The sequence below is a fragment of the Sporomusa acidovorans genome, assembly GCF_900101845.1.
Taxonomy (GTDB): domain Bacteria; phylum Bacillota; class Negativicutes; order Sporomusales; family Sporomusaceae; genus Sporomusa; species Sporomusa acidovorans.
Map to the genome: position 1 here is coordinate 1 of NZ_FNAM01000046.1, position 41,193 is coordinate 41,193.

The window sequence follows — 41,193 nt, forward strand, 5'->3', positions numbered from 1 at the left end:
CAATTGGTATTTCCGGGCTTATTCCACTGCCATGTGTTCACATATGGATGCCTGGATAAAACACCTTGCCATCAATATGCGTCCCCTCATTTTGGAGTGGTCGGCGGAAGTCTTTCCTGCAATTTCTTAGTTCTTAAGCGTTTAACTCTACACTTCTACACCTTGGGCCTAGTTTTTTTAGGATTTGGCTAGGTCTGCTTGCTATGCTCTCTTTTTACGTATCCTTTCCTCATCCCTTGTTTTTGCTAATTTACTTCTGATTTTGCTACTCAATACCCTCAAAATCCTACTATATGGTACTAAGTTTCCGAGAGCCTACTTATCATCTAAACTCTCATATTTATCGTTATTACCAAAGTCCCATAACTTTCCACCAGACCGGGCCAATAGTTCCCCAGATAAGCAGGTTAACTAGCAATACCATAAAGCCAAGTCGCCACCAAGTTCCCTGGTCGATATAGCCGCCGCCAAAGAATATCGCCGACGGCCCGGATGCATAATGCGTAAGACCTTGGTATAGACCGGAACCAAAGGCGAGAAGCAGTGCCGCCAAATAAGGCGGCGCCCCGGTTGTTATCGCTACCGCCAAGAAAGCAGGATACATTGATGTGATATGCGCAACTCCACTGGCAAATCCGTAGGTAGAATAAATGTAGATCAAAAATACCGTGATTAAAGCGGCTACCCAAGACACCCCGGTCAACGCGGAACTTACCGACTGAGCAAATACGCTGAAAAGCCCGAGTTTAGCCAAATTATCTGCTAATCCAAAGATACCGCCCATCCAAATCATGGCATCCCATGCACCTTTTTCAGTGATAACATCATCCCAACTAATAATTCCAGACAACATCATAATACACACGGCAGCCATGGCAACTATTGTTGCGTCAAAACCGGTAAACTGTGATGTACCCCAGCCAATAATGGCGCCAATAAATACCGCGGTCAAAATTTTCTCCTGCAGGGTCATTGCGCCCATTTTATCCAGTTCTTTTGCAGCTACCTCCTTGGCTTCCGGAGTTTTCTTTAATTCAGGCGGATAATATTTGTATAAAAAATACGGTATAACCGCTATAGATATTAATCCCGGAATAATAGCCGCGGCCGCCCACATCCCCCACGTAAGCGTAATATTTACTGTTTTAGCAGCAAAGGTGACCATTAATAAGTTTCCTGCCATAGCCGTCATGGTGATTGCGCATGCCACATTATCGGCCTGATAAACTGTCTGTACTAAATACGCCCCTATCTTTCTTGCCGTAGAACCTGGCTCTGAACCAAATACCCCGGCCAAACTACGCACAATAGGAAACATGATGCCGCCTGCCCGGGCAGTGTTTGAAGGAATAGCTGGACTAATAATTAAATTACTAATTGCCAGCGTATAGCCCAACTTCAGAGAACTGTCACCGAATCTTTTCATTAGTACATAAGCAATCCTGCGTCCAAGTCCTGATTTTATAAATCCTCGTGAAAACAGGAAGGCAGAAACAATTAGCCAAACAACACCACTGCTAAAGCCATTTAATGCTTCCCCTGGTTTAAGAACGCCTGTCAATGCTGAAACAGTAAGGGCAATAAACGTAACAATACCTATAGAAAACGGTTGAAGGATAAAGGCTAGTATAGTTGCTACAAAAATTGCCATGAGGTGCCAAGCCGGTACTTTAATACCGGCGGGAATTGGCAAAAACCATATTACCGCTCCCACTAAGATACATAGTAAGAATTTAATCCATTTTTTGCTCATACGATCTCCTCACCCCATTGTAAAATTACTTGTTAATGCCTAGTTGATGTCTGACATGTTCCCCTATTTCAAGCCCCAGCAACCCCAACCCCAAATAAGTAGCAGGAATTGTGGAACTAAGTAAAAGGTATCAGCGCCTAAGGCTATAACTGCCGGCACACTAAAAGCGTCAACTACAACGTAGATATGTGGGCCAAACGAGGCCGGAAACAAAAATACTCAATATTGACTTTAGTCCGTCACCCACAAACGCAAACAAGTATTCATATGTGGCTAAAGCCAGGTATAAATCCCCGCCCCAGACCTTAGCCACTTAATGCTAATATTGCTTTATTTTTTCAACAATCGCTTCTGTAAAACCGGTAGTAGATGCACTGCCACCTAAGTCAGGCGTGCAAATTCCATTGGCCAGTGTCTTCATAATCGCGTTTTCCGCTGTACGAGCCATCTTTTCGAGGGCCGGATCATTGTGTCTTTCTGCCATCCAATCTAAAAGCATTACCCCTGATAACAGCATACCTACAGGATTGGAAATGTTCTTACCTGCTATATCGGGTGCTGATCCATGCGCCGCCTGTGCCATGGCCTGATGATCGTTAGTATTTATTGACGGCGCCAACCCCAAGCTGCCTGTTAGTTCCCCTACCAAGTCAGAGAGAATATCACCAAACATATTTGTCGTAACAATTACGTCAAAATCTTTGGCTCTTCTTACAAGATGTGCCGTCATTGCATCAATATGGTAATCATCGACTTGCACTTCCGGATATAATTTACCAACTTCCCGGCATGTATCTCTAAACAAGCCATAGCCTAATTTAATAACATTAGCCTTATGGACTATGGTCACTTTTTTACGGCGTTTCATCGCTAAACGAAAGGCGGAATGGGCAATCCTCTCAGCGGCCTTTTTCGTGAACAATCCGGCAACAATTGCTACGTCAGGACTAGCCATAAATTCGCCGATGCCCTTATACATATTTCGGTCTGGATAAAACCCTTCTGTGTTCTCGCGGAAAATAACCATGTCTACATCATTTCCCACCAGGCTTTTAGCTCCCGGTATCGCCTTATTAGGCCGAACATTTGAATATAAATCAAAGTAATGTCTCATTTCGCCGCTGGGATTGAGTTTTGCTAAATGTTCCGGCGGATATGCGGCCGAATCATGAGGCCCGAATAACCATCCGTCACAGGTCTTTAATTCCTTTTTAGTAATCTCTGGCACCGGATCATTATATTTTTTTATACCTTGCCATCCCATTGGCAATTCAACATAATCAAAATTAACATTGCCTACATGATTTTCCGCAGCCACAAACACGTCTACCGTAGATTTCACAATTTCTGGACCAATTCCATCTCCATAGAGTACGCCAAGTTTATACGTTTTCATAATTAACTTTCCTTTCTGTGTTTACTGAATTGCTTGATAATTACACTATAATCCCTTATGAGCAATAAGTATAATAGTAGTTTTTCATGCCCTGCCATAACAAAATTTCATATTTAAATTATTCATAAAATTCAATAGAAATAAAAAAAATAGCCTAACAACCCTCAGGCTGCTAGACTACTTATAATGCTAGTAAGCTAAAAAAATAAATGATAAATCAAAGTTGTTTTACTCTCTCAACAATCGATTCTGTAAAACCGGTAGTAGATGCACTGCCACCTAAGTCAGGCGTGCAAATTCCATTGGCCAGTGTCTTCATAATCGCGTTTTCCGCTATACGAGCCATCTTTTCGAGGGCCGGATCATTGTGTCTTTCTGCCATCCAATCTAAAAGCATTACCCCTGATAACAGCATACCTACAGGATTGGAAATGTTCTTACCTGCTATATCGGGTGCTGATCCATGCGCCGCCTGCGCCATGGCCTGATGATCGTTAGTATTTATTGACGGCGCCAAACCCAAGCTGCCTGTTAGTTCCCCTACCAAGTCAGAGAGAATATCACCAAACATATTTGTCGTAACAATTACGTCAAAATCTTTGGCTCTCCTCACAAGATGTGCCGTCATGGCATCAATATGGTAATCATCCACTTGCACTTCCGGATATAATTTACCAACTTCCCGGCAAGTATCTCTAAACAAGCCATAGCCTAATTTAATAACATTAGCCTTATGGACTATGGTCACTTTTTTACGGCGCTTCATCGCTAAACGAAAGGCGGAATGGGCAATCCTCTCAGCAGCCTTTTTCGTGAACAATCCGGCAACAATTGCCACGTCAGGACTAGCCATAAATTCGCCGATGCCCTTATACATATTTCGGTCTGGATAAAACCCTTCTGTGTTCTCGCGGAAAATAACCATGTCTACATCATTTCCCACCAGGCTTTTAGCTCCCGGTATCGCCTTATTAGGCCGAACATTTGAATATAAATCAAAGTAATGTCTCATTTCGCCGCTGGGATTGAGTTTGGCTAAATGTTCCGGCGGATATGCGGCCGAATCATGAGGCCCGAATAACCATCCGTCGCAGGCCTTTAATTCCTTTTTAGTAATCTCTGGCACCGGATCATTATATTTTTTTATACCTTCCCATCCCATCGGCAATTCAACATAATCAAATTTAACATTGCCTACGTGATTTTCCGCAGCCACAAACACGTCCACCGTAGATTTCACAATTTCTGGACCAATTCCGTCTCCGTAGAGTACGCCAAGCTTATACGTTTTCATAATTCACTTTCCTTTCTGTATGTTGCTAAATTTTACTAGATAACTCTCAATAAATTAAATATAAACCGGATTAGAAAATAAGTATAATAGATGATTTTCATGCTATCCCATACAAATTTTTCATGATAGCAATATCGATTTTGTAATCTTCTCCAACAATCCCTGCTAGAAAACGTGCCTGCCCTTCTGGCTAATAGTATCGACTTCTATACGACAAAAGACGAGTGACTTCCTGATAATTAGGAAGTTACTCGTCCAAATCTTCTTAACCCGGTGTACCCGTTATTTTTATGCTTTAAATGGATAGACATGCTACCTTTTCTTGCTACTCAAGCTTAAAGCTCTTTAGCGAGGATAAGCTTTCCTCCGAAATGGCCAATGATACTCAGTTTAATCTGTTTACCGCTTCTCCGTAATTATGGGGTATAGATACTCGAACGAAGCCTGAGCAGCTTTAAAACTATCCGGAAACTGATTAATTTCCAGTGATAGATAATACCGATACTGAATAGCTCTTAACCTCCGCACTAAATCGTGAAAATCAATCTGGCCTGTACCAGGTATTCCGCGATTGTCATCAGCCAAATGCATATGAATGTTATGGCCTTTTGCCGCTAGTATACCGGCAGCCATTGACGTTTCTTCAATATTCATGTGATAAGAATCAAGCATGACATATAGATTGGGCAGCTTTAACTCATTAATCCACTCCACGGCTTGTTCGGCTGTGTTTAAATTATTAACCGCAAGACGGCTCTGCGGTTCAATGGTGATTTTTACATTCCTGGTATGTGCATAAGCCCCTACCTCAAGAAAAGCCTCTTTCATCCATTTTTTTGATATTTCCACGTTGCCTGCCTGCAAATCGCCTCTAAGTTTTCCAATAATAACTTGCGTTCCAAACAGCGCGGCAAAATCAATTACTACTTTGGTTCTATCGATTGCGGCCCTTCTTCGGCTCTCATCCAGCGCAGTAAACGTGAGCTTATCCTCTCCGACTAGCGGCCCTGTACCAATCGCAGCCACTTCAAGATTCTGTTTCTCTATAGCCCGTGAAACTCGACTTACATCCATTTCCTGCGGGCTACGCACAAATAGCTCCACACCTGAATATCCGATACTTTTTAAGGTGCTACATATATCTGCAAATTCTCCCTGATACGCCAGCATCTTCCCCCTCGCTTCAGGTGTCCCTACCGGATATGCCAATTTCATATAAATCACTCCTTTGGCCTTCGCTGTTAGACCTCTTTTTTGGGGGCACAATTAAATTCTGCACTGGGTTAAGTGCTACAGGCTCATATCAATCAAAATTATTGAGTAAAATTATGCCTGATTATCCACTGGTACAAACAGTTGGACTGTAAATAGGCTGCTAAGTTCATGCACAATATACCAGTATGGCTATAGGAATAGCATCATTATATAAAGGCAACGGTTACCCTAATAAATTCTTACGGAATGAGCAGCATCTTTCCAGTAGCGCCCTCTTTCAATGCGGAAAACGCTTGATCATAATCTTTTAGAGCGTATTTCCCGCCAATTACGGGGCTAAGATCGATTTTGCCCGACTTAAGAAGTTCATTACATTGCCACCAGGTTTTATACATAAGTCTGCCAGTTACCCCCTGCACGGTAGCTTCTTTATAAATAATATCATCTGTCAAATTTAAGGCTACAGGCTCATTAGGCAATCCAACCAGTGTAACCCGGCCGCCTTTGCGAAGAATTGCAAATCCCTCTTTAATGGCATTACCGTTTCCTGTGAAATCCACAGTAATATCCACGCCTTGCCCTTCTGTAGCCTGTAATATTTTATCAATTACATTGTCATTCCTGGAATTTAATGTTACATCGGCCCCCATTTGCTTGGCAACTTCCAGTTTCTGATCAAATACGTCAATGGCAAATATTTTGGATGCACCGCAAGCGGCAGCTACACCGACTCCCATTAGGCCAATCGGCCCGCAGCCATAAATGGCTATCGATTTGCCACCAATATCACCTGCTAAAACCCCATGCACGGCAACCCCCATTGGCTCAAGCATTGCCCCTATTTCAAAACTTAAACTATCATCCAACCGCCAGGCGCAATCCACAGGAATTGCAATATAATCCGCAAAACAGCCTTCCGTGTGAACACCAATAATTTTCATATCATTACAATTATGCTGATTACCCGTCTGGCACTGATAACACTTGTTGCAAGGTATATGGGTTTCACCTGCTACCCGGTCTCCCACTTTAAAACTTCTTACCGTAGACCCCACGGCTACAACTTCGCCGGCAAATTCATGACCAAAAACCATAGGTAATCTTAATCGTTGCTGTGCCCAAGCGGTCCATGGATAAATATGCATATCGGTACCACAGATGGCTGCAGCCTTTACCTTTATCAACAATTCGTTATCTTTAATTGCCGGTATTGGTAAATCCTCGCGCCAAGTTGCACCCGGTTCTGGTTTGTCTTTTACAATTCCCTTCATATATTCAGTCATATCTCCCATCCTTCGTTTGTTATCATAGCCTCAGGACAATATTACTTATTGCTAAAGCGGCGCACCGTAGCCCTCGACAGCCGGTTGTTTCTCACTGGTGCCGCTCACCTACTAAAAAGCATAACAATAATTGGCTCTTAGGTATAATAGCAATTTTTCATGATACCCAATAGCTTTTTTTCATGACAGCGTATAATCGCACCGCTGAAAATTACATCATAACGGCTCAAAGGAAGTCCGCGAATTTTACCATAGCAACGTGTAAGGCGTTACTTACTCATAGTTTTACCATGACTTCTCCTGTAATTTAAAAAGGCAATTCCGATTCCAAGCCGAGTTCACCGGCAACTTTCTGCAAATCAGCAATCGTATCCGCAGGAAAGAATAAACCGGCCTGGCGATTTTTCACATCATTACGCGCTTCCAATTCACCGGGGTAGAATACTTCTTCGTTGCCTTTGGCAAGCGGCACCGATTTAATCGTGGCAATCATTTCTTCAATATCAGCATTAAATGCTGCCAACGGGCGGAACGCTTCTATATTCATTGCGATCATAAAATGCCCGGCGCCACTTTTTTTATCGTAATGGTAAGGCCCATTTACCTTCGGCCCCCATTTACTTCCAGACATTGCACCAGCCAGAACATCCATCATGACACCAATTGCATAACCTTTATGTCCGGCCATCGGCGCTATTATGCCATCAATAGCTGCTTGCGGGTCTGTTGTCGGTTCACCGTCAGCTGTTAACGCCCAACCAAGGGGAATTTTTTCATGTTTATTCCGAGCTAAATAAATTTTCCCCCTAGCCACAGCCGTATTCGCAATATCAAGTACCATGGGCGCATGCTTTCCTGCCGGTGCCGCAATTGACCACGGATTAGTGCCTATGATTTTTTTCATCCCGCCCCAGGGAGCAATGGCCGGTCCGCCGTTAGTCGTTAAAAATCCGATACACCCTTGCCGTGCGGCCATCAGGGTAAAATACATACAAGTACCAAAATGATTAGAATTGCGTACGGCAACCGCTCCAATTCCATGAATTTTGGCCCGTTTAACCGCTTCGTCCGCCGCTTTAGCCGCCAACACCTGGCCAATCCCGTCCTGACCGTCAATAACCGCTATCGCACCGGCGTCCACTTCGAATTTAGGCTGTGTAACCTTATGCATTACAGCACGGCGCAAGCGCTCTACATACCAGGATAAGCGCAATACGCCATGTGACTGATGTCCCCATAAATCAGCCTGCACTAAACTGTCCGCAACCAGTTTGGCGTCTTCTTCCGGAACTTCCAGTGTTTTATATACAGTGGTAACAAATTTTCTTAGATCATCTGCATAAATTTTAGGACTATCTTGCATAATATTATCTCCTTTTCCTTTATTAAACTATGTTGCATCTAGATGATTCTTTTCACATTGCTGCTGTTATATTTCATTAATTTTGCGAATTAATAATACCAATTACTTTAAAAATAAGCCAATACCGTTCAGTGATAGCCACCATAGAAATTTGTTATTACAAGAGGAGCGACCGCTTTTGCGTTTACTCAATATTAATCGGCTTACGGGTCATAGTAGCTGATATAAGCGCACCAATAATAATAAGCACCCCGGCCAATAAAAACGCACTGTCAAAACTCCCTGTTGTCTTTACAATATATCCGGTAACAACAGGTGCCATTGATCCAAAAAGATTACCCCCGAGGAGTAAAATGCCGAAGGCGCTGCCGGCAACAGCGGGATTCGCAACGAGGTCGTTAGTAAGTGTCATATTTAAGCCAATCGTAGATGCGAGGAATGTTTTCACCAAAGTTATGATGATAAAAATTACAATTGGACTGTCCACCATGGTTGTAAATATGAATATACTGGACAATGCCATAAACGTGATAACCATAATGCGCCGACGCCCCTGCAATACTTTTTCCGGCGTTAAAAGCGTATCACTTAATTTACATACCGCGATACCTAGAACCCAGGCGGTAACAAAAGCAAAAGCACTAAATAAGCTTGCTTTCATTAACTCCATGTGTCGTACCTGCATTAGATAGGACGGCAGCCATGTAAGTATTAAATATTGAGTATACATAATGCAACCATGAGAGAGGGCTAATCCCCACGTAGTTTTTTGTTTAAGCAGTTGCAATATAACGGTAATACTAACGCCTTTTTCTTCACCGATTTTTTCGCTATCCGTATTTTCAGCGATATATTTGCGTTCGTCAGCAGACACCCAGGCACATTCTTGCGGATTATTACGGAAGTATTTCAACCAAAAGAATAACCATACAAACCCAATTGCACCTGTAATGACAAAAGCTACCCTCCAGCCCGCTTCGGTAAGTAACCAAGCAATCAATGGCATACCTATAGCCGGACCTGCTTCAGCCCCTGAGCGAGCCAACGCAGTCGCTAAACCACGCTCTTGAATTGTAAACCATTGCCGAACCACCTTACTGCCCGCAGGCATTGTTGCCGATTCACCCGCTCCCAATGCCAGCCTTGATGACACCATCGTCACAAAATTGTTTGCCATACCGGTCAACATGGCTGCAACCGACCAAAATGCCACGGCCAGAGCGTTTATTTTTCTCGGACGCAACTTATCGGTAAGCCATCCCACAGGGACCAAACAAAATGCATAGCTCCACAGAAAAGCCGACAGTACAATGCCCATAGTACCTGCATCCCAGCCAAATTCTTTAGAAATTACCGGCGCGGCAACAGACATGCTGACCCGATCAATATAATTAATAAGCGAAGCAAAAAATAATAAAGCCATAATAAAGAACCTTTTGCCACGCCACAATGATGTTACTGTTTTATTCCCAGGTTCAACTCCCGTAGTTTTCACCGTATTCTCAACAGGTGTACTCATCTTCATCCTCCTAATTCATTATTATGTAGCTACTTTATTTCAATTAGATCCATCCACAAAAGCCATTTACTGCCAGCATTCACGTCATATTGACGCACAAAAGCGAGCTTTCCGTCATCGCCAATCCGGAACACTGACAAATTTGCCGGAACAGTTTTTAAGGTATCGCCAGTCTTTACCTGCATTGTTTTTTGATTTGCGGCAACAAGCAATTTTCCGCTTGGATCAATGGCGAAAGTTCGTGCCTCGATTCCTCCACAGTCAATATGTTGAATCAGGGTAGGCTCACCGCTTGTTTCATCCAGTTTAAATACTGCGATATTATTTTCACCGCCTGCCCAAATCACCGCCTGTCCATTTTCTTTGATCGTGCCGTCAGCCCGGTTCGTAACATACAAATACTTTCCGTTCGGATGGATCTTAACTACGCCACCCTTTTGCCGCTCTTTATGTACGTATTCAAGATTATTCAACGTTTCTTTCTGATAAAGTGGTTCTTTGCTCAATATTCCGTCTTTAAGCGTGTGCATCTGCAGTTTACTGCCGCGTTCCATAGCAACATAAACCCAAGGCTTTGTCGGATGAAAAGCTAAATGACGCGGACCCAGTTCCTGTTCATAGTAAGTTTTATCCACCTGGGTTAGCACTCCATCGCTAAAACTAAAGGTCGTTCGACTACCAATATCTGCAGGTCTGGATTGTACAGCCTCGTTCCCCCTGCCAAGCGCAATCACAGTATTATTCGTTGACGTCACCATTACCTGATGGGTAAATATACCGCCGTCAGGTTTTTGGGGTTGAGGCACCTCTTCTCCGATGGCACCGTCTCTCAATATCCGGTATACACGCACCGTCCCACTTTGGTTAAAGGCCACTAAGGCATAGTTACCGGATTTATCTACAGTGATATGAATCGGGCGCTCGGGCAGGATAACCGGTTCACCATACGCTTGAAGACCGCCATTGGTTTTATCTATTTTGAACACACTCAGTAAGTGTGTATTGCCTGCTGCCCCCAGGGTGCCATTGCCAGCGTTACTGGAAACGACATACAGGTAATGTCCGTTAGGATGGAATGCGGCGAACTGTACGTTAGCCGCTAATCGTATCGATCCTTTTTTCGTTAAGGTCGCGTTAGGCACATCCAATTCATAACGGGAAAGTTCTTCTCCCAAACTGGTATACACGGCTATCTCACTTTGCATTTGTGCGGCTGCTGACACAAATGCAGGTTTTACAAACCACGATATACTCAAAATTAGCACGAAAACTGCAAATAATTTCATTATCGGGTTACCTCCTTAACCACAAATGGTATATAAAATTTCAGCTAACCGTTTTAGAATCACTATAAAAAGATTTCAGATAGTTCTCTCTTTTTAGACACCTCCCCTTCAGCTTAATATTTAGACCCATCTTCTATATTGATTCTAAAATCCGGGATTGTTGGGCTTAATCACCTCCACATTTTTTTAACGGGATACGCACATGCTGAACAGCGGAAATTATGTCTTACACCTCCTTCCTAATTTTCACTTTTTTGATTATACAGTCTATTTCTAATATTCATTTCCTGCCATGCTGTATCTGCCGCAATAATTTGCAATTAAATACTAGCAAATGTTCCGTCAATTGTCTCATATCAATACGTGATAGACCTCATCAGAAAATTAAATAACATATAATTCGCACTATTTTGCACCCTTACAAAGCAGGAAATATTCTATTTTACCAGAATAATTTATTCGAGCCAATCGAAGTCGATTTATGTTAATGAGGGAGGTTTCTGCAACGGAAGAACGTGATCTGCTTATCATAATTGCATTATATAAACATAAAAATATTACTAAAACAGCTCAATCTCTATTCTTGTCGCAACCGGCACTTACTGCCCGCATACACCATATTGAGGAATATTTAAAGACTAAGCTCATATACCGTGGCAGTAAGGGTATACATTTTACTCCCGCAGGTGACTACTTGGCCAAAAATGCCGAAAGATTACTGGCAGATCTCCGCAACGTCCAAGAAAATGTCTTAAATTTAGGCAATGGGGTAAAAGGTACATTGCGCATTGGCGCATCCATTTACGTTTCACGGTATATCCTGCCCCGCCTGCTTAGCCTTTTTCAGAATCAGTATCCTAAAGTAGACTTTAACGTCACTACAGTCCCCAGCCGGAATATCATTAATTTAATGCATAATCAGGATTTTCATGTTGGATTTACCCGCGGAGACTATGTCTGGAAATACGAGAAATATGAGCTATGCGAAGAACGGATTTGTATTGTCTCAAAAAATGAGGTTAATCTAAGAAATCTTCCGCAACTGCCAAGAATCGATTATCGAACTGATTATTTAAATAGAATTACCCTTGAAAATTGGTGGAAAGAGAATTTTTCACAACCACCTACCATCAGCATGTCTGTTGATCAAATTGATATTTGCAAGGAAATGGTGATTAACGGTCTGGGTTATGCAATTTTGCCAAACATTTCTTTGTGTAACGTTAATGACATATATAAAATGTATCTATATGATCAAGATAAAAAACCACTGTTTCGAAAGACATGGATGCTTTATCAGCAAGAAATGCTTGAAATAAAATTGGTCAGCGCCTTTGTAACTTTTGTTAAAAATACCAATTTTGATGATGCATTTTTTAATTCACAAATGTAGAATGTATAATAAAAAAGGTATCTGAGATAAAATCTCAGATACCTTCAGAATGTAGACAAATCCCGCCTTAGGCTGAATAGCCAAAAAGCGGGATTTGTCTACATTCTGAGCAAAGATACAAACCTCCTTACCCTTTTCGTATTATTTTAAGTGTTTATCAAAGAAATCAACTACTATTTGCATTACTTCAGGCTGATTCCAATAAACACCGCCATGCTGCGCACCTTTGACAATATAACGGGTGGTTTCAATGCCGTGAGCTATCAGCGCCTGATGCAAAAGTTCCGTTTGGCTGGGAGATACGACAGTATCCTTTGTCGCCGTGCATCAAAAGAAACGGCGCAGTTTTGTCTGAGATATAATTTATGGGATTTGCCGCTTTGGCTTTTTCGGGATCAACTAAAATACCACCGTCTTGGCCGCCGAAAACCGGGCTGCCGTTTACCCACAACGCTTCTGTCGCGCCGGGAGATCTATGCGCTTGCTGTACTTTTTCGGAATAATCTGCACCAACTCTTGTCAAATCAGATAAACCATAAAAGTCAACCGCCGCCTGTACATCACTGCTTTGGTTTAAATATTCGCCTTTATCAAATTGTTTGGTGCCGTTGGTAGTACCTGCCATAGCAGATAAATACCCGCCTGCAGAAGTACCCATAACACCGATTTTTTCCGGATTGATATTAAATTTGTCAGCATGTGCCCTAAGGTAGCGAATAGCTGCCTTTACATCTTCAAGCGGTTGAGGAAAAGTTGCGGTCGGCGCAACACGGTAGGTAATACTTGCTACTACATAGCCGGCATTGGCTATATCCATGCGCTGCTGTATGTAATTGTCTTTATTGGCATTGATAAAACCGCCGCCTGTTACAAAAATGATTGCCGGCATTTTTTCATTTCTCTCCGGCTTTAACACATCCATCCCCATTGCCACATTATCATAACCCCGGCTGGGTACCTGCTCATAAATGACATTAGATATAAGCCTGACTGTTGGTTTTGTAATAGGAAAATCCAGAGTTTTACTGTCTGCATTGCGATCTGCGGCTGAAGCGCTGCCGACTAAGCCGGTCATCAATAACCCTGTCATAGTTAGAATACCTATTGACTTTTTGAGAATCATTTTTGTTCCCCTTCTTTTTTAGTAATACTGCCAGTTAGTTTTTTCTTGTTGTATAACCTTCAGGAAGCTGGCTTGGAGCACAGCTGATTACTTCATCATTATTGTCAGCGCCGCATTCTTCAGTAAACGTAATGAAAGTCACTTGCAATTTCCATTTAAACTTATCAGTATGACCCTTAGAAGCCCAAACAATAGTTTTTATACTTGTGATTTAACCACATAGCCAACCAACAGAGCTGCGTCAACCCATAAACATTCATCATCTACATTAAATTTAGGATGATGTTGACTCTCAGTTATTCCTTTTTCTTCATTGCGCACTCCAAAATCAAAATATACCCCTGGAACTTTCTCCAAATAATAACTAAAATCCTCCGAAGGCATCTTTTGGGGTGATTCTTTAAAATTCTTTTCACCTACTAATTCACTAGCCACATTTTTCATTATATCAGCTTGCACCGCATCATTTACTAATACAGGCGCGATTACTGTATAAGTCATCTCAAATGTACAACGCATAGCTTCCGTTATTCCTTTAACAATACGGTAAATCCTTTCTTTCATAGAACGATTTACTTCCGGACTTAGGGTACGAACGGTAATATCCATTACTGCAGTATTGGGAATAACATTAGCCCTTTTACCGGCCTCAAAATGTCCAACTGTTACTACTGCTGGTTCAAACGGTGTAATTTCGCGGCTAACAATTGTTTGTAGCGTACTAATAATGGTTGCTCCGGCCACAATAGGGTCAATGGAAGCTTGCGGCATTGCACCATGCCCACCCACACCAGTAATTTTTATCGATACGGTAGATGAAGATGCTAACGCCGCACCTGCCCGGCACCTGACTATTCCTGTATGGATGGTAGAATCAGTATGCGCGCCGGCAATCATATCCACGCCATCAAGTACCCCTTCAGCGATCATTGCTTTTGCACCGCCGCCTTCTTCAGCAGGTTGAAAAATTAACCTTATGCTTCCGGAAAGTTGATTTTTTAGCTGCATTAAAATTTGGGCGGCACCAAGCAATCCGGCAGTATGTGCATCATGTCCACATGCATGCGATATGCCTTCAACAGTCGATTTATATGAAATTTCATTTTCTTCCTGTATTGGCAGTGCGTCCATATCAGCACGTAATGCTACTACTTTCCCAGGCTTTCCAGTATCTAAGTCTGCTACAACACCTGACTGGGTACCGCCAAAACCAACTTTAATCTTCTCATATCCCATTTCATGTAATAGTTTGGCAATTTTAGCAGTTGTTTGTACTTCCTCCCATTTTAATTCAGGATGAGCATGAAAATCATGCCTCCATTCTGTCATTTGAGCTGACAAAGCTTTTGCCATCTCACCTATAGCAGGCATAGAAATTACTGGTTTCGACATTGGAATTCTCCTCGTAATATTTTTCATTTTTATTACTGATTGTATCGGTAATAATGGTTGTGATCGCCGTCAATAGCACCACTGAACAAACCATGAAAAACCAGTTATCTACTGGACTGACAACTAAGTTTTTATCAACGATTTGCGCTGCAGAAGTGCTAAGACCCGCCAGGATAACATCCATACCAACAATAATCAGATTAGCCGAATATCCCCCACCTACACCAGCCATAGCCGCCGCTAGACCGGCCAAAGGATGTCTCCCTACAGAATAAAAGACCAGAGCACCGAGAGGTGAATATCCTGGAAAATCTCATTGCTATTTTAAACACCCACATTATAATGGAAAGGTGATTTTTTTGTATAACTTTCGTTTCCGCACCGCGTAGCGGGTGGTTTTTTGTGGAGCACAAAAGGCTCGTGCTCCACTGGCTAAAGCCTATAATGGAAAAAACGCCCAGGTGGGCGTTTTAGAAAGTTAATCACACCAATCATGCTTGCACTTTTTGTGACATTTTGGACATTCGCATTCATCTTCAAACCAATGGTCACATTTAGGGCATTTTTCACACTTTAATTTACATTCCCAGTGACACTTAGGACACTCATGATGATGTTCATGACCACATATTGAACATTTTACATAATTCATTTTATCCCCCCTCTCTTTCTAGACTAATATATAATATGTTAACTAAATAAAAATGTCCCGCTGCAAAAAAAAAAAACTCCGTAAGGATTTTCCTCAGCAGAGTGGTATCGAATATAGACGCAGATATGGAATGCAAAGGTGAGTTTCTCCGACTCACCACATTCTTTAAAATTTAATTATCCATTACTATATTTATTTTTAAAGATGCACAAAACTTCTGCCAAATTCCTAAAAATTTGGCAGAAGTTCTATTTTTCGTCATACTAATGCTGCGGTTCTGAAAAATGCAGACCAGCAAGGGAAAATTAGAAACAGCACATTGTTTCAAAAGTATTAAATCTGCCATGAAACAAAGAACAGCCATGACAATGATTGACACAGCAGAACTGATGAAAGCTTATGCCAAGCCCAGAAGCCAATCAGGACCATTCAACGATTTTCGGAATATCTAGTCACTGCTGTTTGTAGATATAATTCTTAATAATTTCAAAATGCAGAATGAAAATAATTAGGGAGTTATCTAAGATAAAGTCAGGACCACCCGTAGAACGGGTGGCTTGATTACACCCTATAAGGGCTGAGTACTAGCTGAGTCTCAAGACTCATTGAAAAAGTCCGCCAACCGCATAACCTTCTCAGTCTGCCCCTAAAGGGGCTTTTTTCATGACTTTTTCACGGGCTCACCCGTAAACGGGTCTGTTAATTCCTTCAAACTTAATTAATCGGCAATTATATCTTCTTGTAACTGCTCTCGGACTCAATTCTTCATGAAAGTTCTCCACGAAGACGGGCTAACTCAGCATGACTCTCCATGTAGTACCACCGTACAGTCTTTCCACACTGTACTGCATGAAGCTTACCTTCTGTAGCCATCTGTCTCACAACGATGCTGTTCGGTGTATGGGATTCAGTGGTAAGCAGGACTCATCAATGGCGAGAACAGTTCCGCGATCCAATATTGATTTAGTCGTTGCTCCTGATTCAACAACGGGGAGGTAAGATTTTTACCTCCTTTTTCGGCGTTGCTATTGATTTTCCTGATTTTGCATCTGGTTCTCCGCTGTCTGGCTAAGACGGCTATTTATTTGCGAGATATGACGATCCATGTCTTGTGACATTTGCTTAAACATTTGTTGGGCCGCTTTGTCATCAGTTGCCGACGCAAAGGAAGCATAAGTACCTTTTGCAGATTCGGCAGCAGCCATGGCTTTTTCAAGGTCTTTTTTAACCGTCATATTGAAAGTCCTCTTTAATAGCATATACTTTGAGTCAACAATATTATTATCTGCCAATTAATATTTTTTATAAATGGAATTAAAAGGGAAGCTAACCCAGCCCGCCTTCCTAATTTGTCGTATATACTCATACCCCATCAAAAAAACAGGACAGTGGGCTCCATTACGCCTTCTATTTAATGGATCAAACGAAAGAATGGACTAGCTCTCTTAGCTGCATCTACGGCCTGTAGAAATTCGGCGCGTGTGATACAGCGATTTAGTTTAGGATTCTGTTGGGCTTTAAATTCAGGAAAGTACTGATCCATAATATTTATATAGGAAGTGGGGGAAACCTCCTTAGCAATGAACTCCATCACCTGCTCAGTTCCAGCCAGATTACCCGGTAAAACCAAGTGGCGAATCAGTAGTCCTCGATGAGCAATCCCCTGTTCGTCAATGACAAGATCCCCAACCTGCCGATGCATCTCTTTCACCGCTGCTTTCGTTACTTTCCAGTAAGACGAAACACATGATAATTGTTTGCCTATTTCAGAACTTGCGTATTTAAAATCAGGCATATAAATATCTACGATGCCATCGATACGCTCTAGTGTAGTCTTATTATCATAGCCGCTGGTATTATAGACAAGCGGTATGTGTAACCCTTTTTCCGCCGCGTGAAGAACGGCTGCTATGATCTGGGGAACGTAATGCGAAGGACTAACCAAGTTAATATTGTGGCAGCCCGCCTGTTGCAGTTCTAACATTATACTTGCCAAATCTTCAGGTGATAGCTTATCGCCTTTTTCATGACTAATGTCCCAATTTTGGCAAAATAGGCAACCCAAATTACAATGACTAAAAAAAATGGTGCCTGAACCATAAGTACCAACAAGGGGTGGTTCTTCACCAAAGTGAGGCTCATAGCCTCCAATTTCAACATTCCAGCCGCTCTGGCAATACCCTAGCTCTCCCGCCTTTCGATTAACATGACAATGGTGGGGGCAAACTACACAGTCCTCAAGTTCTGCCATGAGCGCTTTGGCAGCTTGCTGTAAGGTACCATCCGCGAGGCCTCTAAGATAGCCTGGATAATCGTCCATTTTAACGCAGTCCCTTCATAAATATAGTTCTTGTCACGGTGCCGTGTGTTATTCTCTCTTGATATAAAATTTCAACCCTTAATCTTAAAACATGTTTCAACGGACGTTAGACCACTTACCGCACTTGTCACCCCACCTAGCAATGACTTCTTTGTTCATCTACGATTTCACATAAGTTAGCACAGCCAGTACATTCAAAGCTTCTTGGCTGATATTCAAAATCCGCTACCTCAAAACCGCGAAATGCTGTTTGCTTAACATCCCGCATTTTTTCTTGGACCAAAAGGGCTGCGCCCACAGCACCCATAACGTTGAAATGTGGTGGAGCATGCGGTATTGAGCGCCTCTTCAAAGGCCCGTCGCATTCCTTTATTTGCAGCTACGCCTCCTTGAAATAATATAGAACTATGAAATTCCCGTTCAGGACTGTTAGGCCACTCTCACTGACTTGACAGTGAAGCGTGGCTTTGTAGTAATATTATGCATCTATTCATTTAAATATAGACCATGCCTATCCTTTGCAATCTTCTATTGTCAACAAAAAGCCCGCCAATTTCGCGAGTTGACAACGTATTACCATATTGTATTTTGGGGAGATTCTCTGTCCGTCATTGATCATTTTGGTAGCATTTTTTACTCCGACAACTGCTGGTAAGGCATATTCACGTGCGATAACTGCTCCATGGGTCATCAGTCCACTAACTGGTGACTAGGCCGGTATGTACTCTTATAGATTTCATGGATTTGGACTGGCGTGATTCGCCTCCACCATGCAATTTTGCAAAGTCTGGATATTGAACAACGTAATTAGATATTGCTGGGTTCCCTGCAGGGGGGCCGATGTATTATAAAAAAAACAATTGTCCGCCTCTGTTAACAGCGAAAAAAAGAAGGCTTTGGATTGCGAAATATGTCAAATGAATTATGAGTAATCGAAATGGAAGGGATTGGTACCGCTCTTTAAGGCCGGTCCAAAGCCATCCGCTGATGGCATATAGGATAATTAATCCAATTCCAGTATAGATGGATTGTCCAGTCGGCACTATTATAAGCCGTTGCCAGTAACACAGATTTCTTTCCATGAAGTTTGCCGGTACGAGAATAGAAGCGATCTATAACCGTTTTCAGCTGTGCAGACATTCCGTAATAATAAAGCGGCGTAACTAACACCAATAAATCTGCCTCCAGCATTTTGGGCATAAGCTTCTTCTCAATATCATCCTGCCAGACGCACGGACCATCCATATGGCACTTATCACACCCACGGCAAGGATGTGTATTTTCATTCGCAGCATCAAAGGTGAATACCGCATGCCCTGCACTCTCTGCACCTTCAGTGAGCCGTCCAGATAGATAAATCGATGTGGATTCATTTTTTGGATGCGGACTGCTATTAATAACTACAATTTTCATGCTCTTACCTCCTGATACGCTTCCCTTTTCCGGAACTTTATTTTCATTCTCCTTATTCCCAACCATTGCATACAATCCACAGCTGCTCAAAAAGAGCGTCAATGTACCCATGCCGCTAACTTTCAGGAACTCCCGTCTGTCCATACAAATCCTCCTGTCTACTCCTTAGAAACAACTTCAACTTTTGCATCGAATTCACCATTCATGCCAGCCAGATTTTCAAGACCACTGATAAAATGTCCCATAGGGATGAGACCCTTGGAATACCTGAATTCTTTATAAAAAACAGAAACATTGCCCCATGGACCATAAACTGCCAGATCACCAGGTTTTGGCGCAAATCCTTCCGGAGCATTTTCTTTCGACAGTGTCTTGGGTGGATCAGCGATTTTTTCTGTTTCATTATAATCCTTGAAGTGAAGCCTCATCGGCATGGCTTGGAGGAAATCCCGACTAGTCCGTTATCTTGCAATTCCGCGATTGCTTCCTTGCCTTCAAAAGTAATTTTTATACGGACATGCTTGTCATCCTGTGCTTGCGACAGCGTTTCATTTTCTGCCTTTACGACCCCAGCCTGAATATCTCTCCTACTTCCATAAGCAGCGCATACAGCAGCAATAACGAACAGGAAGGCAATCCCCAGTAAGCACAGCTTCTTCATGTTCATGATTTCGTTCTCCTTTACTTAATTCTGCAAACTCTGCTCAACAATTTCTTGTGACATGCGTGCATAATCTTCCGAAAATACATCATTTGCGTTGGCAATACAAACAAAGCACCTCCAGAAATAAACAAAAACAGTGAATACCATTACCGCGAAAGCACCTATTAATTTCTTTTTCATTTCCATCCCCCAATTCATTTACCTGATTGGGCCTGATGACTCGAAAACCACTGTTCCAGTTCCTGTTTTGAGGTACTCTGCGAGAAACGTTTACCATCCACCCAGTTTGCGGAAGCAGAGCACAGAGTATGAAGCGCATCTGCACTAGAGCCTACATCGCTGCTAGCTGATGTGCAAATCGGTATTATTTTTTTACCCGAAAAATCATAACTCTCCAAGAAAGTATTGATAATACGTGGAGCCTGTCCCCACCATATTGGATAGGCAATTACGATTGTGTCGTATTGTTCAAAAGATGACACCTTCCCGGTAATAGCTGGACGTGCACTGTTATCTTTTTGTTCCACTGTAGCGCGCGTAGATTCGTCGTTATAGTTCAGATCCTCACGGGTATATTTTTTCTCTGGTACGATTTCATAGAGATCTGCTTTGAGAACATCCGCTGCATTCTCTGCCAATGCTTTCGTATTGCCCGTGCAGGAAAAATATGCGACCAGGATTTTACTGTTCCCATTTACCTTAGTCGCTGTCGATTCCGATGCAGGTTTCTCCGTTGCTACTCCACTTTGTGCCGATTGCGAAGACGTTGTTGCCTTGGTACTACCACATGCAGTAAACGTCATAAGAATACATACGGATAAGAGGAGTGTCATCATTTTTTTCATGTCAAACGCCCCTTTCTTTACTACAAAACTCACCTTCAAATTCATTATCCACACATTTATCACGAGAATTCCTTGTACTTCTTTGAACCATAAAACTCACGACAGCATACATGCCGATGATATTGAGAAGCGTCAAGATGAATATCCCGAAAGGAGCTTGCGTTGCTGCCGTAATAAAGAGATGCTTCAGTCGCAATCGATCACCAACCTGATGCATAAATGACCCATAGACGCCACCAGCAATCAAGAAAAACATCATAAAATAACATCCAATCCGGTATTTCAGTGATTGTAGATTCCAGCAAGACCAATTCGTAAAACGCTGCCATAAAGACGACCAATGCAGCCCCAGATGAAGCCCCAGCAGAATGAGCAACAAATAAGGCAACGATACATGAAGCTGATGAACCATGATGTTTCTCTGTAGATATATTCCAAAAACGCCTTTGAACAAATGATTGGAAATCATCATGCCTGTCGCCATGATAATCAAAACATTGACAATTAGTAGCCAATTAATCCCTGCCGATAGGCATCTCCTGAAAGTCCATTTTCCTCTAAGCAATGAGGAAAAACACTGACGATTCCAGATGAGATGAAAAACTGCTGCTACTAACATAAGGACGCCTAGCACCTCATGCAATATCTTGCGATCATGCAGCGAAAGTTTGTCATTGCGTGACCACACTTCACCAAACAAAATATCATCATTATATCGTGCAAAATCTGGAGCAAAATCCCCTAATACATCGTGTCCTGCTGTTTGTACAATCTTCTTAGCTACTGGTTTTGTTACTTTGTTCTCATTGTTTTCCATATTTGTTGCCTCCACGCTTAAATAATTTGTCATGATAATCCCTGCTGTCAAACCTAACGCAATGAATTTTTTCCATTTCATTGCAAACACCTCCTCAAACGATAGATAAATCCATTTCATCTATTTATTTTAAGTTGTAATAACAAATTATTCCAATGCTTAAAAATATGCAACATCAATGCTTTACAGGCATTTCAATCATTTGTTTCAATAAGTTTTTGATATCCTTTGCAATCTACTCCAGTCTCAACCGATTTTGACTCGTGGGTTTGACGTGATTGACAAGGCTACTTTGGGGCTAGGAACAGGGGCTCTGGTGCAAAAAATAAAGCCGTGATATAATCATTACCCTAAACTTAAAAGTTGAGGTAAAAAGAATGTCACAGCATTTATTTAAATGGAAACATTACGAGTCTGAAATTATAATGGTGTGCGTTCGCTGGTACCTTAAGTATCCCCTCAGTTATAGAACTTCGCAATGGTCTTTGTATTGCCGGATTCAGAAAAATATATTACAATACTTTTTTTGTTCATAAGTACTTCCTTCCTTCGCTACGCTGTTTCAGTTGATTTGCGGATACGTGACGTATTCCTCCGCCCAACTGTCCAAAGTTTCTTACTCTTTGCCAAAGCTCTTGCATTTGCCGATTACATCTCCAGTGCGGAGATATTCATAAGTCGGCATCTCAAAAAGCACAGGCTTGAGGGAGTGGTAATCGATCTTGCCATTTTCGGTCAAAATGGCTTCTTCCGCATATACACTCAAAATCTTGCAGATGAAACTCTCAAAGCCGTCCGTTTCATAAATGTCATCCACTATACACTCCATAACAACGGGCGCCTCATCAATGATGGGTGATCCAGTCTCGCCAGTATGGTAGTCGAAAACCGTCGACTTGTCGGTCTTGCTACCGCTAACGCAGCCAACATAATCGGCTTTTTTCAGCATAGTTTCGTCTACAATGCTTACCGTTAGGCTGCGTGTCTCCTTAATGCCCTGATTGGCATAATGGGGCTTAGCCAAGCTTACCATGATGCGGTTATGGCCAATAATACCTAGATGGCCCACCAATGTATAGTTTGGCTTACCGTTTACCATCGTACCGACGACTGCCAGCGGGGTAGGATACAGTGCCAATCCAGTACCAATGTTATTTTTCATTTTTATTACCTCCATTTATTATATACATCTGGATTTTAGCTCAAGTTGAATCTCGTTCTTTATTTTGCATACAACTTATAGTTTACTAGAAGTCGTTTTAAATTTATTTATAGTATGTTTTTCCCTAATTCTTCAGCTCTTTTTAACCCGTCGGTCTTCATAATATCCTCTTTACCATGAACCCCCGATACAAGGATTGTGCCGCAATCTTTCCAATTCCAATGCTTGGCGATTAACTTATATGATGCAACAAGCCCCTCAAAACTGGATTCATTTGGATCAGCGGCGCAAGCTAGCAGCACACTCTCTTTTATCTTTACAGCCCTTTGCCCACAATAAAAGGAAAAGAACTTATCAACAGCAGCTTTCAGATGTGCCGTAAACGAGAAAAAGTATAATGGAGTTGCAAATACAATCATATCGGCTTGCTCCACTAGCGGCGCAAGTTCATTAAAATCGTCAGGAATAGAACAAGCTATGCCCTTGCTAAAACAAGTCTTACAGTCCATACATCCCTTAATGGTCTTGCCTGCTGTTATATATTTTTGAACCGTGTGTCCCGCCTGCTGAGCACCCGCGATAAATGCATCTGCCAACTTATCGCTATTACCGCCTTTTCTCGGACTTCCTGTTAAAACTAGTATATTTTTTGACATAATCAAATCCCTCACTAAAAAAACTTTATTTGGTAATCTCACAGTTCCTTGTAATTTTTTTGGATTTTAATCCAATTCAAGTCAAGCATTTGCTGATAAATTATTCTCATAGTAACTTTGAATTCAATAGCCAAAGCGATATAAATTACCTCCTCCCTTCTTGACACACGCATTCGGCGTTACTACTTGGTCACTACTTTTTGCATTTCTTGTAGGCCACAGCACATCATTCTAAGGCTTTATCCTTCTTTTAGAAAGCATGTTTCTGTATAGTATAATTTTTATATTTTTCTTGGTTGCAACGCCAATTCAATACGTTGTGAATTTTTTCTTTTACTCATTTCTAAATAACTAAACCCAGCTCATTCCTTTCCATTTTTAGATTTGTTCCATTCGTTGACGAGTTTTTCTTCTGCTGGTAGGCACACACTGTAATAATTATTGATCTTATAATCAATAAGTTGCAGAAACTCCTGCATTTCATTAATTTTACTTAGAATGTTATCCCTAACTTCAGTTAAGATTTCCCGACGGGCAATTTTTGTGTGCTCTCCCTCCATCGCAAGACGTATATACTCAATAATTGAATCTAGCGGTACTCCTGCTTTTTTAAACTTCATCGCAAGGTCAATCCATTGCAGTGACATCTCATCATAGTCTCGGATACCCGATTCAGTCCGCGGCACAGGCGGAATTAAACCTATTCTTTCATAATATCGCAGGTTATCAACGGAAATACCTGTGATCTGTGAAACTTCCTTAATAATCATAAAAACCTCCATCATTATTACCTTCATACTTCTTATATTGAGTTTAACCGCTTAAGTTAACTTAAGGTCAATAGTTTTTTCGTTTTTTTTTTTGCACCTAAATTGCATTGAAATAGAGGTGTTGTGCTGATAAAATTGATCAGCACAACACCCTGCTAGACCTTCTTATCAAGGATTATTTTTAATTATTTCCAGAATAGGCAAGAGGTTATAACCCTTAGGCAAGCCCGGCCTAATATTAGTCTATTTAATAGAAGCGTACAAACAACTGTCTCTAACAACACCAAATCAGCTCACAAGATGTTGATCTTTTTTTACCCGTACTCTCCCTGTTAATCATTTGCCGCTTATAGCATTATCCAATAATCCATCGGCATTATCAGCTTCTTTTTTACCAACTTTAGCTTCAAGAACGGATATCAGACTTTTCATCTGGGGCCTCCGTCAGTCCGGTATTAAAACCCATTCTAAAATGCCCCTGTAATTGGGAATCAACACCAGTCATACTTGCCAGCGCAGATATGGTCGCGATCTCCCGGCTCTGAAAATCCAGGTTGTCGCGTCCAAAGATGTCCCCAAACAAATGCCCTTTTAAAAACTCATCAATGATGGGAGCAAAACCAAAGGTATTAACTGACCCGCGGACGGGTACGCCCCCTATTAGTTTTGTCAGATTTTCTGTTCCAAGTTCGATTCTGTTTTTATTTGTAGGCAAGGGGGTTGCTTCCTTACCAATCTCGTCTTGAATTCCCTTCGATTTTCGTTCTTCTACGACGTTCATAAAGGTACTAAGCCCGTTCAAGCTACGCGGAAAGCCACAATAGGCGTACATCTGCACAAGCACTTCTTTGATTTCGTTAACAGTCAAACCAACTTCCAAGCCATCATTTAAAGCCGTTTTCAGCCTCTCCAAATCGCCTTTGGCTGTGAAAGCCGCAATGGTGACGATACCTTGCTGTCTTGCGTTCAAGCCTCGATCATTTATGTTTTTTGCCTCCGATATAGACGATAGACTAATCACAGTGATGAAAACCCCCACTAGAATTGCTGTGATTTTTCCATTCATGTTAGCTCCCCCCTTTACTCTAAAATCTAAATGATATCTTTTCCATTGTACTGATTATCAGTAACCTGCTCCAACCATTCAACGTTTTTTCCATCAAGCGCTTCTGTAATGAAAGCGATATGAGTCATTCTAGAGGTTGGCGAGGCCCCATGCCAGTGTTTAACGCCAGGAGGACACCAAATGACATCACCTGCCTTGATTTCCATAATCGGCCCACCCCACACCTGTGTCCGACCGACACCTTCTGTAACGATCAAGTACTGTCCTGTTAGATGAATGTGCCATGCAGATCGGGCTCCTGGCTCGAAGGAAACAATACCACCAATAAGGTGTGCTGAATTGTTTATGGGGAATAGAGGGTCAATGCGCACACTGCCTGTAAAATGTTCGGCCTCCCCTTTTAAGGAAGAATCCGATCCAGCTCGAAGAATTATTTGCGAATCTTTGTTTCCCACGGTGGCTATTGCTTTGCTGGTGAAAGCGCCCGCTGAGCCGAGCAGGAAAAGTGACAGGATTATTACTGTAATTCGTCTCATTTTATCTCTCCTTTTTTACTTATTGCAATACGTTTGTATTATTGTACAACCTGGAGTTAACATTAGGTCAAGAGAATTTTTGAAAAAATTTACAACCTAATATCGTATATCAGAAATATATGACTGCAAATCTTAAAACTTTTTTTCATAGCAGCTTGACCTCGAGTTGACTTCAAGTGCTATGTTATATGTATCTATGAGAGATTCTAAAGGAGGAGGTGAAACTCATAAAGGCTGATATTTCTTTATCATAGTAACATAGTCAACACGATTACGTAGCCACGCCGAACCTATCCCCGTCCATTTTGCACCACTTAGTACCAAGAAGATTGCACCGGAATAGATATCATTGTCGCATTCCTGGGCAATATTGATGGCAAAAGCCGTCAGTTCCCTTCCTAAGCCTTGCCCACGAAATTCTGGCGCAACCGCTATATAGTGTAAATGCATTTGTTTGTCACCAAGCTTTTTAAGTATGAGGAATCCGGCCGGCTCATTATCTGACCGTAATAAATAGACATTGCCGACAAGCAATGCGGACATCTTCGCAGAAAGACAGGAAAATATTTGAGCCAGCCTTAGTCTGCGTTTCATTAGAACAAAATAGATATCATGCTCAAAAGCGGCGGCAAACATTTTTTTGATAACCGGCCAGTCTTGACAGGCGACACGAGTGATGCTTAGCTGCTGAGATTGTTTATTTATGCTCATAATTTATTAATTATGCTGGCATTATACGCCGCGCCAAAACCGTTATCAATATTGACTACGCTTAAACCGCTTGCACAGCTGTTCAGCATAGTCAGCAGCGCTGCCAGACCGCCAAAGTTTGCTCCATAGCCAACACTTGTGGGAACAGCAATAATGGGTTTATCCACAAGTCCTCCTATAACGCTGGCAAGTGCTCCTTCCATACCTGCTACTACAATAACTACCTTGGCACCCCGAATAATATCGAGTTTGGCAAAAAGTCTATGAATGCCGGCAACTCCCACATCCACAATCTTTTCTATGCGATTTCCAAGAATAATTGCTGTTTCTACGGCTTCCTCCACTACCGGCAGGTCAGAAGTTCCTGCCGAAATAATGGCAATATAACTATCGGTAAGCTTTTCTTCTCTCCTGTAAATGTGCCTACATTGGCCGCTAATATCGCGGCCCCGGTAGGAGTAGTAGTTTCAAAAGGAACTAAGCCTAATTTAACCGGTATATCCTTCAAAATTTCAACAGTCGCAGGAGCGGGAATGGGAATGATACCGTGGACGCATTTTACAAACCCGCCTCCAAGTTGAACCGATGAAGCCATAATTTTGTCTACCTTTAGATACTCTAAACACACGGCAGCTCCAACAATATCAACAATCGAGTCAACAGCCCCAACCTCATGGAAATGCACTTCATAAAGTGATTTTCCATGAACCTTCGCCTCAGCCTCCGCCACCTTCGTAAAAATGGCCAAGCTTAACTCTTTTACCTTATCACTCAGACGGCTGTTTATGATTATATTTTCAATATCTTTTAAATTTCTATGAGCATGGTGGGTATGCCCCTTTTCCGACTCCATTTCCGTCTGCACCTCATGATGGTGATCCTGCCTATGATTATGCATTTCTTCTTTTAAGAGCACATCCACTCTGGTTCCACTTATCCCACTTTTATTATCCTTTTTTACCTGCAGCGCATATTCTGCGTCCAGATTGAGCTTAGCTAACTCCAGCCTTAAATAATGCTCATCCACTCCTAAATCCAGTAACGCACCCAGATTCATGTCACCGCTAATGCCGCAAAAGCAGTCATAATATAACACGTTCATTATAAAACTCTCCATTACATAATTTTTCGGTGGCTATTGCGATAGTCTCAGGATTTAACTGCCAAAAAGTTTAACAGCCTGTTTCATTTTATTTATAACTTCTACACCGAATGGGCAGTTTTTCATACAGTGCCCGCATTCTATGCATTCATTTGCATGATGTTCTAATAAATCATAATGATTCTTTATTGTTTCAGGAACACGATCTTGGATCAATGCTAAATCCAGATATTTATTTACGGATGCAATATCTATCATTTTCGAACAGGGCGCACAATGTCCGCAATACATGCAATGTCCGCTAAATGAACTTCTCGGTGCATTGGCAAGAATTTCACTGTAATCTTTTTCTGTATTACTGACAGTGACATAGGCTGTTGCTGCCAGTATTTGATTTGTATCAGCAACGCCAACCATCACGGACGCAACTGCTGGTCTAGTTAAACAGTAATGTAAACATTGTACTGGAGTCATTGCCTTCTCAAAGGGCGATTCTTTGTCGCTTAGCAGCACGCCGGCAGCATATCCTTTCATAACAGTTAACGCGACGCCCGCATTTTGACAAGTGTGATATAACTCATCACGTTTTGGATCAATGCCTTTATAAATTCTGTTTTTAAAAGTACTTTCTTCAAAAAGTATGTCTACATCCTCACTGGCTGGCAGCATATCATAAGCAGGGTTGATGCTAAATAAAATTACATCAATTATTCCCGTTTCCACGGCTCTAAAAGCAATGTCTGGATTATGCGTAGATAGTCCTAATGACGTAATGATGCCTCTTTCTTTTAATTCTTTTGCATAGTTAATGATTTCTCCATGAAAAATGTTATCAAAATCCTTTTGATCATCCACATAATGAATCATCCCTACATCAACATAATCTACCTGCAATCTAATTAATAAGTCCTCAAAGGCATTGACAACTTCATTAAAATCTCGGGTACGCCGGTATTGTCCGTTATCCCAGGTAGAACATAGATGTCCTTCAATAACAAAACTGTTACGAGGATATTTTCGTAATGCTTGGCCGACATTACTCCTGACTTCCGGATTTGAATTATATATATCAAAAAAATTAATACCTTCTTTGATAGCACAATCAAGCATTTCTTCACAAGCTACATAACTTTTATTCTCAAAGCCTCCACCGCCAATACCAATGGCACTTACTTTTATCCCTGTTCTGCCTAACACTCGATATTCCAAATTAATCCCTCCATAACGAAGTTACCAAAGCCGGATTTGCCGATTAGCAGTTAAATTGCCTGAAACCCAGTCCATTTGCCGCTCACATACCGGTAGACAAAAATGATCGACTTAACAATCCAATCAATAAACATCGCTACCCATGTGCCGAACATTCCCATATCAAAATAAATACTGAAGAGATAAGCGAGGGCAATACGGCAAAAAATCATAGTCAAAGTACCAACAAATTTATTTGATGCTACTATTTTCTGCGCCAAGCTTGTGCCTCCTGTTACCCGTTTTGGCTTGCTAATATAATCCTCCCTGTTTTTTAATGTTAAGCACTTGTAACAAATAATAGGTTATGCCGACATAGCAGCCCATAATCGCAAAATAATCCAGCAAAAACCCGCGAAGAGAAATTTCTGCTCCCCACCCCGCAAAGTTATGCTGCATGAGAAGATTGTCTCCGATCTGATTTACAAAGGATGCGTAAATACCGTAAGTAATGACAATAATGGATACACTGCGGCTCATTATGATCCAACCGCGACTGGCACCATCAATATGCAGCCAATTCTTGCACTTCGCCACAAGCATTTCCCAGTGAAATCCCAAATGCACGGCTGCGAGGATAAAACTCGCATAGGCTGATCCCTGATGCAGCTCATGCATGAAGAGACTACTGCTTCGTATGCCTAGCGGCGCAAACACTGTCACCGAAATCAACACACCGGTTACAAATACCGTGACCATCGCAACCACCAAAAGCAGATTGGTAAGATTCATGAGTATGCGTCTAAGACTCTGCTTACCCTTGAAAAAATACCCATACCAGCGCCAATTCAACATATTATGCAAAATAAAAAGCAAGGCGAGAACCACCCCACCAATTTCATGTGAGCTATTCCCGATATAACGATAATTCATAACCACCAGCAAAAGGCCAGTCATTATTATATTCAATATATTTCTAGTCAACGTTTTTTTCATGTTCCTTCCATTCTATTTACAGATTATCCATTCACTCGCCAAAACCAACCTTGCTCAGCCAGGCAAGAATATCCTTTTGGGCATATGTTTTACTTCCATTAAGCACAAGTTCATTCAATACCCGTGACTTCGGTGCAAGTTTTTTGATATCTTCTAAGTTATGACCTGGACCATAGCCGCCATGCGTGCAGAACGGAATGATCGTCTTGCCGGCAAGGTCAGATTCAGCCAGGAATGAGGCAACCGGCGGAGCAATCGTATACCACCAAATCGGCGTTCCCACAAAAATAACATCATAAGCTGCTAAAGATTCCACCTTCGCCTTGAGAGGCGGCTTAAAGCCTGATTCGATTTCCTGTTTCCCCTGCTTTACCACAGTATCATAGTCGGCAGAATACGGCGTAAGGGGCTGAAGCTCAACAATATCACCGTCAACACTCTGCCGAATCTGCTCAGCGATAATACGCGTATTGCCTGAATAAGAAAAATAAACCACCAACGCCTTTTTATCCTTCGGAATATTGGGTACCGTTTCACCTGTTTGCGAAGCTGCGGCTGCTGTATGAGCTGCTTGAGAAGGCGCAAATACTGCCGCCGGTTTCTGCAAGGCTGCCATCGCCGCAAACGCACCTACCGCAGCCACAGCAACCATCAGTACAATATATTTTTTCATCCCTGTATTCCTCCAACTTTGTCCACATGCACTTATCTTTGTCCAGACTCATTTACCAGTTCTTGTGCCATCCGGCCATAATCCTCATCTGACACATAATTACTGCAGATAAAACATTTCAACCATAAAATTGAACTACATGCGCCAACTACCATCATAACAGCAAAAATACCAGTCAATTTTTTCATTGCACTCACCTTCATCCTGCAAATTTACATTTTGTATATGCAAGGATCTTATCACTTTGAGTTAACTCAAAGTCAATAGCTTTTTATTAGTATTTTAATTTTTAAAATCTACAGGGTGCTGTACTGACGAGAATTCGCCAACACAACACCCTGATATATATCCAATAATAGCAAATTGACTAATCTAAGTTGTGATATTCATCGTCGGTAACCGGCTCCAACCATCGTGCCGGACCAGCCTGACAGTTAGTTTCAATGGAAAGGTGTACAAACCAGCTATCTTTGGCGGCACCATGCCAATGCTTCACATTTGCAGGAATTTTGACAACGTCGCCTGCCATAAGTTTGCGCGCTAATTTTCCTTCTTCCTGGTACCAACCTCTGCCACCTGTAACCAAGAGAATCTGACCGCCCGGATGCTTATGCCAATTATTGCGGCAGCCCGGCTCAAATGTTACATTGCCAATCGGACAGTTGAATTCCTTGTCACCTGACACCAGCATCTCCAGATAGGCCTGACCAGTAAAGTATTTGTTGAACGGTTCCGGCATTTTGCTGCCTTTTGGAAAAATTACGCTATCGCTTATATTATTCATTGAAATCTCTCCTTTATTGTTTATTGGAGTTTATTCCTTAGTTTGCTTCAGCTTATTTTACACCAAGCTTTTTTAGCCAGGACTCAACCTGCGAATCCTTTGCCGTGTTGCCGTAAATAGCAAGGCCAGCTAGCACGGTCGAGGCAGGACAGAGTTTTCTGACTGCTGCTTCAATATTTCCGGCACCGCCTCCGCCGTGGGTACAAAACGGTACAACAGTTTTCCCGGAAAAATCGCAGTTTTCCAAAAAGGTTGCAACCGGTGGTGCAATTGTGTTCCACCAATTCGGCGTGCCGATAAAAATCTGATCATAGGTTGTAATATCCTTGATCGTGGTTTTGAGTACCGGGCGAAAACCCGCCTGGATTTCTCTCTTAGCCTGTTCCACGACTGTATTGTAGTCGCTGGGATAGACTTTTTCAGGTTCCAGTTCGCAGAGCATCCCGCCAATTTCCTGTTCAATCAGCTTCGCCAGCTTACGCGTGTTGCCAGAATGCGAATAATACACAATCAAAATATTGTTATTCATCAAAAAAACTCCTCTCGTTTATCTATAGCTCACAAGCTTTGGATTTGTTTTACGATCATAGGTTATCACTTTGAGTTAACTCAAAGTCAAGAGCAGTTTTTTATTTTTTTAAGGTTGCGGCATAAATTTATAAAATCCCCTTGACTTAGAGTTGACTTCAAGTGGTATGCTAGGTTTCATTAGAAAAAACTGGAGGCATTATCATGAAACGTCGTGATTTTATCAAAGCTATGGGAACCGGAGCCATAGGCCTTATGCTTGGCGGCTGCGATTTCAAGTCGCCAATACCGGCTGCTAATTCGGACAATACTTCATCCGAGAAACAAAATTCACCGGCTTTCACCGACAAAATCGAATTCGTACTTTGGCACGCACCGGCGAAAAAATCAGCACGATCGGTATCGGTGCAAGTGCTTTGCATGAGTCATCTGCCGCTCAGATCGAAAAAATGGTTATCTATGCAGCAGAACAAGGACTCAACCTCATGGATACGGTCATGTCGCAGTTCGGCCCGGCAGAAGCTATCGGTCGTGCACTAAAGAGCCGGCGCGACAAAATGCTGATGCAAATGCATATTGGCGTCACCTATCCCAACCAAACCTACACCCGGACACGCGACTTAAAGCAGGTACAGCAGGGTTTCGAGCAGCAGCTCAAAAGTTTTGCCACAGACTATAGCGATATCGGACTCATCCATTATGTCGATGAACCTGATGATTTCGAGAAAGTGATGTCCGGCGGTGTCATGGAGTACGCCCAAAAGCTAAAGCAGAACGGAACCATCCGTTACCTTGGCTTTTCTTCCCATTCGGTAGATATTTCCCGTCGGTTTCTCGAAACCGGCGTCATTGATATCTTCATGCTGAGCATTAATCCGGCCTACGACTTTGTTCCGGTTGACGGCAAACTGAAGCTGGCCGAAGATCGGCGGCTACTTTATCAGGAGGCTGAAAAACGTGGTGCCGCCATCACCGTAATGAAGGCTTACGGCGGTGGCCGTCTCCTGCATGAAAGTTCCTCACCGTTCGGTCGCGCCATGTCTGTGCCGCAATGCATCCAGTACGCGCTGGACCGTCCGGCCGTTATCTCCTGTCTGCCTGGCATGCGCAATATGGAAGATCTCACCGGTGTACTCGCCTACTACAATTCGTCGCGCGAAGAGCGCGACTACTCCTTTATCGCCGGCGCCCAGCATCAGGATATGAACGGCGTCTGCATTTACTGCAATCATTGCCAGCCCTGTCCTTACAGCATCGATATCGGGGCAGTCAATAAATATCTTGACCTTGCCAAATCTGGCGATGCGCTTGCTAAAGATCACTATCTCAAACTGAGGCGGACTGCCAGAGACTGCTCGTACTGCGGTGAATGTGAACCACGCTGCCCATTCCACGTAGATATACGCAGCCGCATGCGTGAAGCCAATCAATTCTTTGGTCGCTAAACGTAAGCTGATAAGGAGGACTTCTATGGACAGAAGAGCTTTCATCAAAGGAATCGGAGCAGGCTTCATAACACTCCTGTTAAGTGGCTGCGGCTTTGCACTGCACAACGAAACCGGAGCAGCAACCGCTTTAATTGGTGTTGTCATCTGGAAAGAACAATTCAATTTATGTAGTGGACTGGGACTTCTATTGATTGTTGTGGGGGTAGTGCTACTAAATTTTAAGGGAAATGTTCACTAATGGAAATCGTGTCTTTGTTCTGGAATGACGGACGTAACAGTAAAGGATAGCCTATCACTTCGAGTTAAGTCCATGTCAAGTATTATCTTGGGAATATACTCCTACCACAAGCTTTTGCGTTTGTAAATTGGTCTGACTTCCGGCTCTGAATCTTTGCGGTGTTTTATTGTAAAAAGCTTCATAAAGCCTATTGACTTGGAGTGTACTCAAAGTTGTAACATAAAAAGATAAATTTGAAGAAGGAGAAGAGATATGGAAAAAAAATTAGGGTTTGGCTGCATGAGATTACCGCTTCTGGACAAAAATGACCAAACATCATTTGATACCGAAACATTGAACAAACTGGTAGATACATTTTTGGAGAAAGGATTTACATACTTTGATACTGCGTACGCTTACCATGGATTTAAAAGTGAAGAAGCAGTCAAAGAAGCTTTAGTAAAAAGGCATAAGAGAAATGAATTTACTCTAGCAACAAAACTTCCACCAAGAATGTTACAAGAAAAGGGTGATCAAGAAAAAATTTTCAATGAGCAGTTAGAAAAATGCGGGGTAGAGTTTTTTGATTATTACCTAATTCACAATATTGGTGTGAGTGCCTATCAACAAGCATGTAAATTTGATACTTTCAATTTTGTTTTAAATAAAAAGAAAGAAGGAAAGATTAAAAATGTCGGTATGTCCTTCCATGACACACCGGAGGTATTGGACGAAATTTTAACTGCCCATCCTGAACTCGATTTTGTCCAGTTACAGATTAATTACATTGACTGGGATAATCCTGGTATTCAGTCAAGAAGATGTCATGAAGTAGCAAAAAAACATAACATGCCTATCTTTGTCATGGAACCTTGTAAAGGCGGTAATCTTGCCGAAGTTCCTGAAAAAGCAGGAAAATTGATGAATGCCTACAATCCAAATGCATCCATTCCCTCTTGGGCAATTCGATTTGCTGCCAGCCAAGCAGGCGTCACGATGGTACTTAGCGGTATGAATACCATGGAACAGGTTCTTGATAATACTTCTTATATGGAAGATTTCAAACCTCTTAACGCTGAAGAATACAAGATTATAAATCAGGTCATTGATATTATCAATGAAAATACGGCTATTCCTTGTACAACTTGCAGATACTGTGAAGCAGGCTGTCCTAAGAAGATTGCTATCCCTGATTATTTTGCCTTATATAACAGTTCAAAGCGTGCCGTCACCGATAATATTTCCAGCCAGTTTGTTTATTATTTAAACCTTACTTCCAATCATGGCAAGGCTGGTGACTGTATCGAATGCAAACAGTGTGAAAAGGCATGTCCTCATCATCTGAAGATAGTAGAGCATTTAAAAGACGTTTCCGAACTATTTGATCATGGTCCGGGATTACCGTCAAAATAACCATGAAAAATAATATCAATCTGTACCCTATGTGGGAATTCACTATATTAATAAAAAGACCCGTTCCCCTTACATCAAAAGTAAGGTTGAACGGGTTTGTCTATTTCCGGATGAACTCTGCTTTTAGGAATGTTGGTGGAATATTTTCGAAATAACTTTCCATTCACTGCCTATTTTAAGCAAGTGCTGAAAGTCAGTGTATATGGCGCCATGCGCATTCTCTAAAACTATACGTGCGGAAGCGACCGTACCCTCAATATCAAGGATATCAACCCTTACTTTCTATAAATTGACTCATTGGCATGTCTCAAAAGCCGACTATCTGGTAAGCGTCAACGCAAAGCCACCTGGCAATAAAAAACCACCTGATGTACGATAAAAAATATCAGATGGTTATCGGAGCGCTTATGATTTTTTAACCAGCATCTTGCAGTTTACGGGAATTTCTTCAGCCCAAGGCAGAAGTTTTTCAACACCGATATCACTGTGTTGCTGAATCTGCTTAAAGACATATTCCAAATAAGCCTGCGGATTAAGACCATTCTCTATAGCCGTTTGAATCAGGCTGTATATAGCGGCAGATGATTTTGCTCCGCCAGGAGTATTGCAGAACAACCAATTTTTCCGGCCAATGACAAAAGGTTTGATGGATCGTTCTGCCCGGTTGTTCGACAGTTCAATACGTCCATCTGCTAAAAACGCCAGCAAATATTTCTTTTGATTTTGGGCATAAGTCAGCGCCTTGCCTAATAGACTTTGCGGCAAGGTATTCACCCAGCAGGCTTCTATCCATTGATAAAAAGCTTCGACAATGGGCTTAGACTCTTTTTCCCTTAGTTCATGCCGATCCTTGGGCTTCATTTGCTCTGCCTTTTTTCAATTGCAAACAATTGATTGCAATAGGCAAAACCTACGGCTTCTGGGCTATCGGCCTGTTTAGCGCCTGTGGCAACCAAGGCTTCATTAAATTTTCTCCGCGCATGCGCCTTATCTTACTTCTCGAATAAGGCGCATTATCCCAGATGTATGATTATCCGAGAAAGTATGCTCAAAGCTAAAAAGATAGGTAAAGTATTGAAACCTTCTCAGATAATCATAATGAAACAATCAGCGTAGGAAATCAGGCACCTCATTGCCACGGACAGTGCTATAATCAGCAATGGATGGTACTGAGAACCACCGCTCGTTCCATTCCTTCAGATGCTTATCCACTGTATTCTGAGATATCTCGGCATAAATCTGAGTCGACTGTAATGACGAGTGTCCCAGAAAGTTCTTAATCACAGCAAGCGGGACACCTGCTTCTAACATATGGCTTGCTGTCGAGTGCCTCATTGAATGGGGCGTATAACTGTTATCAATAAATAAGCCGAGATTCTTCTGCTTTGCTATCCAGACATATTTTTTGTAGATTTCTTCGATGCAGGATACGGTCATCTTTTCGTGCGTCTGGCTGGAGAATATATGCCTTTCTGGAAGCGATGCTATCTTCCTATGATCAATGTAGCCCTTTAAAAGAGACGCGCATCCATAAGAAATCCCAATCCTTCTCTTTTTGTGTCCCTTTCCAGTGATGTTAAGAGAAGCGCCTTTTTCCGAGAATTGAATGTCCTTCATAGTAAGGTCACATATTTCCTGAGCCCTTGCGCCACTAGCATACATGAGACTCAGAAGCACTTTATCCCTAAGACCGATCTCATAGTGATCGTCCGGAAGCCTCAGCAGAATTGTGACCTCTTCCCTTGTGAAGATCGCCCGATTCTTATGTGTGGCCTTCTTCATCGGAATCCTTGTGACACTGCTTCTGAATGTCGATGCAGCTGCGAAATCCCTGTTTTGTGTATAAGAGGAGAATGACGCAAGTGCTGACAGACGCTGGTTCTTGGTGGTTGCACTACATCCTCGGGACTTTTCAAGCCACGACAGGAAGTCGATCATTGTCTGGTAATCAAGAGCCTCAAAAGATATCTGGTCAGCTGAGATATCTTTCTCCTGATACATATATTTCAGAAGCAGTCTGAAAGCCGCTTTGTACGATTTTATCGTATTCGGGCTGGCACCTACAGCACCCGGAAGGTATTCTGTTACAAAACTGTTCAGCAGTTCAAGAAATGAGGAGGCTTTATGTTTCATACGTCACCTCCGGAAATACATCTGCTGAATAATCAGAAAACAGCTCCATCGCCTCGGGAAACAGTTCACTACTGAACTTCATATATTTTTCGGTTTCCTGCAGGCTGTCATGCCCGAGATATATGGAGAGATAAGGTACTGAATCATCGATCTTTCTCCCGGCTTTTTCTGCAGCGGCAAAGGACTTGAAGACGAAAACATGACGCATGCAATGCAGGCAGGGACCGCGTTCATGCTTTTTCCGTCCAGGTAAAGATATCTCCGCAAGACGGAGTATCTTCTCAAACCAGTGCTGGGTATCCTTCGGCGTCATTGATTTATCTTTTCCAAAAATGGGAAATAGCCAAGCATCTGGAACCCCAACGATTCCCATTGCTAGACAGTAACGTTCCAGAATCTCAGTCAACAAAGGATTCATCGGCACTAGACGCTGCTTGTCACCTTTTGTATGCCTCATAATCAAGATCCCACCAATCAGGTCGACATCCTTCATCTTTAAGGCAAGCGTCTCTCCTATCCGGAGCCCGCAGCCATACATGAGCCTGATGACCATGGGAAACTCGTACTGAATCAGCGGATTCTTCTTTGTGTTTGCGACATCAAGGTTGTCTGCCTGTAGATATATCCGTTCCAGTTCCTCATCCGAGAAGATATATGGGACATAGTCATCAGCAACCTTGGGTATCGGAGGAATGTAGGCGGTAATCCCGATACTATTAAGGTACTTCATAAATATACGTATGACTATGACCTCATTTGCTATGGAACTGCTCTTTCCGTTCAGGGTATGAATCCAGTTATTAATCAGGGTTTCTGATACGAACTTTTCATTTGTATATCTAGCTGAAAACGTATCAAAATCTGCAAGATAATGACAGTCATGGGCATATGCGCTCTTACTGAGTGATGCCTGTCGCAAGGACAGAAAATCCTCAAGTTCTTTCTGGAAGGGGCTATTGAATGTCCTCATAACTGCCATCTCCCTTCCAGAAACTCTTTGAAACAACCGGAAGGTGCAGGTGGCTCAATAGCATACTCGCGAAGCCTCTCGATATCAACCCTTGCATAGTGCTTGACGGCATTAGGATCTGTATGTCCAAGGATTTTCCGTACTACATCGTATGACACCAGATGGTTTATCATTGAGCTGGCCAGAGAAGAACGGAACACATGGGGGCCATGCTTCTTATCAGTGATATCGATGCCAGCTTTACCGAAATATTTGTTAGTCTCGAAGCGGACTACAGAAGCAGTTATCTTCTCGAATGGGGCATTTGCCCTCAGAAATACATAAGGTTGACCTGATTCCGGCCTTCCGTTCTTAAGATAATCAGCTAATGCAGTTTTTACTGCCGGGATCATAGGAAGGACAAGAGGCTCATTCGTCTTTTCCTGTGTAATACTGATAGTGTCGTTACCAAAGTCAAGCGACGAAAAAGTGAGGTTTGCTATATCGCCGGATCTCATACCAAGCCGAGTTGCGAGAAGCAGCATCGCATAATCACGTTTTCCGATTTTGGAGTTAGTATCTATCGTTGCCTCAAAACGGTTGACTTCATCCTCTGTATAGGTACTCGGAAGGCGGAACGCTCTCTTAAAATGAGGGATAATAGTTGAGAAATCATGATTTACCAGACCGGCACAATTCAGATACCGCAGAAACATCCTGATGACAGCCCATCCGTCTTTGTTGTTCTGCATGAGGCATGCCCTGCCGATGATGGCAGCATCCGCATCCCTAAGGTCATAGCATCCAAGGGATTCGAGATGGCAATAGAATTCCCGAAGAAAATGGCTCTTTCCAATGATTGTTGATTCCCTGTTTCCATCATCCCTGCATTTCTGCAGATATACATCCATCAATGTGGTGTAGCTTTCGGGCAACGGGGTGAGTTCCGATTTTCGCTGGATTTGATACTTATCAACACAGTAATCATCTAAGCGATGAATGACTGTATTAATGTATTGCCGAATGCCTTTACTGAGTGCATGCGTTGAAAGATAATCATCAACAAATCTCTGGCCGACAGACGGGTCATAAGTGACGATGTCATTCGCAATCATATGTCGCTCTAGCTGATTCAACTTCCGGCGATAATTATTGATGGTATCATTTCCGTAGGCCTTGTCCTGAAGTAGTTTCAGTAAACCCTTCTTCAATGAATCAAACGACTGGCATCCGTATTGTTTTGTACTCATAGCTGTCTCCTTTCACAACAGAAATATTAAGGTACATTTCTATTGTAATAGGAGAAGGATTATTTGAGAAAAATGACGAAAACGTAACAGTTATGCAGCCTGCGCCGAATCTCCTCGGATAATCATACATCTGGGATAATGCGCCCAGCAGCCGCATAAGGTGACTCCCGCATCTTCGACCTTATGATAGCCGTTCCACCCATCGGTATGGAGATAACCAGTAAAACCAGCCAGATAGTCCTTGGCAAATTGTCCGCTGCGACCTTCCTGGTAGTCGTAGAGCACAATCGGGTGTTGCGTATCTCCAGAAGTCCGATATACCCACATGTAGGAATCGGCCTTTGCCGGCCTTCCCGGTTCACAGAGCACCTCTAACGTGGTTTCATCAGCGTGTAGCAGCGGCCGAGCGAGCAGGTCTTGCTTCAGGGCTGTTAAGACTGGCTCCAACAGCCCTGCACCTTTGATGATCCAGTTAGACAGGTTCTGGCGGGAAAGAATAGCGCCAAGTCGCTTGAATTCTTGTTCCTGGCGATACAGCGGCATCGCATTGACGAACTTTTGGCTCATGATATAGGCCATGAGTTCGGCGGACACCATGCTCTTAGACAACAATGCTTTGGGCGCGCTGGCTGTAATAACAGGTGTCTCAATATTTGTTTTTTCACAGTTACGGCAGCTATATACATAGCTTACGTGCTCAACAACCTTGACCTGGGCGGGAATGATCGTCAGTTCTTTGCGAACTTCTTTACTCATGACATGCAGATCTTCTCCGCACTGAGGACAAACTTGTTCTTCTGCCGGCAATGTATATTCAATGACTTCCACCGGCAGATGCTTTATAGATTCACCTCGTTTGCCTTTTTGGCGCTGATAGCTGATGGTTTGGGTATCCGGTTCAGCCACAAACGGCTGGCGCTCTGCTTCGGCCTCATTAAACAAGTTAAGCTGGGCTAAATCGTCGCGTTGGCTTTTTTCCGACGATGCACCGAACTGTTTTTGTCGGCTCAGCCGCAGTTGCTCAGCATACCATTTATTCAAAGCTTCCAGCTCTTGAATGCGAGCTTTTAATTTAGTGTTTTCAGCTTCTAATTGCGCTTGTGTTTGCAAGAGAAAATCCTCGTTTCCGTTCCAATTCTCCCTTTTATTTTACCACAAAACGAGGCGTAAATCCAGTAAATTCGTGGGTTTAGCGGCCCGCTAGCACTTGTGTGCGACGCAGTTTTTGCTCAAGTCCGGGACTTTGGATTAAATTCCAGAGTTCATCGGCTGTCAGTGTCATGGTAGCTGTTTCACCAGCCGCCGGCCATTTGAAATGGCCGCGTTCCAGGCGTTTTAAATGCAGCCAAAAACCATTGTCTTCCCACGTCAGTATTTTAATCCGGTTGCGCTGTCGGTTGCAGAAGACGAAGAGCACTTTATCAAACGGGTTGAGCTGAAAGCTATGTTTGACAATGGCACTAAGGCCGTTAATAGACTTTCGCATGTCTGTATCACCGCAGGCTAAAAATACGGGAGTTTGATCCAATATCTTCAGCACACTCGCCAAAAAATTCAGATCGGTCTGATGATCAATGGGAATGACGCATTTACCAATTTGTATTTCAAGAGCTTTTGATTTTTCGGATACAGTTGGGATTACGGAAACCCAGTTTTGCAGAGGCTGGATCTGGGTTTGATTTTTTTCTTGGCGTAGCCAGCGTTGCAGTGTGCTTAGGCCAATGCCATTTTCTTTGCACCATATTTTTTTCATTTTTCCGCTGGCTTGATATGTTTCTAACAACAATGCTTTTTCGGCATCAGAAAAGGTTTTTCGTTTATCAGGTTTCATTTTTTGCATCCCTCCTGAGACTATTATCTCAGGCTGGGGGCGCGTTCACTAT

Annotated in this window: 46 protein-coding genes and 2 pseudogenes; 4 read left to right on the forward strand and 44 right to left on the reverse strand. The window is 42.4% G+C overall.

The window, feature by feature from the left end:
• Window positions 1–349: 349 nt before the first annotated feature.
• The 8 genes from BLR65_RS22975 to BLR65_RS23010 form a co-directional block, all read right to left on the reverse strand.
• Window positions 350–1,753, reverse strand: coding sequence for an anion permease (locus BLR65_RS22975; RefSeq protein ID WP_093796501.1), 1,404 nt, complete (start codon window positions 1,751–1,753; stop codon window positions 350–352).
• 319 nt (window positions 1,754–2,072) lie between these two features.
• Window positions 2,073–3,149, reverse strand: coding sequence for an isocitrate/isopropylmalate dehydrogenase family protein (locus tag BLR65_RS22980; protein WP_093796502.1), 1,077 nt, complete (start codon window positions 3,147–3,149; stop codon window positions 2,073–2,075).
• A gap of 217 nt (window positions 3,150–3,366) precedes the next feature.
• Window positions 3,367–4,443, reverse strand: coding sequence for an isocitrate/isopropylmalate dehydrogenase family protein (locus tag BLR65_RS22985; protein ID WP_093796503.1), 1,077 nt, complete (start codon window positions 4,441–4,443; stop codon window positions 3,367–3,369).
• A gap of 399 nt (window positions 4,444–4,842) precedes the next feature.
• On the reverse strand, window positions 4,843–5,658 hold the full coding sequence (locus BLR65_RS22990; RefSeq protein ID WP_093796504.1) for a sugar phosphate isomerase/epimerase family protein: 816 nt from the start codon (window positions 5,656–5,658) through the stop codon (window positions 4,843–4,845).
• A 239-nt stretch (window positions 5,659–5,897) separates the two neighbouring features.
• Window positions 5,898–6,941: an L-threonine 3-dehydrogenase gene (gene tdh / locus BLR65_RS22995; RefSeq protein ID WP_093796505.1), complete on the reverse strand. Its 1,044-nt coding sequence runs from the start codon at window positions 6,939–6,941 to the stop codon at window positions 5,898–5,900.
• Window positions 6,942–7,248: 307 nt separating this feature from the next.
• The gene (locus tag BLR65_RS23000; RefSeq protein ID WP_093796506.1) at window positions 7,249–8,304 is read right to left on the reverse strand and encodes an Ldh family oxidoreductase; all 1,056 of its coding nucleotides are present in this window, start codon (window positions 8,302–8,304) and stop codon (window positions 7,249–7,251) included.
• Between the two features lie 184 nt (window positions 8,305–8,488).
• On the reverse strand, window positions 8,489–9,823 hold the full coding sequence (locus BLR65_RS23005; RefSeq protein ID WP_169716686.1) for an MFS transporter: 1,335 nt from the start codon (window positions 9,821–9,823) through the stop codon (window positions 8,489–8,491).
• A 29-nt stretch (window positions 9,824–9,852) separates the two neighbouring features.
• Window positions 9,853–11,109, reverse strand: a complete 1,257-nt coding sequence (locus BLR65_RS23010; protein WP_093796508.1) for a lactonase family protein — start codon at window positions 11,107–11,109, stop codon at window positions 9,853–9,855.
• 481 nt (window positions 11,110–11,590) lie between these two features.
• Between BLR65_RS23010 and BLR65_RS23015 the strand changes: the two genes are divergently transcribed.
• A complete protein-coding gene (locus BLR65_RS23015; protein ID WP_245692998.1) occupies window positions 11,591–12,502 on the forward strand; it encodes a LysR family transcriptional regulator in 912 nt (303 codons plus the stop codon).
• Window positions 12,503–12,643: 141 nt separating this feature from the next.
• Here the strand turns inward: BLR65_RS23015 and BLR65_RS31080 are convergent, their stop codons facing one another.
• From BLR65_RS31080 to BLR65_RS23145, 29 genes and pseudogenes are all read right to left on the reverse strand, one after another.
• Entirely contained in the window at window positions 12,644–12,781 is a 138-nt protein-coding gene (locus BLR65_RS31080) for an alpha/beta hydrolase family protein (RefSeq protein ID WP_245692999.1), read from the reverse strand.
• The gene (locus tag BLR65_RS23020) at window positions 12,750–13,625 is read right to left on the reverse strand and encodes an alpha/beta hydrolase (RefSeq protein ID WP_245693000.1); all 876 of its coding nucleotides are present in this window, start codon (window positions 13,623–13,625) and stop codon (window positions 12,750–12,752) included. The genes BLR65_RS31080 and BLR65_RS23020 overlap by 32 nt, the downstream gene beginning before the upstream one ends.
• 198 nt (window positions 13,626–13,823) lie before the next feature.
• Entirely contained in the window at window positions 13,824–15,017 is a 1,194-nt protein-coding gene (locus BLR65_RS23025; protein ID WP_169716687.1) for a M20 metallopeptidase family protein, read from the reverse strand.
• Window positions 14,980–15,303 (reverse strand): annotated as a pseudogene (locus BLR65_RS23030) (AbgT family transporter); the annotation flags it as partial. The gene BLR65_RS23025 and the pseudogene BLR65_RS23030, both read right to left, overlap by 38 nt.
• A 1,391-nt stretch (window positions 15,304–16,694) precedes the next feature.
• Window positions 16,695–16,904, reverse strand: a complete 210-nt coding sequence (locus BLR65_RS23035; RefSeq protein ID WP_093796511.1) for a DUF1657 domain-containing protein — start codon at window positions 16,902–16,904, stop codon at window positions 16,695–16,697.
• Window positions 16,905–17,080: 176 nt separating this feature from the next.
• Window positions 17,081–17,989 carry a radical SAM protein gene (locus BLR65_RS23040; protein WP_093796512.1) on the reverse strand — a complete coding sequence of 303 codons (909 nt, stop codon included), beginning with the start codon at window positions 17,987–17,989 and terminating at the stop codon, window positions 17,081–17,083.
• Window positions 17,990–18,125: 136 nt separating this feature from the next.
• Complete coding sequence (locus BLR65_RS30590; RefSeq protein WP_218130660.1) at window positions 18,126–18,296, reverse strand: hypothetical protein; 171 nt, start codon at window positions 18,294–18,296, stop codon at window positions 18,126–18,128.
• 204 nt (window positions 18,297–18,500) lie between these two features.
• Complete coding sequence (locus BLR65_RS23050) at window positions 18,501–18,680, reverse strand: PEP-utilizing enzyme (protein ID WP_245693001.1); 180 nt, start codon at window positions 18,678–18,680, stop codon at window positions 18,501–18,503.
• Between the two features lie 269 nt (window positions 18,681–18,949).
• The gene (locus BLR65_RS23055; RefSeq protein ID WP_093796513.1) at window positions 18,950–19,546 is read right to left on the reverse strand and encodes a flavodoxin family protein; all 597 of its coding nucleotides are present in this window, start codon (window positions 19,544–19,546) and stop codon (window positions 18,950–18,952) included.
• 14 nt (window positions 19,547–19,560) lie between these two features.
• Window positions 19,561–19,836, reverse strand: coding sequence for a cyclophilin-like fold protein (locus BLR65_RS23060; protein WP_093796514.1), 276 nt, complete (start codon window positions 19,834–19,836; stop codon window positions 19,561–19,563).
• Window positions 19,827–20,069: a hypothetical protein gene (locus BLR65_RS23065; RefSeq protein ID WP_093796515.1), complete on the reverse strand. Its 243-nt coding sequence runs from the start codon at window positions 20,067–20,069 to the stop codon at window positions 19,827–19,829. The genes BLR65_RS23060 and BLR65_RS23065 overlap by 10 nt, the downstream gene beginning before the upstream one ends.
• Before the next feature lie 18 nt (window positions 20,070–20,087).
• A complete protein-coding gene (locus tag BLR65_RS30070; RefSeq protein ID WP_169716688.1) occupies window positions 20,088–20,246 on the reverse strand; it encodes a hypothetical protein in 159 nt (52 codons plus the stop codon).
• 14 nt (window positions 20,247–20,260) lie between these two features.
• The gene (locus tag BLR65_RS23070) at window positions 20,261–20,911 is read right to left on the reverse strand and encodes a flavodoxin (RefSeq protein ID WP_093796516.1); all 651 of its coding nucleotides are present in this window, start codon (window positions 20,909–20,911) and stop codon (window positions 20,261–20,263) included.
• Window position 20,912: 1 nt separating this feature from the next.
• Window positions 20,913–21,809: a DUF4405 domain-containing protein gene (locus tag BLR65_RS23075; RefSeq protein ID WP_093796517.1), complete on the reverse strand. Its 897-nt coding sequence runs from the start codon at window positions 21,807–21,809 to the stop codon at window positions 20,913–20,915.
• Window positions 21,810–22,344: 535 nt separating this feature from the next.
• Complete coding sequence (locus BLR65_RS23080) at window positions 22,345–22,890, reverse strand: flavin reductase family protein (RefSeq protein ID WP_093796518.1); 546 nt, start codon at window positions 22,888–22,890, stop codon at window positions 22,345–22,347.
• Between the two features lie 107 nt (window positions 22,891–22,997).
• Window positions 22,998–23,546: a flavodoxin family protein gene (locus tag BLR65_RS23085; protein WP_093796519.1), complete on the reverse strand. Its 549-nt coding sequence runs from the start codon at window positions 23,544–23,546 to the stop codon at window positions 22,998–23,000.
• A gap of 362 nt (window positions 23,547–23,908) precedes the next feature.
• Entirely contained in the window at window positions 23,909–24,316 is a 408-nt protein-coding gene (locus BLR65_RS23090; RefSeq protein ID WP_093796520.1) for a MerR family transcriptional regulator, read from the reverse strand.
• 406 nt (window positions 24,317–24,722) lie between these two features.
• A complete protein-coding gene (locus tag BLR65_RS23095; RefSeq protein ID WP_211285034.1) occupies window positions 24,723–25,382 on the reverse strand; it encodes a carboxymuconolactone decarboxylase family protein in 660 nt (219 codons plus the stop codon).
• A gap of 26 nt (window positions 25,383–25,408) precedes the next feature.
• Window positions 25,409–25,918, reverse strand: coding sequence for a (R)-mandelonitrile lyase (locus tag BLR65_RS23100; RefSeq protein WP_093796521.1), 510 nt, complete (start codon window positions 25,916–25,918; stop codon window positions 25,409–25,411).
• Window positions 25,919–26,143: 225 nt separating this feature from the next.
• Entirely contained in the window at window positions 26,144–26,629 is a 486-nt protein-coding gene (locus BLR65_RS23105) for a GNAT family N-acetyltransferase (RefSeq protein ID WP_093796522.1), read from the reverse strand.
• Window positions 26,626–27,003 (reverse strand): annotated as a pseudogene (gene larB, locus BLR65_RS23110) (nickel pincer cofactor biosynthesis protein LarB); the annotation flags it as partial. The gene BLR65_RS23105 and the pseudogene larB, both read right to left, overlap by 4 nt.
• Window positions 26,973–27,746 carry a nickel pincer cofactor biosynthesis protein LarC gene (gene larC, locus BLR65_RS23115; protein ID WP_342741405.1) on the reverse strand — a complete coding sequence of 258 codons (774 nt, stop codon included), beginning with the start codon at window positions 27,744–27,746 and terminating at the stop codon, window positions 26,973–26,975. The pseudogene larB and the gene larC, both read right to left, overlap by 31 nt.
• Before the next feature lie 39 nt (window positions 27,747–27,785).
• On the reverse strand, window positions 27,786–28,940 hold the full coding sequence (locus BLR65_RS23120) for an aldo/keto reductase (protein WP_093796524.1): 1,155 nt from the start codon (window positions 28,938–28,940) through the stop codon (window positions 27,786–27,788).
• A 50-nt stretch (window positions 28,941–28,990) separates the two neighbouring features.
• Window positions 28,991–29,200: a hypothetical protein gene (locus BLR65_RS23125; RefSeq protein WP_093796525.1), complete on the reverse strand. Its 210-nt coding sequence runs from the start codon at window positions 29,198–29,200 to the stop codon at window positions 28,991–28,993.
• Between the two features lie 31 nt (window positions 29,201–29,231).
• Complete coding sequence (locus BLR65_RS23130) at window positions 29,232–29,852, reverse strand: DUF4405 domain-containing protein (protein ID WP_176772794.1); 621 nt, start codon at window positions 29,850–29,852, stop codon at window positions 29,232–29,234.
• A gap of 94 nt (window positions 29,853–29,946) precedes the next feature.
• Window positions 29,947–30,588: a flavodoxin gene (locus BLR65_RS23135; RefSeq protein ID WP_211285035.1), complete on the reverse strand. Its 642-nt coding sequence runs from the start codon at window positions 30,586–30,588 to the stop codon at window positions 29,947–29,949.
• 32 nt (window positions 30,589–30,620) lie between these two features.
• Window positions 30,621–30,776 carry a hypothetical protein gene (locus BLR65_RS30075; protein WP_169716689.1) on the reverse strand — a complete coding sequence of 52 codons (156 nt, stop codon included), beginning with the start codon at window positions 30,774–30,776 and terminating at the stop codon, window positions 30,621–30,623.
• A 179-nt stretch (window positions 30,777–30,955) separates the two neighbouring features.
• Window positions 30,956–31,372, reverse strand: coding sequence for a cupin domain-containing protein (locus BLR65_RS23140; protein ID WP_093796527.1), 417 nt, complete (start codon window positions 31,370–31,372; stop codon window positions 30,956–30,958).
• A 52-nt stretch (window positions 31,373–31,424) separates the two neighbouring features.
• Window positions 31,425–31,901: a flavodoxin gene (locus tag BLR65_RS23145; protein WP_093796528.1), complete on the reverse strand. Its 477-nt coding sequence runs from the start codon at window positions 31,899–31,901 to the stop codon at window positions 31,425–31,427.
• 364 nt (window positions 31,902–32,265) lie between these two features.
• Here BLR65_RS23145 and BLR65_RS23150 point away from each other — a divergent pair, with 364 nt between their 5' ends.
• The 3 genes from BLR65_RS23150 (at window position 32,266) to BLR65_RS23160 (ending at window position 34,978) form a co-directional block, all read left to right on the forward strand.
• On the forward strand, window positions 32,266–33,345 hold the full coding sequence (locus BLR65_RS23150; RefSeq protein ID WP_211285036.1) for an aldo/keto reductase: 1,080 nt from the start codon (window positions 32,266–32,268) through the stop codon (window positions 33,343–33,345).
• 25 nt (window positions 33,346–33,370) lie between these two features.
• Window positions 33,371–33,586, forward strand: coding sequence for an LPS-assembly lipoprotein LptE (locus tag BLR65_RS23155; protein WP_093796529.1), 216 nt, complete (start codon window positions 33,371–33,373; stop codon window positions 33,584–33,586).
• Window positions 33,587–33,838: 252 nt separating this feature from the next.
• On the forward strand, window positions 33,839–34,978 hold the full coding sequence (locus BLR65_RS23160) for an aldo/keto reductase (protein WP_093796530.1): 1,140 nt from the start codon (window positions 33,839–33,841) through the stop codon (window positions 34,976–34,978).
• 123 nt (window positions 34,979–35,101) lie between these two features.
• Here BLR65_RS23160 and BLR65_RS31885 read toward each other — a convergent pair whose 3' ends face one another.
• The 7 genes from BLR65_RS31885 to tnpB all read right to left on the reverse strand — a co-directional run bounded on the left by BLR65_RS31885 (window position 35,102) and on the right by tnpB (window position 41,141).
• Window positions 35,102–35,245, reverse strand: a complete 144-nt coding sequence (locus BLR65_RS31885) for a nuclear transport factor 2 family protein (protein WP_093796538.1) — start codon at window positions 35,243–35,245, stop codon at window positions 35,102–35,104.
• A gap of 138 nt (window positions 35,246–35,383) precedes the next feature.
• Window positions 35,384–35,839 (reverse strand): IS66 family transposase, encoded by a 456-nt coding sequence (locus BLR65_RS23170; protein WP_093796531.1) that lies wholly within the window; start codon window positions 35,837–35,839, stop codon window positions 35,384–35,386.
• A 246-nt stretch (window positions 35,840–36,085) separates the two neighbouring features.
• A complete protein-coding gene (locus tag BLR65_RS23175) occupies window positions 36,086–37,111 on the reverse strand; it encodes a tyrosine-type recombinase/integrase (RefSeq protein WP_093796532.1) in 1,026 nt (341 codons plus the stop codon).
• On the reverse strand, window positions 37,101–38,081 hold the full coding sequence (locus BLR65_RS23180; RefSeq protein WP_093796533.1) for a tyrosine-type recombinase/integrase: 981 nt from the start codon (window positions 38,079–38,081) through the stop codon (window positions 37,101–37,103). Before BLR65_RS23180 ends, BLR65_RS23175 begins: the two co-directional genes overlap by 11 nt.
• Window positions 38,078–39,310, reverse strand: coding sequence for a site-specific integrase (locus tag BLR65_RS23185; protein ID WP_093796534.1), 1,233 nt, complete (start codon window positions 39,308–39,310; stop codon window positions 38,078–38,080). Before BLR65_RS23185 ends, BLR65_RS23180 begins: the two co-directional genes overlap by 4 nt.
• Window positions 39,311–39,400: 90 nt before the next feature.
• Complete coding sequence (gene tnpC / locus BLR65_RS23190) at window positions 39,401–40,420, reverse strand: IS66 family transposase (RefSeq protein WP_093796535.1); 1,020 nt, start codon at window positions 40,418–40,420, stop codon at window positions 39,401–39,403.
• Window positions 40,421–40,499: 79 nt separating this feature from the next.
• On the reverse strand, window positions 40,500–41,141 hold the full coding sequence (tnpB, locus tag BLR65_RS23195) for an IS66 family insertion sequence element accessory protein TnpB (RefSeq protein ID WP_218130661.1): 642 nt from the start codon (window positions 41,139–41,141) through the stop codon (window positions 40,500–40,502).
• Between the last annotated feature and the right edge of the window lie 52 nt (window positions 41,142–41,193).

Coding starts and splice junctions, on each gene's coding strand:
- BLR65_RS22975 (WP_093796501.1), bottom strand. CDS start 1,753: ATGAGCAAAAAATGGATTAAATTCTTACTATGTATCTTAGTGGGAGCG.
- BLR65_RS22980 (WP_093796502.1), bottom strand. CDS start 3,149: ATGAAAACGTATAAACTTGGCGTACTCTATGGAGATGGAATTGGTCCA.
- BLR65_RS22985 (WP_093796503.1), bottom strand. CDS start 4,443: ATGAAAACGTATAAGCTTGGCGTACTCTACGGAGACGGAATTGGTCCA.
- BLR65_RS22990 (WP_093796504.1), bottom strand. CDS start 5,658: ATGAAATTGGCATATCCGGTAGGGACACCTGAAGCGAGGGGGAAGATG.
- tdh (WP_093796505.1), bottom strand. CDS start 6,941: ATGACTGAATATATGAAGGGAATTGTAAAAGACAAACCAGAACCGGGT.
- BLR65_RS23000 (WP_093796506.1), bottom strand. CDS start 8,304: ATGCAAGATAGTCCTAAAATTTATGCAGATGATCTAAGAAAATTTGTT.
- BLR65_RS23005 (WP_169716686.1), bottom strand. CDS start 9,823: ATGAGTACACCTGTTGAGAATACGGTGAAAACTACGGGAGTTGAACCT.
- BLR65_RS23010 (WP_093796508.1), bottom strand. CDS start 11,109: ATGAAATTATTTGCAGTTTTCGTGCTAATTTTGAGTATATCGTGGTTT.
- BLR65_RS23015 (WP_245692998.1), top strand. CDS start 11,591: ATGTTAATGAGGGAGGTTTCTGCAACGGAAGAACGTGATCTGCTTATC.
- BLR65_RS23020 (WP_245693000.1), bottom strand. CDS start 13,625: ATGATTCTCAAAAAGTCAATAGGTATTCTAACTATGACAGGGTTATTG.
- BLR65_RS23025 (WP_169716687.1), bottom strand. CDS start 15,017: ATGTCGAAACCAGTAATTTCTATGCCTGCTATAGGTGAGATGGCAAAA.
- BLR65_RS23035 (WP_093796511.1), bottom strand. CDS start 16,904: ATGACGGTTAAAAAAGACCTTGAAAAAGCCATGGCTGCTGCCGAATCT.
- BLR65_RS23040 (WP_093796512.1), bottom strand. CDS start 17,989: ATGGACGATTATCCAGGCTATCTTAGAGGCCTCGCGGATGGTACCTTA.
- BLR65_RS30590 (WP_218130660.1), bottom strand. CDS start 18,296: ATGGGTGCTGTGGGCGCAGCCCTTTTGGTCCAAGAAAAAATGCGGGAT.
- BLR65_RS23050 (WP_245693001.1), bottom strand. CDS start 18,680: ATGACCCATGGAGCAGTTATCGCACGTGAATATGCCTTACCAGCAGTT.
- BLR65_RS23055 (WP_093796513.1), bottom strand. CDS start 19,546: ATGGACAGACGGGAGTTCCTGAAAGTTAGCGGCATGGGTACATTGACG.
- BLR65_RS23060 (WP_093796514.1), bottom strand. CDS start 19,836: ATGCCGATGAGGCTTCACTTCAAGGATTATAATGAAACAGAAAAAATC.
- BLR65_RS23065 (WP_093796515.1), bottom strand. CDS start 20,069: ATGAACATGAAGAAGCTGTGCTTACTGGGGATTGCCTTCCTGTTCGTT.
- BLR65_RS30070 (WP_169716688.1), bottom strand. CDS start 20,246: ATGAAAAAGAAATTAATAGGTGCTTTCGCGGTAATGGTATTCACTGTT.
- BLR65_RS23070 (WP_093796516.1), bottom strand. CDS start 20,911: ATGAAAAAAATGATGACACTCCTCTTATCCGTATGTATTCTTATGACG.
- BLR65_RS23075 (WP_093796517.1), bottom strand. CDS start 21,809: ATGAAATGGAAAAAATTCATTGCGTTAGGTTTGACAGCAGGGATTATC.
- BLR65_RS23080 (WP_093796518.1), bottom strand. CDS start 22,890: ATGAAAAATAACATTGGTACTGGATTGGCACTGTATCCTACCCCGCTG.
- BLR65_RS23085 (WP_093796519.1), bottom strand. CDS start 23,546: ATGTCAAAAAATATACTAGTTTTAACAGGAAGTCCGAGAAAAGGCGGT.
- BLR65_RS23090 (WP_093796520.1), bottom strand. CDS start 24,316: ATGATTATTAAGGAAGTTTCACAGATCACAGGTATTTCCGTTGATAAC.
- BLR65_RS23095 (WP_211285034.1), bottom strand. CDS start 25,382: ATGAATGGAAAAATCACAGCAATTCTAGTGGGGGTTTTCATCACTGTG.
- BLR65_RS23100 (WP_093796521.1), bottom strand. CDS start 25,918: ATGAGACGAATTACAGTAATAATCCTGTCACTTTTCCTGCTCGGCTCA.
- BLR65_RS23105 (WP_093796522.1), bottom strand. CDS start 26,629: ATGAGCATAAATAAACAATCTCAGCAGCTAAGCATCACTCGTGTCGCC.
- larC (WP_342741405.1), bottom strand. CDS start 27,746: ATGGAGAGTTTTATAATGAACGTGTTATATTATGACTGCTTTTGCGGC.
- BLR65_RS23130 (WP_176772794.1), bottom strand. CDS start 29,852: ATGAATTATCGTTATATCGGGAATAGCTCACATGAAATTGGTGGGGTG.
- BLR65_RS23135 (WP_211285035.1), bottom strand. CDS start 30,588: ATGAAAAAATATATTGTACTGATGGTTGCTGTGGCTGCGGTAGGTGCG.
- BLR65_RS30075 (WP_169716689.1), bottom strand. CDS start 30,776: ATGAAAAAATTGACTGGTATTTTTGCTGTTATGATGGTAGTTGGCGCA.
- BLR65_RS23140 (WP_093796527.1), bottom strand. CDS start 31,372: ATGAATAATATAAGCGATAGCGTAATTTTTCCAAAAGGCAGCAAAATG.
- BLR65_RS23145 (WP_093796528.1), bottom strand. CDS start 31,901: ATGAATAACAATATTTTGATTGTGTATTATTCGCATTCTGGCAACACG.
- BLR65_RS23155 (WP_093796529.1), top strand. CDS start 33,371: ATGGACAGAAGAGCTTTCATCAAAGGAATCGGAGCAGGCTTCATAACA.
- BLR65_RS23160 (WP_093796530.1), top strand. CDS start 33,839: ATGGAAAAAAAATTAGGGTTTGGCTGCATGAGATTACCGCTTCTGGAC.
- BLR65_RS23170 (WP_093796531.1), bottom strand. CDS start 35,839: ATGAAGCCCAAGGATCGGCATGAACTAAGGGAAAAAGAGTCTAAGCCC.
- BLR65_RS23175 (WP_093796532.1), bottom strand. CDS start 37,111: ATGAAACATAAAGCCTCCTCATTTCTTGAACTGCTGAACAGTTTTGTA.
- BLR65_RS23180 (WP_093796533.1), bottom strand. CDS start 38,081: ATGAGGACATTCAATAGCCCCTTCCAGAAAGAACTTGAGGATTTTCTG.
- BLR65_RS23185 (WP_093796534.1), bottom strand. CDS start 39,310: ATGAGTACAAAACAATACGGATGCCAGTCGTTTGATTCATTGAAGAAG.
- tnpB (WP_218130661.1), bottom strand. CDS start 41,141: ATGAAACCTGATAAACGAAAAACCTTTTCTGATGCCGAAAAAGCATTG.